Annotated in this window: 52 protein-coding genes (2 of these 52 running past the window's edge); 37 read left to right on the top strand and 15 right to left on the bottom strand. The window is 61.3% G+C overall.

Translation table 11 applies throughout. The features are described from left to right. From ABEG21_RS15370 to ABEG21_RS15340, 7 genes are all read left to right on the top strand, one after another. Window positions 1-2,009: the final stretch of a hypothetical protein gene (locus ABEG21_RS15370; protein WP_347557517.1), read on the top strand. Its footprint begins 2,209 nt before the window's first position; the window shows 2,009 of its 4,218 coding nt (coding positions 2,210-4,218); the start codon falls outside the window, past its left edge; the stop codon is at window positions 2,007-2,009. 325 nt (window positions 2,010-2,334) lie between these two features. Then, complete coding sequence (locus ABEG21_RS15365) at window positions 2,335-3,306, top strand: ABC transporter substrate-binding protein (protein WP_347558110.1); 972 nt, start codon at window positions 2,335-2,337, stop codon at window positions 3,304-3,306. Between the two features lies 1 nt (window position 3,307). Beyond that, window positions 3,308-4,222, top strand: a complete 915-nt coding sequence (locus ABEG21_RS15360) for an ABC transporter ATP-binding protein (RefSeq protein ID WP_347557516.1) — start codon at window positions 3,308-3,310, stop codon at window positions 4,220-4,222. Continuing rightward, window positions 4,209-5,150: an ABC transporter permease gene (locus tag ABEG21_RS15355; protein WP_347557515.1), complete on the top strand. Its 942-nt coding sequence runs from the start codon at window positions 4,209-4,211 to the stop codon at window positions 5,148-5,150. The genes ABEG21_RS15360 and ABEG21_RS15355 overlap by 14 nt, the downstream gene beginning before the upstream one ends. 167 nt (window positions 5,151-5,317) lie before the next feature. Then, on the top strand, window positions 5,318-6,700 hold the full coding sequence (locus ABEG21_RS15350) for an LLM class flavin-dependent oxidoreductase (RefSeq protein ID WP_347557514.1): 1,383 nt from the start codon (window positions 5,318-5,320) through the stop codon (window positions 6,698-6,700). Beyond that, window positions 6,697-7,617 (top strand): hypothetical protein, encoded by a 921-nt coding sequence (locus ABEG21_RS15345; RefSeq protein ID WP_347557513.1) that lies wholly within the window; start codon window positions 6,697-6,699, stop codon window positions 7,615-7,617. The genes ABEG21_RS15350 and ABEG21_RS15345 overlap by 4 nt, the downstream gene beginning before the upstream one ends. Window positions 7,618-7,676: 59 nt before the next feature. Continuing rightward, window positions 7,677-8,888 (top strand): acyl-CoA dehydrogenase family protein, encoded by a 1,212-nt coding sequence (locus ABEG21_RS15340; RefSeq protein WP_347557512.1) that lies wholly within the window; start codon window positions 7,677-7,679, stop codon window positions 8,886-8,888. A 21-nt stretch (window positions 8,889-8,909) separates the two neighbouring features. On the opposite strand, the gene ABEG21_RS15335 is transcribed toward ABEG21_RS15340, so the two are convergent. Next, window positions 8,910-10,667, bottom strand: a complete 1,758-nt coding sequence (locus ABEG21_RS15335; protein WP_347557511.1) for an ABC transporter substrate-binding protein — start codon at window positions 10,665-10,667, stop codon at window positions 8,910-8,912. Window positions 10,668-10,976: 309 nt separating this feature from the next. On the opposite strand from ABEG21_RS15335, the gene ABEG21_RS15330 reads away from it, so the two are divergent. The 5 genes from ABEG21_RS15330 (at window position 10,977) to ABEG21_RS15310 (ending at window position 15,862) form a co-directional block, all read left to right on the top strand. Then, window positions 10,977-11,330 carry a DUF3088 domain-containing protein gene (locus ABEG21_RS15330; protein ID WP_347557510.1) on the top strand — a complete coding sequence of 118 codons (354 nt, stop codon included), beginning with the start codon at window positions 10,977-10,979 and terminating at the stop codon, window positions 11,328-11,330. Between the two features lie 81 nt (window positions 11,331-11,411). Next, window positions 11,412-12,581: a porin gene (locus ABEG21_RS15325; RefSeq protein WP_347557509.1), complete on the top strand. Its 1,170-nt coding sequence runs from the start codon at window positions 11,412-11,414 to the stop codon at window positions 12,579-12,581. 142 nt (window positions 12,582-12,723) lie between these two features. Beyond that, entirely contained in the window at window positions 12,724-13,794 is a 1,071-nt protein-coding gene (locus ABEG21_RS15320) for an LLM class flavin-dependent oxidoreductase (RefSeq protein WP_347557508.1), read from the top strand. A 64-nt stretch (window positions 13,795-13,858) separates the two neighbouring features. Further along, entirely contained in the window at window positions 13,859-14,677 is an 819-nt protein-coding gene (locus ABEG21_RS15315) for a PhnD/SsuA/transferrin family substrate-binding protein (protein ID WP_347557507.1), read from the top strand. A 156-nt stretch (window positions 14,678-14,833) separates the two neighbouring features. Then, on the top strand, window positions 14,834-15,862 hold the full coding sequence (locus ABEG21_RS15310; protein ID WP_347557506.1) for a fatty acid desaturase: 1,029 nt from the start codon (window positions 14,834-14,836) through the stop codon (window positions 15,860-15,862). A gap of 39 nt (window positions 15,863-15,901) precedes the next feature. Here ABEG21_RS15310 and ABEG21_RS15305 read toward each other — a convergent pair whose 3' ends face one another. The 4 genes from ABEG21_RS15305 to prpB form a co-directional block, all read right to left on the bottom strand. Then, the gene (locus ABEG21_RS15305) at window positions 15,902-16,573 is read right to left on the bottom strand and encodes a RibD family protein (protein ID WP_347557505.1); all 672 of its coding nucleotides are present in this window, start codon (window positions 16,571-16,573) and stop codon (window positions 15,902-15,904) included. 57 nt (window positions 16,574-16,630) lie between these two features. Further along, complete coding sequence (locus tag ABEG21_RS15300) at window positions 16,631-17,344, bottom strand: extensin family protein (protein ID WP_347557504.1); 714 nt, start codon at window positions 17,342-17,344, stop codon at window positions 16,631-16,633. A 158-nt stretch (window positions 17,345-17,502) separates the two neighbouring features. Continuing rightward, window positions 17,503-18,504, bottom strand: coding sequence for a quinone oxidoreductase (locus ABEG21_RS15295; protein ID WP_347557503.1), 1,002 nt, complete (start codon window positions 18,502-18,504; stop codon window positions 17,503-17,505). Window positions 18,505-18,534: 30 nt separating this feature from the next. Next, the gene (prpB, locus tag ABEG21_RS15290) at window positions 18,535-19,440 is read right to left on the bottom strand and encodes a methylisocitrate lyase (protein ID WP_347557502.1); all 906 of its coding nucleotides are present in this window, start codon (window positions 19,438-19,440) and stop codon (window positions 18,535-18,537) included. A 168-nt stretch (window positions 19,441-19,608) separates the two neighbouring features. On the opposite strand from prpB, the gene prpR reads away from it, so the two are divergent. From prpR to ABEG21_RS15275, 3 genes are all read left to right on the top strand, one after another. Continuing rightward, window positions 19,609-21,201, top strand: a complete 1,593-nt coding sequence (gene prpR / locus ABEG21_RS15285) for a propionate catabolism operon regulatory protein PrpR (RefSeq protein ID WP_347557501.1) — start codon at window positions 19,609-19,611, stop codon at window positions 21,199-21,201. A 23-nt stretch (window positions 21,202-21,224) separates the two neighbouring features. Next, on the top strand, window positions 21,225-21,959 hold the full coding sequence (locus ABEG21_RS15280) for a hypothetical protein (protein WP_347557500.1): 735 nt from the start codon (window positions 21,225-21,227) through the stop codon (window positions 21,957-21,959). A 208-nt stretch (window positions 21,960-22,167) separates the two neighbouring features. Beyond that, the gene (locus ABEG21_RS15275) at window positions 22,168-22,434 is read left to right on the top strand and encodes a hypothetical protein (protein ID WP_347557499.1); all 267 of its coding nucleotides are present in this window, start codon (window positions 22,168-22,170) and stop codon (window positions 22,432-22,434) included. Between the two features lie 192 nt (window positions 22,435-22,626). On the opposite strand, the gene ABEG21_RS15270 is transcribed toward ABEG21_RS15275, so the two are convergent. Next, complete coding sequence (locus ABEG21_RS15270) at window positions 22,627-23,196, bottom strand: TetR/AcrR family transcriptional regulator (RefSeq protein WP_347557498.1); 570 nt, start codon at window positions 23,194-23,196, stop codon at window positions 22,627-22,629. 127 nt (window positions 23,197-23,323) lie between these two features. Between ABEG21_RS15270 and ABEG21_RS15265 the strand changes: the two genes are divergently transcribed. After that, the gene (locus ABEG21_RS15265; protein ID WP_347557497.1) at window positions 23,324-24,535 is read left to right on the top strand and encodes an MFS transporter; all 1,212 of its coding nucleotides are present in this window, start codon (window positions 23,324-23,326) and stop codon (window positions 24,533-24,535) included. A gap of 37 nt (window positions 24,536-24,572) precedes the next feature. Here ABEG21_RS15265 and ABEG21_RS15260 read toward each other — a convergent pair whose 3' ends face one another. Together ABEG21_RS15260 and ABEG21_RS15255 are read right to left on the bottom strand one after the other, a co-directional pair. Further along, window positions 24,573-25,646 (bottom strand): FUSC family protein, encoded by a 1,074-nt coding sequence (locus ABEG21_RS15260; RefSeq protein WP_347557496.1) that lies wholly within the window; start codon window positions 25,644-25,646, stop codon window positions 24,573-24,575. A 258-nt stretch (window positions 25,647-25,904) separates the two neighbouring features. Continuing rightward, entirely contained in the window at window positions 25,905-26,468 is a 564-nt protein-coding gene (locus ABEG21_RS15255; protein ID WP_347557495.1) for a type 1 glutamine amidotransferase domain-containing protein, read from the bottom strand. A gap of 349 nt (window positions 26,469-26,817) precedes the next feature. Here ABEG21_RS15255 and ABEG21_RS15250 point away from each other — a divergent pair, with 349 nt between their 5' ends. The 6 genes from ABEG21_RS15250 (at window position 26,818) to ABEG21_RS15225 (ending at window position 34,055) form a co-directional block, all read left to right on the top strand. Beyond that, window positions 26,818-28,188, top strand: a complete 1,371-nt coding sequence (locus ABEG21_RS15250; RefSeq protein ID WP_347557494.1) for an acyclic terpene utilization AtuA family protein — start codon at window positions 26,818-26,820, stop codon at window positions 28,186-28,188. Beyond that, the gene (locus ABEG21_RS15245) at window positions 28,175-28,501 is read left to right on the top strand and encodes a DUF4387 domain-containing protein (protein WP_347557493.1); all 327 of its coding nucleotides are present in this window, start codon (window positions 28,175-28,177) and stop codon (window positions 28,499-28,501) included. Before ABEG21_RS15250 ends, ABEG21_RS15245 begins: the two co-directional genes overlap by 14 nt. A 47-nt stretch (window positions 28,502-28,548) precedes the next feature. Then, the gene (locus ABEG21_RS15240; protein ID WP_347557492.1) at window positions 28,549-29,703 is read left to right on the top strand and encodes an amidohydrolase family protein; all 1,155 of its coding nucleotides are present in this window, start codon (window positions 28,549-28,551) and stop codon (window positions 29,701-29,703) included. 107 nt (window positions 29,704-29,810) lie between these two features. Continuing rightward, complete coding sequence (locus ABEG21_RS15235; RefSeq protein ID WP_347557491.1) at window positions 29,811-31,103, top strand: MFS transporter; 1,293 nt, start codon at window positions 29,811-29,813, stop codon at window positions 31,101-31,103. Between the two features lie 90 nt (window positions 31,104-31,193). Next, on the top strand, window positions 31,194-32,594 hold the full coding sequence (locus ABEG21_RS15230) for an LLM class flavin-dependent oxidoreductase (protein WP_347557490.1): 1,401 nt from the start codon (window positions 31,194-31,196) through the stop codon (window positions 32,592-32,594). A gap of 45 nt (window positions 32,595-32,639) precedes the next feature. Then, a complete protein-coding gene (locus ABEG21_RS15225; RefSeq protein WP_347557489.1) occupies window positions 32,640-34,055 on the top strand; it encodes an MFS transporter in 1,416 nt (471 codons plus the stop codon). A gap of 10 nt (window positions 34,056-34,065) precedes the next feature. On the opposite strand, the gene ABEG21_RS15220 is transcribed toward ABEG21_RS15225, so the two are convergent. From ABEG21_RS15220 to ABEG21_RS15210, 3 genes are read right to left on the bottom strand one after another with little or no spacing between them, the layout of a single operon-like run. Beyond that, complete coding sequence (locus ABEG21_RS15220; protein WP_347557488.1) at window positions 34,066-34,992, bottom strand: LysR family transcriptional regulator; 927 nt, start codon at window positions 34,990-34,992, stop codon at window positions 34,066-34,068. A 19-nt stretch (window positions 34,993-35,011) separates the two neighbouring features. Then, a complete protein-coding gene (locus ABEG21_RS15215; protein ID WP_347557487.1) occupies window positions 35,012-35,971 on the bottom strand; it encodes a 3-hydroxyacyl-CoA dehydrogenase in 960 nt (319 codons plus the stop codon). Window positions 35,972-36,027: 56 nt separating this feature from the next. Further along, entirely contained in the window at window positions 36,028-36,789 is a 762-nt protein-coding gene (locus ABEG21_RS15210; protein ID WP_347557486.1) for an SDR family NAD(P)-dependent oxidoreductase, read from the bottom strand. A 227-nt stretch (window positions 36,790-37,016) separates the two neighbouring features. On the opposite strand from ABEG21_RS15210, the gene ABEG21_RS15205 reads away from it, so the two are divergent. After that, window positions 37,017-38,135 (top strand): LacI family DNA-binding transcriptional regulator, encoded by a 1,119-nt coding sequence (locus ABEG21_RS15205; RefSeq protein WP_347557485.1) that lies wholly within the window; start codon window positions 37,017-37,019, stop codon window positions 38,133-38,135. 132 nt (window positions 38,136-38,267) lie between these two features. Beyond that, window positions 38,268-38,468 carry a hypothetical protein gene (locus tag ABEG21_RS15200; RefSeq protein WP_347557484.1) on the top strand — a complete coding sequence of 67 codons (201 nt, stop codon included), beginning with the start codon at window positions 38,268-38,270 and terminating at the stop codon, window positions 38,466-38,468. Between the two features lie 37 nt (window positions 38,469-38,505). Here the strand turns inward: ABEG21_RS15200 and ABEG21_RS15195 are convergent, their stop codons facing one another. Then, window positions 38,506-39,255, bottom strand: a complete 750-nt coding sequence (locus tag ABEG21_RS15195; protein WP_347557483.1) for an SDR family oxidoreductase — start codon at window positions 39,253-39,255, stop codon at window positions 38,506-38,508. Window positions 39,256-39,401: 146 nt separating this feature from the next. Between ABEG21_RS15195 and ABEG21_RS15190 the strand changes: the two genes are divergently transcribed. The 3 genes from ABEG21_RS15190 to ABEG21_RS15180 are packed head-to-tail and all read left to right on the top strand — an operon-like array spanning window position 39,402 to window position 42,362. Continuing rightward, window positions 39,402-40,499 carry an ABC transporter permease gene (locus ABEG21_RS15190; RefSeq protein ID WP_347557482.1) on the top strand — a complete coding sequence of 366 codons (1,098 nt, stop codon included), beginning with the start codon at window positions 39,402-39,404 and terminating at the stop codon, window positions 40,497-40,499. After that, entirely contained in the window at window positions 40,489-41,358 is an 870-nt protein-coding gene (locus tag ABEG21_RS15185) for an ABC transporter ATP-binding protein (RefSeq protein ID WP_347557481.1), read from the top strand. Before ABEG21_RS15190 ends, ABEG21_RS15185 begins: the two co-directional genes overlap by 11 nt. Further along, window positions 41,355-42,362: an ABC transporter substrate-binding protein gene (locus tag ABEG21_RS15180; RefSeq protein ID WP_347557480.1), complete on the top strand. Its 1,008-nt coding sequence runs from the start codon at window positions 41,355-41,357 to the stop codon at window positions 42,360-42,362. Before ABEG21_RS15185 ends, ABEG21_RS15180 begins: the two co-directional genes overlap by 4 nt. 89 nt (window positions 42,363-42,451) lie before the next feature. Here the strand turns inward: ABEG21_RS15180 and ABEG21_RS15175 are convergent, their stop codons facing one another. Further along, the gene (locus ABEG21_RS15175; RefSeq protein WP_347557479.1) at window positions 42,452-43,834 is read right to left on the bottom strand and encodes an LLM class flavin-dependent oxidoreductase; all 1,383 of its coding nucleotides are present in this window, start codon (window positions 43,832-43,834) and stop codon (window positions 42,452-42,454) included. 342 nt (window positions 43,835-44,176) lie between these two features. On the opposite strand from ABEG21_RS15175, the gene ABEG21_RS15170 reads away from it, so the two are divergent. Genes ABEG21_RS15170 through ABEG21_RS15160 form a run of 3 tightly spaced genes read left to right on the top strand, consistent with a single transcriptional unit; the run spans window position 44,177 to window position 47,234 of the window. Beyond that, the gene (locus tag ABEG21_RS15170; RefSeq protein WP_347557478.1) at window positions 44,177-45,367 is read left to right on the top strand and encodes a glycine betaine/L-proline ABC transporter ATP-binding protein; all 1,191 of its coding nucleotides are present in this window, start codon (window positions 44,177-44,179) and stop codon (window positions 45,365-45,367) included. Further along, entirely contained in the window at window positions 45,360-46,262 is a 903-nt protein-coding gene (choW, locus tag ABEG21_RS15165) for a choline ABC transporter permease subunit (protein WP_347557477.1), read from the top strand. The genes ABEG21_RS15170 and choW overlap by 8 nt, the downstream gene beginning before the upstream one ends. A gap of 6 nt (window positions 46,263-46,268) precedes the next feature. Then, window positions 46,269-47,234, top strand: coding sequence for a GlxA family transcriptional regulator (locus tag ABEG21_RS15160; protein WP_347557476.1), 966 nt, complete (start codon window positions 46,269-46,271; stop codon window positions 47,232-47,234). A gap of 97 nt (window positions 47,235-47,331) precedes the next feature. On the opposite strand, the gene ABEG21_RS15155 is transcribed toward ABEG21_RS15160, so the two are convergent. Further along, a complete protein-coding gene (locus tag ABEG21_RS15155) occupies window positions 47,332-48,516 on the bottom strand; it encodes a GlxA family transcriptional regulator (protein ID WP_347557475.1) in 1,185 nt (394 codons plus the stop codon). 207 nt (window positions 48,517-48,723) lie between these two features. On the opposite strand from ABEG21_RS15155, the gene ABEG21_RS15150 reads away from it, so the two are divergent. The 4 genes from ABEG21_RS15150 (at window position 48,724) to ABEG21_RS15135 (ending at window position 54,023) form a co-directional block, all read left to right on the top strand. Continuing rightward, window positions 48,724-49,968, top strand: coding sequence for a sarcosine oxidase subunit beta family protein (locus ABEG21_RS15150; RefSeq protein ID WP_347557474.1), 1,245 nt, complete (start codon window positions 48,724-48,726; stop codon window positions 49,966-49,968). 65 nt (window positions 49,969-50,033) lie between these two features. Next, window positions 50,034-50,372: a sarcosine oxidase subunit delta gene (locus ABEG21_RS15145; RefSeq protein ID WP_347557473.1), complete on the top strand. Its 339-nt coding sequence runs from the start codon at window positions 50,034-50,036 to the stop codon at window positions 50,370-50,372. Continuing rightward, a complete protein-coding gene (locus tag ABEG21_RS15140) occupies window positions 50,369-53,383 on the top strand; it encodes a sarcosine oxidase subunit alpha family protein (RefSeq protein ID WP_347557472.1) in 3,015 nt (1,004 codons plus the stop codon). Before ABEG21_RS15145 ends, ABEG21_RS15140 begins: the two co-directional genes overlap by 4 nt. Further along, entirely contained in the window at window positions 53,373-54,023 is a 651-nt protein-coding gene (locus ABEG21_RS15135) for a sarcosine oxidase subunit gamma (RefSeq protein WP_347557471.1), read from the top strand. The genes ABEG21_RS15140 and ABEG21_RS15135 overlap by 11 nt, the downstream gene beginning before the upstream one ends. 30 nt (window positions 54,024-54,053) lie before the next feature. Here the strand turns inward: ABEG21_RS15135 and ABEG21_RS15130 are convergent, their stop codons facing one another. After that, window positions 54,054-55,058 (bottom strand): GlxA family transcriptional regulator, encoded by a 1,005-nt coding sequence (locus ABEG21_RS15130; protein WP_347557470.1) that lies wholly within the window; start codon window positions 55,056-55,058, stop codon window positions 54,054-54,056. Between the two features lie 278 nt (window positions 55,059-55,336). Between ABEG21_RS15130 and ABEG21_RS15125 the strand changes: the two genes are divergently transcribed. The 3 genes from ABEG21_RS15125 to ABEG21_RS15115 form a co-directional block, all read left to right on the top strand. Continuing rightward, entirely contained in the window at window positions 55,337-56,308 is a 972-nt protein-coding gene (locus ABEG21_RS15125; RefSeq protein WP_347557469.1) for a dipeptidase, read from the top strand. An 89-nt stretch (window positions 56,309-56,397) separates the two neighbouring features. After that, window positions 56,398-56,931 (top strand): DUF5943 domain-containing protein, encoded by a 534-nt coding sequence (locus ABEG21_RS15120; protein WP_347557468.1) that lies wholly within the window; start codon window positions 56,398-56,400, stop codon window positions 56,929-56,931. A 57-nt stretch (window positions 56,932-56,988) separates the two neighbouring features. Then, a protein-coding gene (locus ABEG21_RS15115) for an NADH:flavin oxidoreductase (protein WP_347557467.1) crosses the window boundary here: on the top strand, window positions 56,989-57,258 show its 5' end (the start). It continues 1,794 nt past the right edge of the window; the window shows 270 of its 2,064 coding nt (coding positions 1-270); its start codon is at window positions 56,989-56,991; its stop codon lies off the right edge, out of view.

The raw sequence follows: 57,258 nt of genomic DNA, 5'->3' as shown, positions 1-57,258 counted from the left end.
TTAAAAGTCCGTTTCGTTCGGGGGTGCTGGGGCGCGCGTTCGCTGTGGGCGAAAGCATGGGCCTCCAATCGCTACGCATCCAGGTCGATACGGCCTTGGAGCGGAAGCTTGGGGAACTCGAGCGTAGGGTGGCGGCGAGCGACGGGGACGCTCGGCTCGACCGCGAAGCAGCCGCGGCGCTATTGGCGCATCTTCGTGCGCAACAAGCGCAGGGCAAGCATCTTTCCGAATACACGTTAGGCACCGCGGACGTTAAAGCGCTGCAGGTGCGCCTGGCGGGTGCTGCAGGCGCGCGGCGCGCGTTGCCACCGGGGCAGTCTAACGCGGCGGCAAACCGGGCAAACGGGGAGGCCCCCGACGCGACAACGGCCGACGGGCGGAAGCGTTTGCGGAAGCGGCCGCCGATCGTGCTGCCCGCGTCGATCGGACAGTTATGTGCGGACCGGCTAAGCGCCTACGAGGCATTGAATCGCCTCGCCTCGCAGTTATCAGGAACGGCTGAGAATGAGGAAACCGACTCGGCCGCTCAAACCGCAGAGGCGGACTTGAGTGCGGCATTGCAATTGGTGAAATCGCACCGTTTCGCAAAGAAAGAGGACGTATTGACGTATTTCAAGCCGCTGATCGAAAACAGCCGGCTACGCGATCGGCTCCGAATGGGTGGCGGCGGTGCGTTGGGGCTGAACCTGCCATCGCTGCCGTATGCGGCTTTCTCCCCGGTGGTGTCGCCGATTTTCACCGCGGAACGGGCGCGGTCCGACGAAGCGTTCATGCAGTTGTTCATGCCGATCCTGGGTTTCGAGATGACATTCGGAAGCACGAAGACGCGTGCGACGGAGGCCACTGTTGGCGTTGCTGCCGGGCCAACAGTGGCGCCAGGGGTCGCGATTCAAGGTGCCTTTACGTTACGTGGCGCGAGGCAGCGCACCCGGATGGACGGCACCGTGGTGCGTTTTTTCCGACGTCGTCATCAGGATGCGGAAATGCGCGCCAATATGGGCAGTGCCTTGGACAGCATTGTCCGTTGGGATAGTCTGGATCCGACCCGCGGTGCGCGCTACGCGGGGCCGATGGAGGCACTCTTGTCTCGCAATCCGTTGGTGAGCGTCGCCTCGGTGGAAGGGCGCACGAGCACCGATACCGTCGTGGCGCGTCTGTCGGCACGGCTGCCGTCGGCCCATTTCAACGATGCACACGGCGCGGCACAGACGCTCGGCCTCGAACTGTTTGCCGGCGCGGAGATCGAACGCATCAAGGAATCGCGGACCGAACAAGGCGGTAAGGTTCGCATCGAGGGCGCACACGGTGACACCGCGCAACAACGGCTGAATGCCGGTGCGACGCTGAGTGCCTCGCCTTTGTCGAATCAGTCCGTGCCGGTGGGTGATGCTGGAAAGCAGGGCGCGGTGCAGCGGGAAGCACTGCCGCTGCAATGGTCGATCACGCGTGAATTGGCTTGGTTCAAGGCGCAACATGAAATCTCGCCGTTTATCATCGAGGACCAGCAGGACGCCGATATCGATCGGCACACGGCAACGCCGGACGACATCCTGGGTGAAATCAAAGAGAACCGTGATGCCTGGCTGATGCGCTGTATCGAAACGTTGGAGCCGGATGCCGAAGGCAACAAGGACAATCCGGCAAATCGCAAAGCCGCCGCGCTGCATCTGGACGCCTTCGAAAAAACCGTGGCGAGCTTGGGACGCGACTCGCGATACTGCCACTACAACGTCAATTATTCGATGCGCGGCGCGACCGGCGTGCAGATCGACGTCCATCGTGGATTGAAGCGGCTGGCCGTCCAACGTGGCGATGCCGTGGCGGCGCAGGAAGCGCAGAATGCAATCGACGATATGCTGAGAATGCGCAGCACCTGGCGGCCATTGATGCTGATCGTGCGTGAACGGGCCCGTGATTCGACCAGCACCGGGTGGCGGAGCTTATTGCGGTGGCAGCATATCGGCAATATCGACGCACAGCGCACCGCTGCGCAGTTCCCGCCGCCTTGAGTCCACGCGCTCGATCGCGTCCGGCTGCCCGACGCTGTCGCGAAAAAACGGGATCTTTATCTCAAAACGCGATAAAGGAAGCATTCGACGTTCGTTGACCGTCCCTCGTCCGAAAAGGAAGATAGGCTCGCGCCACGTATCCGCCCCAGGGCGACGCCCTCCCGGTGTTGCCCTGGGGCGTGGCATACAGAGTCGTGCGCTCCCTATGATCCGATATTCGACGATGACATTTCCTTCGCTCCGCTTTCGTTCCCGCCAGGCTTCCCGCCGGCCGTCCCGCTCCACGATTTTGACTCGCCGTCTGGCCTGCTTCTCGCTCGCATCGATGTTGTGCGTGGGGGCCGTGCCGCGTGCGGCCAATGCGGAAGGCACGATTCGTATCGCGCAGCAATTCGGCATCGTTTATTTGTTGCTGGACGTGGCCCGTGATCAGGGTTTCATCGAGAAGGAGGGCGCCAAGGCCGGCCTGCAGATCAAGCCCGAATGGCGGGCGCTGTCAGGGGGTGCCGCACTGAATGACGCTTTGCTGTCGGGGGCGGTCGATATCGCGAGTGCCGGCGTTGGTCCGCTGCTGACGGTGTGGGATCGCACGAAGGGGCATCAGAATGTGAAGGGTATCGCTTCGCTGGGCAATTTCCCGTATTACCTGATCACGAATAACCCGTCGGTGAAAACGATCGCCGATTTCACGGAAAAGGATCGCATCGCGGTGCCGGCGGTCAACGTGTCCGTCCAGTCGCGTATCTTGCAATTCGCCGCGGCGAAACAGTGGGGCGACGCGCAATACAATCGTCTCGATAAATACACGCAGGCGCTGCCGCACCCGGACGCCACCGCCGCCGTGATCTCCGGCAAGACGGAAATCGATAGTCATTTCGGTAATCCGCCGTTCCAGGAACAGGAACTCGCAGGGAATCCGAAGGCGCATATCGTCTTGAATTCCTACGACGTCTTGGGCGGACCGAGTTCGGCGACGGTGCTCTATACCACGGAGAAGTTCAAGAACGAGAATCCGAAGACCTATCACGCCTTCGTCGCGGCCCTGAATGACGCGGTGCAATTGATCCAAAAGAATCCCGAGCAGGCGGCGGATATCTATCTTCGCGTGAATCACTCGAATATGGACCGTGCCTTGCTGTTGAAGATCATCAAGAATCCCGAAGTGACGTTCAAGCTTTCCCCGGAAAACACGTTGCCGCTGGGTCAATTCATGCACCGCGTCGGCGCCATCCGGAATGCGCCGCAAACCTGGCAGGACTATTTCTTCGCGGATCCGTTGATCACCGGTGGGAGCTGATATGGCGGCTCCGATTGCAAACCGTGCCTGGCTGAAGGCGCCGCGGCGTGACAACGTGCCAGTGCAGCGGACGGAGGCGGCAGTGTCTTCGGAGTCGTCAGCCCTGAGCACCGCGAACGTAGACAGCAATGTCTTGCTGCAGGTCAAGAATGTCAGCCTCGACTATCAGGCGCAGGGACGCACCGTGCGCGCAACGCATCAGGTGTCTTTCGATGTGTACGAGGCGGATCGCTTCGTGCTGTTGGGGCCGTCCGGATGCGGAAAATCGACCTTGCTCAAGGCAGTAGCTGGATTTCTTTCGCCGTCAGAGGGAAGCATTTCGCTGGCGAACCAGACTATCGCCGGTCCGGGGCCGGATCGGATCGTCGTTTTCCAGGAATTCGATCAATTGCCGCCGTGGAAAACGGTGCTCGAGAATATCGCCTTTCCCTTGCGCCACGCAAAAGGGCTGGGACGAAAAGAAGCGCGCGAACGGGCCGCGCATTTTCTCGATAAAGTGGGTTTGAGCGCGTTTGCCCAGGCCTATCCGCATACGCTTTCGGGCGGGATGAAACAGCGCGTTGCCATCGCCCGTGCCCTCGCCATGCAGCCGCGTATCCTGTTGATGGACGAGCCTTTCGCGGCACTCGATGCGTTGACGCGCCGCAAGATGCAGGAAGAACTGTTGCGTCTCTGGGAGGATGCCCCTTTCACGCTGCTATTCGTCACGCACGGAATCGACGAAGCGTTGATCGTCGGCAATCGCATCTTGTTGCTGAGTCCCCATCCGGGCCGCGTGCGGGCGGAATTGAACAGCGACCACTTCAAGCACGCCGATGTCTCGGAGCCGTCGTTTCAGGATGCCAACGCGCGCATTCATCGCCTGCTGTTTCCCGAAAATACCCCGTCGTCCGGAGCGCACCATGCCGGCATCTAAGCTTGGCGCGCCGCGGCAGGGCGTTCGACTGCCGCCGCATCGCGCCGAATACGAAATCGAACTCGCACCATTGGAACGAGACACGGCGGGCGCCGCTGATCTTCACGGCGGCGTAGCGCGCAATTCCGGGCAAGCGTTTGCCCGGTTTTTCCGCTTCCTCAACGTCAGCTGGGTTCGCAAGTTTCTGATTGCCGTCGTCTTGCTGGCGGCCTGGCAGGGACTTGCCGTATCGATGGACAACGCCTTGCTGCTGCCGACCGCGAGCGATACCTTGAAAGCCTTTGTCCAAGGCATCCTGTCCGGCGAGTTGCTGGTCAAGACGGCAAACTCCTTGTCGATGCTGATGAAAGGCTATGCCTTGGGCGTCTTGTGTGCGTTGATCCTGACATCGCTGGCCGTGTCGACGCGTCTGGGTAGGGATTTCCTCAGCCTACTGACGACGATGTTCAATCCCTTGCCGTCGATCGCCTTGTTGCCGATCGCATTGCTATGGTTCGGGCTGGGCGAAAACAGCATCCTCTTCGTGCTCGTGCATTCGGTGTTGTGGCCGCTCGCCCTGAGCACCTTTTCCGGCTTTCAATCGGTGTCGCCGACACTGCGCATGACGGGACGCAATTACGGGCTAGGTGGCATTCGGCTGGTCATTTTCGTATTGATTCCCGCGGCGATGCCGGCCATTCTTTCCGGCTTGCGCGTGGGTTGGGCCTTTGCCTGGCGAACCGCGATTGCGGCCGAACTGGTATTCGGGACAAGCTCCGGAAGCGGTGGGCTGGGTTGGTATATTTTCGAGAACCGCAACGAGCTCTATACCGATAAGGTCTTTGCCGGATTGATTGCCGTAGTGGTCATAGGATTGATTATCGAGCATGTCGTGTTCGATACGTTGGAACGGCTTACCGTCCGACGGTGGGGCATGCAGCAGCATTGAATCGCTCGCGTGCTTCGCGAGGTTCGCGCGGTGGCATCGGGTCATCCCTTATGCATCGCGCGCTGCTGAACAAAGCTGAAATGGTTCTTTGACGATGGGCCCCCTTACTGTCCAGAATAGTTGGATGCGTGTTCCAACACGACGGACGATACACATCGGGAGTGCACATGCGCTGCGACAACCTGCCAGGCCGGCAACTACATCTCAATATCAATGCATTGCATTCGGGATTTGTCCCGTCGGCCTGGCGTCTGCCGCATGCCGATCCCGCGGCGTTTTTCGATATCGGCCATTTCGTGCGCATTGCCCAGCTCGCGGAATCGGCAAAGTTCGACGGCATCTTTCTTGCCGATAATGCGGCGGTAGTCGAGCAGATTGACTTCCGGCCCTTGCTGGCGCTGGAGCCGACGATGGTGCTGACCGCGATCGCGGCGGCGACGACGCATATCGGGCTGATCGCCACGGTTTCCACCAGTTATAACGAACCCTATAACGTCGCCCGTCGATTCGCCACACTGGACCACATCAGCGGTGGACGCGCTGGATGGAATATCGTGACCACGGCGGATCTCGCATCGGCCCGCAATTTTGGTAAATCCGAAGTGGCCGAACATGCGAATCGCTATGCGCGTGCCAGTGAGTTTGCCGATATCGTCAAGGGATTATGGGATTCATGGGACGACGGCGCGCTCGTCGGCGACAAGGGCGCCGGGCACTTTATCGACGTGGATAAGGTCAATGCGATCGGGCATCAAGGGACCTTCTTCGACGTGGCCGGCCCCCTGAATCTGCCGCGTCCGCCCCAAGGACATCCGGTACTGGTGCAGGCGGGCGGCTCGGCCGACGGCCAGGATCTGGCTGCGCGCCATGCGGAAGCGGTATTTTCCGCCTCGCAATCGTTGGAAGAATCGCAGGCGTACCGCCGCGGCTTGAACGATCGTGCGCAGGCCTATGGACGCGGGCCGAATGCTGTCAAAGTGCTGGCCGGCCTTACCACCGTGATCGGCGCGACCGAGGCGGAAGCGATTCAACGGCGCAATCAACTGGTCGACCTGATCCCCTGGCAATACAGTTTGAAACGTCTGGCGGGAACGTTGGGCGTCGATGTCGCGCGACTCAAACTGGATGAACGTTTGCCTGCGGCATTGACGGTGCCGGGGGGCGGCAAAGGCAACCATACGTTTTTCCATGCAACGATTGCCCATGCGCACAAACACGACCTGACGGTACGAGAGCTGATCTACGCATTGGCGGGGGGCGGCGGGCATCGCGTGGTGGTCGGGACGCCGGAACAGGTCGCCGATGATATCGAGACGTGGTTCCGCGCGGAGGCAGCCGATGGATTCAATCTGATGCCGGATGCCTTGCCGGACGGATTGGAAATTTTCGTCGAGCAGGTGGTGCCGATTCTCCAGCGGCGCGGATTGTTCCGCACCGAATACGAGGGCCGCACCTTGCGCGGGCATCTCGGATTGTCTCGCCCCGACGATCGATCGGGCGATCGTCTGGCACGCAATGCAGCGGCGACCGGCGCACGGAGTGCCGCGTGAGCATCGCGGCACCTTCATTGCATGAGCGCGTGTCGACACATCCGACGCTCGGAAGCAAATGCCGCTTCGATCAAGCGGGGCGGGCGTATGCCGAAGTCGACGGCAGGCGAATAGGCAGTGTGACCGTCGATATCTTAGAAGTCCACGGGGTGCCGCACGAGCGCGGTGCCTCGGGCAGTGGGCATACGCATGGCGTCGGTAGCGGCGGCGGTGGCGGTGGCGGTCGATCGGATGATATGTCGACGGTCGCGGAGCGTGCCTACCATGGCGCCATCGCGCTGCCGCCCGTGGAAGCGCTGGCGGTGGAAGCAATGCAGCCGGCGAATGCAGCGACAAATGCGCAATGGCATGGCCACACGCGCGAAGGTGCCGATGCGCGCCTTTCGCTATTGCCCGACGTACTCGACCATCTGGACGACGCGGTGTTGATCGATGCCGATCGGGTGCTGCGTGCGGTGCACGCCGTCAATTTCTTTCTCGCGGGCCGCAGCCCCTTGTTGTTTCTGCCCGTGCACGACCGGCTGCTCAAAAGCATTCGTTACGATCATGGCAAGCACTTCGCGCAGCTGTTGATCTCGCTTGGACTGAGCCCTGCGCGCATCGTGATCGAGATTCCGCCGGCATCGGCGGCACACAAGACGTTTCTTGGCTATCTGCTACGCAGCTATCGTTCATACGGCTTCAAGGTCGCGGCCTATCTCGAGGACGCGGGCAAAGTGTTGACGCTCGACTCGACGGCCATGCCGGACTTCGTGATTGCACATGCGCATTCGGCTTTACGAGATGGCGTGGTACGGCCGTTGGTGCGCTTTGGTGCCTTGACGAAGGTACGCGTCGTATTCGCCGGGGCGGACGGTGCCGACGAGCGGGATCGGCTTACGGCGATGGGTGCAACGTATATCGAAAACAGTCTGTGACGGGTGTCGACAATGGCAACGACCGACGCACGGACGACTCACTTCAGAGGGGAGAAGACATGAATACCAGGCTGAACGCCGACGCGCAACGCGCGGCCGTATTGAGTGCCGTGCCGGCATTGGCGAAGGAGATCGGCCAGGACGCCGCGCAACGCGAGCTATTGCGCATCCTTCCGTACGATGGATTTGCACTGTTTCGCGAGTCGGGGCTGGGACGTTTGCGTATCCCTGTCGAACAAGGCGGGCTGGGCGGCAATCTCGAGGACGTCTTCGGCGTGATCGCGACGATCGCGGCGGAGGAGCCGAATGTCGCGCATGCGTTGCGGATCCATTTCGATGCGACCGAATGGTTGTACGTGGCGGAGTCGAGTCCGTTTCTGGAGCGCCAGATCGACCGCATCGTCGGTGGCGCACTGTACGGCGGCGGATCGACCGAACGTGGCACCGCGCGTCCGGGCGAGCTGACCACGCAGTTGGTGCGCGATGGCGATGCCTTCCGCATCAGCGGGAAGAAGTACTACACCACCGGCACCGCTTTTGCCGATTTCGGGCGTTTCAATGTCCTCGATACAGAGGGGAAGGCGGCAACGATCATCCTCCCGTTGGACCGCGAAGGCATCGATGTCGTCGATGACTGGGACGGCATGGGGCAGCGAATGACGGCAAGTGGCACGACGATTCTGAATAACGTGGTGGTCTTCCCCGAGGAAATCTCGACGCGGGGCAGTACGACGCTCGCCGGTCGTCATGGCGGGGCGCTCCGGCAATTGCATTTGGTGGCGACCGCTGCCGGTATCGTGCGGCGTATCGTGGCCGATGCCGAGCACTATGTCCTGCGACACGGACGAACGGCGTTGCACAGCGCCGCGTCGGTACCTCGGGAAGATCCGTTTATCCAGCAGGTGGTGGGTGAGTTGGGCGCGCACAGTCACGCGATCGACGTATTGGTCCAGCAGAATGCGCGAGCGCTCGATGCATCGGCTCTGGCCGTACGAGCACAAGCGCCGGATGCCGAAGCGCGGGTGCTTGAAAGTGCACTGGCCACGGCGCGCACGCAATTGATCGTCAGCAAGCTGGCGTTGCACGCCGGCGAGCGTCTGTTCGAAGCAGGCGGTGCATCGGCCACCTCGCGCGCCCACAATTTCGATCGGCACTGGCGCAACCTTCGCACGCTGTTCAGCCATAACCCGCTGTCTCAAAAAGCACGGGTGCTCGGCGATTACGCGCTGAATGGCACGACAACGCATTTGAGCGAAGGACGCGTATTTTGACGCGTCCCTGATGCGCTTTTCTTAGGCGGGTGTGAGGAAGACATCGGCAAGATTGCCGTCAAGCCCATCCGCGGTAACGGTGTGCTGGTGAACCCGCTTGTTGTAGATCGTGACCTGTTTTAGCGTGATCAAATTATAGATCGGCAGGTCCGCGCCCACTTTCTGTTGGAATGCCTTGAACAACGCGATGCGCTTCGCCGGGTCCGGCTCTACCGCTGCGGATTCGAGCAGATGGTCGACCTCGGGATCGTTGTAATGCGTGGCATTCGAGAACGGTACGCCTTTGCGGAAGTTTTTCGACCAATAAAGCCGCTGTACGCCAACGCTGGGATCGAACGTATTGCCGAGGAAGTTTGCATCCAGATCGAATTCACGGTCCGTGTAGATGCGCTTGACGTAAGTGGCAAAGTCCTGCGATCGCACACTTGCATTGATTCCGATGGCACGTAACGCCTGACGCAAATACTCGGCCAAGCGTTGGAAGCTTGGATCGTAGGGGTTGTAGTCGATCGTCAGCGAGAAGCGTGCGCCGTTTTTGATCGGGTAGCCGCTTTCGTCGAGCAACTGCGCCGCCTTTGCACGATCCAAGGGGTAGGTGGGCACCGTCGGGTCGTAATATTGGGTCAGCAGCGGGCTGATCGGAGAAGGCGACGGTATCCCGAATCCGAAAAATACCGTTCGCAAGATCGCTTCCCGGTCGATCGCATGCGCAATGGCACGGCGTACGCGCACATCTTTCAAATACCGATTATCCAGATTGAATTGCAATTGCGTCTGTGCGGCGTCATAACTATAGCCTCGCGTCTCGACAGCCAGAGTCGGCTGGCTCTTCAGTCGCGCAACGTCCGGTAAGGGCACCGGATTCTCGCCTGCCAGCAGCAGTTCACCTGTCTCCAAGGCAGCCTCACGCGAGGACGGATCGCCGATGAAACTGAGGATCAGTTCATCGAGATAGGGCTTTGGCGAATCCCAATAATGCGGATTGCGCACCAGGCGGACGTGGCTGCCTCTTACCCATTCCGCAAAAATATAGGGACCCGTACCGATCGGCTTGGCGTTGTTCGGATTCGATAACGGATCGCCGGTCCCATAAAGGTGGGAAGGGAGAATCGGCGATTCCTGTGCGGCGAGCGCATAGATCAAATAGGGCGCCGGCTTGGACAGACGAATGATGGCGGTATGCCTATCCGGCGTATCGACCGCGGTGACATTGGCAAACGTAGTACTGCCTCGCGGATGATATTGCTTCAGCAGTTGCACGGACCGCTTGACGTCGTCTGCGATAAAGGGCTTGCCGTCATGCCAGGTGACGCCCTGACGCAGATGGAAGGTGTACGTCAAGCCATCTTCACTGATGGACCAGGCACGCGCCAACTGCGGCTGTGGCTTGACATCGAAATCATAGCTGAGCAAGCCTTCGGTGATCTTCGGTGCGGCCTTCTCTTCGGCGCCGGCAGAGGTGGCGAAGCTGACAAGGACATTCGGTTCCGGATTCACGAGGAGGGTGAGGCGGCCACCGCGTACCGGGGCGATCGTCGCGCCTGCTGTTGCGCCGGTCGGCGTAGAAGGCGCGGCCGTTGCTCCGCGCGCGGCATTCGACTCCGCTGCAATGACTGGCAACGCGACATTCCCGAGTACGGCGCCAAGACCCGATGCGACGAGGCCGCGCAGCGTTGCGCGCCGTGCAGGATTGCGTGTGCCGTCAGCTTGCGCGACAGTGCCATCGGCGTCCTTTTGAAGATCGGAATACGGCGATGCGGTTGTCTTTCTGGACTGCATGGTTCTGCCTTATCGAGACATCAAATGAAAGGCCGCTTCCGATGCGCGGGAAGCGGAGCACTGAACACGAAAAAGCGTAGCAGCGAGGTGCCGTCCGGCTAACCATTGATTTTCGATAAGGTCATCGGTAAAGGACGGATGCGGTTCTGCGCAAGCCATCGCGATGCAAACGGTTCGATGCGTGTCGATGTGTTTCGATGTATGAAAGCGACGCCATATCGATAGTCAAATTGCTTCGTTGTGCGAGCGCTGATTGCCTCGCTAGGCTTATGATGTGCCAGCTCGGCACGCTTGCTATTGGAGGACGACATGTTCAAACGCGACACACTGTATTTGTTGGAGGCCGGATTCAGTGATCCGCGCTATCCGGGCGAACGCTTTTTATGTCCGGACGGCGCTGCGATCGAGGGACTGTTAGCGTCCGATCATTCGCGCGCCGCACGATTCGATATCATTCGCGTTCCTTTCCCCAAGCCGCGTGAGGCGGTGGTGTCCGCGCTGGATGCCGACCATCAGGGCGTACCGGTGTTTATCCTCGGAGATGAGCATGATGCGCCCGACGATGTGAAAACACTGCATGGACGACGTTATGTCGATGACCCTGCTCGGATCCTTGCATTGTTGGCGGAGCGTCATGGCTTCCCAAAAGTCCACGGCAGTTGAATTTGTAAAGCAGAAAACATTCGTATCGCGCTTTTCCTGTCACGACTATCGTTCTGCCTACAAAAACACATTGGGTGCGTAATGAAAAAGAAACTCTTGGCGGTAGCGGTGCCGGCCGCGATGGTGTGGTCCGTGGGCGCGCATGCGCAATCGAGCGTCACGTTGTACGGGATCGTCGATGCAGGTCTGGTCTACGCGCATAACGCACAGGATGCGAGCGGTGCGAATCAGTCCACGCTGGTGAAGTTCAACAGCGGCGGTCTGTCGGGGGACAGATGGGGGCTGCGTGGCCGCGAGGATCTCGGCAGCGGCTTGGCCGCGATCTTTCAGTTGGAGAACGGATTCAATATCGGCACCGGTGCATTGGGCCAGGGTTCGCGAGAATTCGGACGTAAGGCAGTGGTGGGTTTGACGAGCACGCAATGGGGTACCGTCACTCTGGGTCGTCAATACGACCCGAACGTCGACCTTGTCCAACCCCTGACCGAAGACGGCTATTTCGGCGGCATTTTTGCGACGCCCGGCGACCTCGATAACTACGACAACAGCGCGCGTATCAGCAACTCGATCAAGTACGTGAGCCCGGTACTGTCCGGCTTGCAGTTCGAGGCACTGTATGCGTTTGGCAATACGGCCGGTACGGTCGGCGCCGGTCAGACCTTCAGCGGCGGCTTGGCCTACAACCAGGGTCCGTTGGCACTCGCAGCCAGTTATTTCCACGCCGATGGGGGCCGGACGACGGCGAACAACGTGCGCACGTGGACCAGCTCGACCGACTCTTTGTTCAATACGGTCATCAATGCAGGCTTTGCAAGCGCGAAGTCCGTGCAGATCGTGCGGGCTGGCGGCCTCTACGCATTGGGTGCTTTGTCGTTCGGCGCGTCGTATAGCAATACGCAGTACAAGCGCGACGGATTTTCGTCATTCGGCAGTGACGCGAAATTCAATTCCGGTGCAGGCTTCGTGAACTATCGTTTCTCGACGGCGTTGCAGACCGGCATCGGCTATAGCTATACGTCGCTGACCGGGCCGACATCGGCGCATTATCATCAGATCAGCCTGGGCGGCGACTACCTGTTGTCCAAGCGCACCGACCTCTATCTGGTGGGCGGATACCAAAAAGCCAGTGGCCAGACTTTGAGTGCCGGCGGTGCGGTGATCGGCGCCGAAGCGTCGGTCGGTTCGTACGGCGTCAATTCGGGTGCCAGTTCGCAGGCGATCGTCAGCGCCGGCCTGCGGCACCGGTTCTGATACGGCCACGCGATGGTCGCGTAGACCACGTTTTGCGATGCGTATATTCGATTTCGTCATAACGCCATCGTAAAAGCTTGGTTTGCGCGGCGGGCTTGTCTCGATAAGCTAGTGTGGATCCCTTTTCCAGGTTGTATGGCGTATGAGCCAAGATTCTGAATTTTTGTGGTACATCCCGAACCAGGTCGTCGCCGGTCATCGCGGTGACGAAGTGGTTGCGGATCACAACAGCTTGGCAACGCTAAGCGCGCAGGCGAAAGCCATCGAGGCGAACGGCTGGAAGGGTGCCTTGATCGGTACCGGTTGGGGGCGCCCGGACACCTTTACGGTCGGCGCGGCGCTAGCCGCTCGCACCGACACGTTCGAGCCCCTGATCGCCGCCCGCCCCGGTTACTGGGAGCCTGCTCAGCTCGCCACCGCTGTCGCCACGTTGGATCAACTCTCCGAGGGGCGAGTACGTCTCAATATCGTCTCGGGCAAGGATGATTTGGCGGCCTATGGCGACAAGGAAGGCGATCAGGCGCAACGCTACGCGCGTACCAAGGAATTCATGCAATTACTGCGGCGCTTGTGGACCGAGGAGTCCGTCACGTACCGCGGCGAATACTTTCAGGTCACCGAGTCCACCGTCGTGCCGCGCCTCCCGGCGCGGGGTAACCGGCGTCATCCGCGCTTGTATTTTGGCGGCGCATCCGCAGCCGCGGAGCAGGTGGCGGCGACCGAGGCCGACGTACAATTGTTCTGGGGCGAACCGCTCGCCGATATCGCCGAACGCATTTCCCGTCTTAAAAAACTGAGCGCTACATCGGAGCGGGCATTGCCGCCGTTGGAGTTCGGTCTGCGTATCACGACCGTGGTCCGCGATACGTCCGAACAGGCGTGGGCCGATGCCGAGGCCAAACTCGAGGCAATGGCGAGCGGTGCGGGCGGGATCTGGCACGATCATCGGCGCGTCGTCGCCGTGGGACAACAGCGTTTGTTCGATTTGCAGTCGCGGGGCGACGTACTGGACGATAATCTGTATACCCGTCCCGGGAAGTTCGGGGGCGGCGGCGCCGGCACGACCTGGCTGGTGGGGTCGGCGGAAGAAGTCGCGCGGTCGTTGCGCAAGTACGAGGCGCTGGGGGTTTCGCACTTTATCTTGTCGGATACGCCCTATCTGCGCGAAATCGAAAGACAAGGTCAGACCTTGCTACCACTGATGCGCAAATAGGTCGACGCGAACGAAGGACCACGTGACACGCCGACTGTCAGCGCTTATGTAAAAGGAGGTGCCGATGGATTGGGTCGTCTCCTTGCCGATGTACAACGTCACGCAGGGCTTGGATGCACGCTGGAAAGCGCTGCTAAATCGTGCCGTGGCACTGCTGAAGGCGGACGGTTTCACCGATTCCGTCACCGTGCTCGACGATCCGGGCGAACGTTTGACGGACTTATGGCAGCGCCCGGAGCTGCTGCTGTCGCAGACGTGTGGCTATCCCTTGATGACGACGCTGCCGCCTTCGCTGCAGCTTGTGGGTGCGCCTGTATTCGATGTCGCGGGTTGCGATGGCGCGTCCTACCAAAGCGTCATCGTCGTCTCTGCTGCCGCATATCGCGACGGTGCACGAGCGCTGTCTTCCTGCCGCGGCTTGCGTGCCGCGTATAACAGCGTCGACTCCCACAGTGGCTACAACACGTTCCGCGATGCCATTGCGCCGTTGGCGGACGGGCATGGGTATTTCGCATCGGTCATCGAAACGGGATCCCATTTCGCTTCCTTGCAAGCGCTGGCAAACGAGCGCGCCGATATCGCGGCAATCGACTGCGTCACGCTGGCCTTTGTCGAGGATGCGTTTCCATCGCTTGTCGGGAAATGGCATCGTATCGGTACGACGGCATCGGCTCCGAGTCTCCCGTTTATCGCGTCGGCGCATGTCGATGCCGGGTTGATGAGAGCGCTGCGATCCGCTTTGACGCGTGTGATCTCGGAGGATGTGGCAGCAGGGGGCGCCCTCGGTCTTCTTCGCATTGCGCCAATTTCGCGAGAGGCGTATCAAGCGATTCTGGCCGCCCAGAATCGTGCCGTGACAGCCGGCTACCCTTTGCTGGTCTAAGCAAATCGCGCGAACGGAACAGCCCTGGTTCTCATCGCAAGCCATGGGCGTAAATCAGATCGACGAATAAGGATCGAAGCTTTTCTTGCTTCGTTAGCCCACGTGGCTGCTCTACGATGAAGCGTGTATCGGCTGCCGGCTTCGCGGCGGCCTGGCATGTCCTATCGGTCTGAGTCTATGAAGCGCACGGCGTATGAAGTTGAGCACCCCGATCCACGTACGGCATCGTCTACCGCAGCCTTTTTCGACGACGCGCATGCGCAAGCGGTGACGCGCCTTCAGTCAGGGTTTATGGCACGGACCGAGTGGCCGACATGGGCAGTGCTCTTCGCGGTGTACGGGCTGTGGATCGGCACGTTGTTTTTATTGCACCGAGGGACGATTGGCCTTCCGGCTGCTACGCCGCTGCTGATCGTCGCCTGCACCTGGTATATGTCCTTGCAGCATGAATTGCTGCATGGCCACCCAACGCGCTGGCCGCTATTTAACAAGGCCTTGGTGTATGCGCCCCTCGCCGTCTGGTATCCGTACACGCTCTATCGCGATTCGCATATGCGCCACCATCGTGACGCGGATCTAACCGTGCCGAATCTCGATCCTGAAACGAACTATGTGGATGCACCTCGGTGGGAGGCGATGCCCGCTGTGATGCGCCAATTATGGCGCGCGCAACGGACGTTTCTCGGGCGTCTCGTTATTGGGCCGCCACTGGCGGTAGGGCGCACCTATACGAGCGCATTGGCCGAGCTGGCGCGCGGTCAGTGGCATTACGCGCCGATGTGGTGTGCTCACGCCGTTTTATCGCTGGCCTTGATGGCGGGCATACAACACTGGACCGGCATGCCTGCCTGGTACTATTTACTGTTTATTTCCTGGCCTGCCCTGTCATTGGCAATGATTCGGTCTTTCTATGAACATCGCGCGGCGGAAAAAGTCAGCGAACGAACGGCGATCAACGAAGCAGGGCGCCTGATGCGTCTGCTATATCTCAATAATAACTACCACTCGGTGCATCATGATCTACCGGGGCTGCCGTGGTATCTGTTGGGCGCGACGTATCGACTGAGATCGCACGACTATGTCGTGAAGAATGGGGGATTCCATATCGCTGGCGGCTATCGCGCTCTGTTTGCGAGATACGCACTGCGAGCGCCGGACGGGTCCGTGCATCCTTCCGCACGTTAGGATGATTGGTCCCGATACGATCGCGGCGCTCGGCGCCTATTATTTCTTCGTATAGCGCAGGTGCACGATATCGTGATCGAGCCGATCCACCGTTTGGAGCGCAAACGTCGTTGCGGTCGATTTTTTCCGCTCGAACAGCGTGTGTGTATCGGCTGAACCATCGGCAAAGGGCACGATCAACTGGCTGATTTCATCGATCAAACCCGCATCGAGAAACGCGCCGTTAATCGCGCCGCCCCCTTCGAGGAGTAGCCGCTTGATGCCGAACTCCTTGTGTAATTTTGCGACGGCCTCGGGCAGATCGACGTCCGTCTTGCCCGCAAACAGGTAGGAGATGCCATCGCGGCGCAGTTCCGCCAGATGCGCATCCGGCACGCTCTCGGTCAACACTACGACGACGGCATCGCCATTGACGCGGTCCACGTTCAGATGCAACTTTCCGCTACGGTCCACCGCTACGGCATAAGGCCCATTGCTCGCGTGCGGAGCCTTCCACGTTTCGCGTGGCAACGGTTCGCTTTGGCTGACCGGCTTGGGGGTCCCTTTCTCGAATTCCGCCATCGTCACGCGGCCGACGATCCAACCGTCGCCCTCCAGTCGGCTGTGAATGTCTTCGTAGATGCTGTTGTAGTCGAAATCCTTCGGCCAGTGGCTGGTGATGATGCGGCCGTCCAAGGTGGTCATCATGTGCAGAACGATATGGGCTTGCATAAGGGTCTCCTTTTCTGTGCGATTAGGCATATAGGGCGCCGATCGACATACCGTCTTTCAGCGACAGGTTCGATACGGCCCCATGTCCAGGTGAAAATGGGATTGGTGAAGGGCGTTGTAGTCGGGCCCGAGCACGACATGAAAAAAACGGCATGCACCGGCATGCGCTTGTGCCAAAAATGTCCCGGCTGCCGTCGGTTTGCCCCAATCGCCGCCGATCGTGATACGGCGACCGTTGCTTAGAACGAAATCCTCGATATCGATCGCGTTTGCATGGGCGTGTTCGCTGAGATTGCCTTGCGTCGCATGATTGATGTTACGGCAGGCATAGCTGCCGACATGATCAATCCGCGTGATATGGGCGTGCTCCGTCGATTCGGCCGCGGGTTGCCAGCCATGGCGCTCGGCCATCGCCAGACCGAGCGCCAACGGGCAGCTCGCCAGGAATGGGTGATTGAGGCCGGCATCGGCAAATGCAGAGACGCGTACCGCGTCGCGCACATCGCAGCCATTGGACGACGTCGTATCGGCGACCGGGGTGAAGCGCATCCCGGCGCTAGCCAGCGCGGCCATACAGGCGCGCGCATCGCCCGAAGCGCGCCAGAACTTCCAGCCGGTCAGCGGACCAAGCGGGGCCGCGACATCGAGCGGCGTAAAGGGATTGAGTCGCTCCGGGACCGGCACGCGGCCTTGCTCGACCAGCCTGGCGAGCCAGACGGTGCCGAGCAAGCCGATCAGCAGCAAGGCGAGGAAGGCACGCCCGAGAGTCATGGGGTTTCCGGTTCGGATCCGGCAGGAGGCAGGATCATACGATCCATCGACCTAGCATCTCGCGTACCAGGGCGAGATCATCCCAAAAAGAGACGCCGAAAACCGTAACGGATTCTGCTCTTTACCGCCCGCGTCGGCACGGGCGGGGGCGTTGCCGGTCAGGCGCCTGCGCCGGAGATTTCCATGACCGTCTTCCCGGTCTGGCGCCGCGACTCCAATGCCTCGTGCGCTGCTTCGACATCGTCGAGGGTATAGCGTCCGGCGATTTCCACGCGCAGCGAACCGTCGATCAATGCGGCGAAAACGGCATCCGCCCGGCGTTGCACCGTGACACCGTCCGCCATATGGTCGGCCAGCCGCGGGCGCGTCAGGAACAGCGAACCGCCTTCCCCTAATTCGATCGGATCGAGGTCGTCGATGCTGCCGGATACGGATCCGTAATTGATGACCAGGCCACGTGTTCGCGTCGCCCGAAAGCTGTCGCGCAGGGTGTCACGGCCTACTGCATCAAAAACGACGTCGACGCCGCGCCCTTGCGTCTGGGCGCGGACCGCATCCGCGAAGCGACCGCCGTCGTAATGCATGACATGGTCGGCGCCATGTCGGCGTGCGATATCGGCTTTCGCGTCGCTGCTGGTTGTCGCAAAAACCGTTACGCCAATGCGTTTCGCCCATTGCACCAACAGTTGACCGATGCCGCCCGAGGCTGCATGAATCAAGCAACTGTCGCCGGCGCGTAATTGACCGACGTCTTCCATCAGGTAGTGCGCCGTGGCACCCTGGAAGAAGGCCGCCGCGGCAAGGTCATAGGGAATGTCGTCGGGTATCTTGGCGGCGCGTGCTGCCGGCACGACAGCGTATTGCGCATAGGCGCCCCATGAAATACACCAGGCAACGCGGTCCCCGCGTTTGAGCGTCGTGACGTTGGCGCCTACTTCCACGACTTCGCCGGCGCCCTCCATGCCCAGCGTGCAGGGGAGCCTCACGGGATAGGTGCGCGAGGCGCGATACTTGCCCTGCCGCGTATGAATATCCATGAAGTTGATTCCGGCGCAATGGACGCGCACGAGGACTGCATCGGCATCGGGAGACGGCACGTCGATGTCGACGCGCTGCAGGACGTCCGGGCCGCCGTATTGTTCGATACGTATTGTTCTCATAAGTCTGCTTCCTATCTCAATTCAGGGACTTCATTGGCTATCGGGGGTGCGCTTGTCGAAAAGCGCGTCGAGCCGTTGCTCGTAAGCGTGATAGCCGATGCTTTGATAGAGGGCTTCGCGCGTTTGCATCGTATCGACGACGGCGCGCTGTGAACCATCCCGTCGGATCGTGCGGTACACATTTTCCGCGGCCTTATTCATCGCGCGGAAGGCCGAGAGCGGATAGAGCACGATCGAGACGCCGGCATCGCGAAGTTCATCGACACCGAAAAGCGGCGTGGCGCCGAACTCGGTGATATTGGCCAGAATCGGCACGCGCACGGCGTCGGCGAATTGTCGATACATGTGCAATTCGGTCATCGCTTCCGGGAAGATCATATCGGCGCCGGCTTCGACGCAGGCCTGGGCGCGTTCGATGGCTGCCTGCAACCCGTCTACCGCCAACGCATCGGTCCGCGCCATGATTACGAAGTCGTCGTCGGTGCGTGCATCGACCGCTGCTTTCACGCGGTCCACCATCTCCTGCTGTGTCACGATGGCCTTGCCTGGACGATGGCCGCACCGCTTGGCGCCTACCTGATCTTCGATATGCATCGCGCCGGCGCCGGCCTTGATCAACGACTTGACGGTCCGTGCGATATTGAAGGCACTCGCACCGAAGCCGGTATCGACATCGACCAGCAGAGGCAGATCGCATACGTCCGTGATTCGTCGCGTGTCGATCAGGACGTCGTCTAAATTCGAGATACCGAGATCGGGGAGTCCGAGGGACCCCGCGGAAACGCCGCCGCCAGAGAGATAGATCGCGTGAAAGCCGGCTTGCTGCGCGAGCAAGGCGTGGTTGGCATTGATCGCGCCAACCACTTGGAGGGGTTTTTCGGTCGTGACGGCGGCACGAAAGCGGGCGCCTGCAGACGCCTTGTGGGAATGGGGCATGGCCTGTCTCCTTGTTGAATTGAGGGCCAGAGCGCAATTTCCCTGCCAGTTTTGACGTCACTGATTTTGCGAGGTTTTTTCGAGATGCGCTGTCGTCTAAGCACATATTTGAAATGGACGATTTCAAATGTGAAATAATAGGAAAGGCGATACTCGAACCAAGGCGAAATGGACACGCGGCCCCGTATCTGGCTATTTGGCATCAGCAAACTCCGCGACGTCATCCAGGACGTCGCGGCCGATTACATCGCATCCGTCGATCTGCGCGTCATTGCCAAGGGTTTCGAGGACGCTGTGCAGGCGGTCGAGAGTGCCGGCCCGGCCGAGGCACCCGACATCGTCATCTCTGCCGGATCGAATGGCAGCTATCTGAAGGCCCGGCTGGCGATGCCGGTGATTCTGATCGCGCCCACCGGCTTCGACGTGATGCACGCGCTTGAGCGGGCGCGTCGGATCGATACGTCGATCGGCTTGGTCATGCATGGCCAAGTGCCTGCCGAAATGCGTCGCTTCCTTTCCGCTTTCGATGCGAACGTCGACAGTGTGTCGTACCTGTCCGCGGAGGACGCCGAGATACGCGTGATGGCGCTGAAGGATCGGGGCGTCAAGGTCATCGTCGGACCGGGACTGGTTACGGAGCTGGCCGAGAAGGCTGGGCTGGATTCGGTCTTTTTGTATTCGCGTACGTCCGTGTCATCGGCGCTGGATCGTGCCTTGGAAGTCGTGCAGGCCAATCGGTCCGAGTTTCCGCGATCGCTGAGCCGATACGCCCGGACGCGCGCCGGACGGGCGCATCCCGGTGCGCTCTATCGTATCGAGGATATGCTCGGTGCGTGCGATGCGATCGAGTGGGTCAAGGAAACGCTGCGCCGATATGCGAAGGCGGACGCCACCGTCTTGATCGTCGGCGAAACCGGCACCGGCAAAGAGGTGGCGGCGCAGGCCTTGCACCGCGCAAGCGCACGGAAGGCCTTTCCGTTTGTCGCGATCAACTGCGGCGCCTTGCCGGAAACATTACTGGAAAGCGAGTTGTTCGGATACGAGGAGGGCGCGTTCACCGGTGCGCGTCGCGGCGGAAAGCCGGGGTTGATCGAGTCGGCTGATCGAGGGACAGTCTTCCTCGACGAGATTGCAGAGATGCCGGCAGCGCTGCAAAGCCGGTTGCTGCGCGTCATACAGGAACGAGAGGTAGTGCGTCTTGGCGGCATGACGCCGATCCCCGTGGATGTTCGTTTCGTCACGGCGACGCACCGTCCGCTTGCCGATGCGGTGGCCGATCGATCCTTCCGTGCCGATTTGTTTTACCGTCTTAATATTCTTCGCATTGCCTTGCCTCCGCTACGCGAACGGGGCGCCGATATCGGAATCATTGCTGCGCATCTGTTGGTGCAGGCAAAAGCGACGACGTCGGTGGCGGAGGCGGCAAGCGCATTGGCGCCGGTGCAAGCGCTGCTCGACGGCTATCATTGGCCCGGCAATGTGCGGGAGGTGCAAAATCTGATGACGCGCATCGTGGTCGAGTCAGATGGCCGACTCGACCGTCTTAGCGAGGCGTGGCTGCGTAATGTGGCGCCGGAACTGGGGCAGCCTGCGATGGAAGGTGCAAAGCAAGAGATCGCGACGCTACGCCAGGTCGGGAGGCAAAGCGAAGCGGATGCGGCGCGGGCGGTACTGCAATCGTTCGACGGCGATCGCGACCGCACCGCGCGTGCGCTGGGGATCAGTAAGACAACGTTGTGGCGACGCCTTCGACCATCTTGAAAATGCCAATAATGATCCTTGGGATGCGATTCATATTAATCAGTCTTCTTTCGATCTCGTTCGCGTTCGCCCCGCGCCTTGCTGTCGCCGACGCGCCACCGCAGCAAAGCTGCGAATCAGGACGTTGCTATCCGGGCGAAAAAATTACGATCTCGACATCGGATAGCCCACTCCCTTTCGTCGCTTGTCCAACAATGCAAATTTCGGATTTTGTCGGTTTCGAACAAATGGCGCATTGGGTAGTGTCGATGGCGACGCAGCGCGAACAGGTTTCGACGCTCTCGCCCAGGAAATTACCGACATTCGACAAAGACACAGGCGAAATCATCATGCCGGATAGCGCGTCCCCAATCGCGGTGCAGCAGGCTGTGCTCAAGGCGAAAGCGGGTGCAATCTCGTATAACGCAGCACTTCGACGATGCGACCCAGGGATCCAAGGGCATACCGCAGTGGTTGAAGAGATTGCGCCGCGCCATCTTGCACGCAATCCACCCAAACGCGGTGACTACCTGGGGCAGGCTGAATATTTCTTCTCGCCGCATGACCCATCAGGAACGATGGTCAAATGTGACAACGTCATGCGCGCTGCCGAACCGTATGACGTCTATTCGCGTTGCGTACTGTGGTTCAATCTTCCCCAGGTCGATGCACATGTGCTTATTACGCCAGTCGGGCAAACGGACAAAGCCGATTTTGCACATTGGAAGGCTCTCGAAGCGCAAACCATTAAGATGATCGACGGATTCATCGTGCACTGATTTGCGGATCGGCACTGTGGGGTCATCAAGGACCCGGTCGTAAGCAATAACTGGTGATGAAGAATTGCGCGAAGCCGCCGAATAGGATGAAGAGTCAGTCAAGTGCCTTAGATCGCACGCCGCATTCCCCATCACACCGGCGTCGTCGCCGCGCCGGGCGCAGGCCTTCCACACGCCGGGCACGCGTCTGACGGCGTCGGTGCGTGCAATGTGGGAAGCCGATAGCAGCGTCTTGCCAGTCGCGCTGAATAGCCACGCTGCGGTGGATGCGCTAGGCGACGGTCTCGTTCTCGATGACTTCGATCTCGATAATAACTTTGTCGGATGGCGTCGTGAAGCACGGATCGATTGGCCGGATCGGCGGCAAGGCCTGATCCTGCGTGCCGGCGCGCCACTGGATTTTTCGTGGTATTCAGCCCTGCAGATACGGGCTATTTTTGCGCCGAGCCCGTCAGCAATGCGACCGACTGGCTAAATCTTTTACACGCGGGTGAAGCCACCGAAGCGGATGTAGGCGGTGCGGTATTGGCACCTGGCGAGACCGTGGACGCGCAATTGGCGTGGCTGCCGGTGCGGGGCTGAACGCACGCCGCGCCGCTCTGCAAAAGCGCCATGCTGCCTGACGCAGCGTGCCTTGCTTGCTTGCCATCGGTCGTCTACGCAAAATCTACTTCGCAACGTGCAATAGCGACGTCACACGCGACTGCGCGAAGGACGGATCCAGCGGGACGTTATCGAACAGTAGCCGATACATGACCGGCGCGGCGATATGATTCAAGATCGTTTCTGCGTCGGGAGCAGACTCGCCGCGCGCGATCGCACGATCGAGAATCGCCTGAACATGCGAGCGCGTAATACTGCAACACTGACATGACGGGCCGCCGCCTTCGGCATCCATGCCCGATAGCACGTCGCGTGTCATCGCACGTCCCGGCGCCGACGACATCTCTTCCTGATAGCCCTGGGCCCACGACAGCAGGTCGGCGCTAAGGGACCCCAGATCGGCCGGCTCGGCGTCGGGATAAAACCGTTGTACGGCGACGTCGGCCAACAGCGTCTGCAAATCGCCCCAACGTCGGTAGATGGTCGACGGCGTGACGCCCGCGCGCGTCGCGATCTGTGGAACCGTTATCGCGTCCCGCGGTATTTCCGTCAACAGCGCGGCGACCGCGCCGTGTACCGATTCCTGCACCCGCGCACTACGACCGCCCGGTCGCAAGCCCTCTCGTGTTGCCATGACACCCTCGTCTACGCCTGCACGGCGATCCCCATTGCCCGTTAAAGCTAAATATTTGCGTTAACGAGAGGAATCGGTGCATACTCCGCTAAAGCAATTATTTTGCGTTAATTTTTCGGAAATGCCAATGGACATCGATTCGACTTCCCCGGCGGCGCCGCGTCCAGCCGGCGCGCTGGCGCTCTACGCCTTCACGGTTGCGGCGTTTTTTGCGGCATCGAGTGCGCCCACGCCGCTCTACCGGCTCTATCAGGCGGCGTGGGGCTTTTCGCCCGCCATGCTGACCCTGGTGTTCGGCGCCTACGCCTTTAGTCTGCTGGCGGCGCTGCTGACGGTAGGTTCTTTATCGGATCATCTGGGTCGACATCGCGTGATCCTGGGCGGTATCGCGCTGGAAGTGTTGGCCATGTTGCTGTTCGCCGACGCGCATACGGTGGCCGCATTGCTTGTCGCGCGCGTCCTTCAGGGGTTCGCGACCGGCGCCGCGACCAGTGCCTTGGGCGCGGCGATACTCGATACGAGTCGCACGAAAGGATCGCTGGTGAACGCGTTGTCGCCACTGATCGGCATGGCGGTTGGTGCACTGGGGAGTGCCGTGCTGGTACGGTATGCACCGGCGCCCATGCGCGTGGTGTATCTCGTGTTGATTGCGATGTTCGTGCTGCAGGCAAGCTTTCTGAGATCGATGCCGGAGACGGTAAGCCGGGTCCCCGGTGCGTGGGCGTCGTTGATGCCGCGCGTTCGCGTGCCGCAAGCGGCGCGGGCGGCCATGCTGCGCATCGCCCCGGTGAATATCGCGGTGTGGGCATTGGGCGGTTTCTATCTGTCGCTGGGCCCGACCCTGGCCCGTGCGGTCACCGGATCCGATAATCTGTTGTTGGGCGGTTGGGTGGTCTTCGCACTGACGACCAGCGGACTCGTTGCGATCGTTGTTCTCCGCGCGATGAGCACGCTGCACATCGTGATGACCGGTGCGACGGCGTTGGCGCTCGGTCTGCTGATCACCTTGGCCGGCGTGCATGCATTCAACGCGCCGATCTTCTTCTTGGGAACGTGCGTCGCCGGCGTCGGCTTTGGCGCGGCATTCCAGGGCGGATTGCGATCGGTCCTGCCGCTGGCCGCCGCGCATGAGCGGGCCGGCTTGATGGCGGCGTTTTACGTACTGAGTTATCTGGCTTTTAGCGTGCCGGCGATTGTCGCGGGCACGATGACGCATATCATCGGCTTGCGTATGACGACGGACGTGTACGGGCTTGCGCTGACCGCGCTTGCGACGGTGACGTTATTAGCCAGCGTCGCAAGCAGGAACAGCATGGCGGGGGAGAAGTCGCGCGCGTGACGCGGCGGGGATCGGCTGTCGCACGATCCTGCTTGGGTCAGACGTTCCAGCGATCGGCCGTGTCGGCCAAGCCCTTGCGCATTCCTTCGAGTTCGAGCGCCAAGGTTCGCGTCACGGACACGTAGCCGGCCATCGGCAGCGGCACGCAAGCCGGGAGCGGACTCGCCGGGGACAGGGAACATGTGACCAGCCTGCTGGACGTCCCCGAGGTCAGGGCGCGTGCAATGCCATGCAAGGTGTCGACGATATGACGATGCTCGATTTGCAAGGCTTCGTCGGTATCGGTCGGTGACGTCGAGTGCGGTGTCGTGTTCGCGGCGCTCGCCAGCATTTCGAGACAACTGATCGAGATCCGCAGATTGCGCTGAATGCCTTCGAGCTGCGCCTTCGGAATGCGCACCTCTTTCGACACCGAGGCAAGCATGCCGCGCAACTGCACCAGCAGGCTGCTGAGCGCGGCCATTTCCTTCAACTGCTGCGCGTCGGATTCATGCGCGTTGCGTGTGATGCGTTCATAGAGCGTGGCGCAACCGTTCAGCGCATCGGCGAGTTTGTAGCGCCAGGAATAGGTGGCATACAGCGGTAGAACGGCGGACAGCAGCAGGGCGAGACCGATGCCGATCAGCACGTTGACGGCGCGCCACAGGCCGTCGACCCAGGTGTTGGTGCCGCCGCCGACCACGATCACCAGCGTGATTGCCGACAACAACGCGATATAGCCGCCTTTGTCGATGGCGTGATAGGCACAAACACCGCAGGCCAGTGCGATTGCCAGATACGTCAGCCAGGCCACGCCAACGTAATGATGGACAAAAATAACGGACAGGCCGTAGACGGCGCCGATGACGGTGCCGAAGGCGCGCTCCATCGCCTTTTGCCGAATATTGCCATGGTGATGCAAGCCGGCGATGACGATGAGGAAGGAGACCGACGACCATTCGCCGTGCGGCAGATCCAGTATCGCGACCAGCAAAAGGTTCAACAGGATGCCGACGGCGATTCGGCCCGCGTGAATCAGGCGCGCGTGGCGATAGCGCTGATACGGATCCATTACCGGGCGGACCCATTGTTGGACAAGGCCTACAACGTGAGGAACGGAAGTATTTTGCATGCCAATGCGCGCCGGCGTGGGCGGCTCTCGAAGTCGTCAGTGACGCGTCAGAGCCAATTATAGGGGTTAACCCTGTATGAGGGTTAACCCTCGGTTCGCCGGATGACGAGCATACGTTGCCAAAACCGCCAAAGGGCGGTGGGCTGCGACGCTGGGTCGCACGAGAGACATGCGGGTGCAGAAACGCCGCCTCTCTCGCGGGGGGGCTTGCCGCGCAAGCGTAGTGCACCACTACGCTTGCGCGGCGCGATGGCTGATTTACGCGGCGACCAGCTCTTCCGCGATGGCACTGGAGAAGGCGTCGAGGTCGCGTGGGTTGCGCGACGTGATCAAGGTCCAGCCATTCGCGCCGCAGCGCTTGACTTGCTGATCGACCCATTCTTCAGCGCCGGCATTCAGCAAGTCGGTCTTGACGCTTTGATAGGAAGTCAAGGTTTTTCCTTCGATGACGCCCGCATCGACCAATATCCACGGTCCGTGACAGATGGCAGCGATCGGCTTCGACGCGCCGACGAAGTCCTGTACCAAATGCTGCGCATCCTTATCCACCCTCAGCTTATCCGCATTGACGGTGCCGCCTGGGACCACCAGGACATCGAAGTCTCTGGCCGACACATCGGATAGCTTGGCGGTGGATTTGACGACGGCATCTTTCTCGGTGTCATGCAGGACGGTCTGCACGTCCCCGCCTTCGATCGACGCGTGCGTGATGGACCCGCCATCGGCCGCAAGGGCCTTCAGCGGCTTCAGCAGCTCGTCACGCTCGACGCCGGTATTCGACGTGATCAATAAAACCTTCTTTCCTTTTAGGCGATCGCTCATTGTCATTCTCCTGATGTGTTCGTGACTCGTCCCTTCCTGTGAGCAAGAAGCGATCCTCGCGCCGATTCCGGGGTAGGTCGCCGCGCGACGTGCAGCGTGATCGTCGGCAACGCAATCGGGAGGGCGAGACATGTGAACGGAGTCGGCGAAAACGAGAACGATGCGTCTCATAATATTGGGTATTACCCTAGGTATTCGCCAGCAGTCGATCCCAAAAATGCGGTTTTTATAAAGGTATTCCCGGACGCATTTTTATACATAACAGATATGCGGGCGATGCCGCGCGGGCTGCTATACGCTCTAACTCGTCAAGAAGAACGCAGACGAGGAGACGATGGACGAACTTAGAATGCTCAGTACAACCGCCATCCTGGGCTATGGCTTTGCCCAAAGCGCATTCGATGCGGGAATGGCGCGCAATCCGCATTTGATCGGTGCCGATGGCGGCAGCTCGGATCCCGGCCCCTTTTATCTGGCGACCGGCGAATCGTTCTGTTCACGGATGTCGACCAAGCGAGATCTCAAAATAATGCTGGCGGCCGCCGTGCCGCGCGGTATCCCAGTGATCATCAGCACCTGCGGTGGGGCAGGCGGCGCGCCGCATCTCCAGATGATGGTGGATTTGACGCGCGAAATCGCCAAGGAAGCGGACCTCTCTTTCAAGCTCGCGGTCATCCCGGCCGAGCTGTCCAAGGAAACGCTGATCGAGTACGTGAATGCGAAGAAGGTGCGGGCGCTTTACGATCTGCCGGCGATGACATCGGACATGGTCGAGCAGGCCGTGCGCATCGTCGGGGCGATGGGGCCGGAGCCCTACATCGCCGCCTTGGATGGGGGCGCCCAGGTGATTCTCTCCGGGCGCAGCACCGATCCGGCGCCGTGGGCCGCCATGACGGTTCGCGCCGGCTTTTCCCCGGCGCTGGGATGGTATGCGGGCAAGATGCTCGAATGCGGCGCGGAGCCCGCGTTGCCGAAGCGCGAAGGCTGTTTGTTGGCCACTGTGCGGGACGATCACGTCGAGCTGGAGCCGATGCATCCGGACCAACGCTGTACGCCGGCATCGGTGGCGTATTTCGCGCTTCATGAGAATAGCAGTCCGATCCATCACCACGAGCCGGGCGGCATGCTCGACACGTCCGAGTGCAGCTTCGATGCGGTGAGCGACCGCGCTGTCCGTGTCAGCGGCATGCAATGGAAGCCGATGCCCTATTCGGTGAAGCTCGAGGGCGTCGAGGCGCGCGGGCATCGCGTGATCACGTTGTGCGCCACGCGCGATCCGGTGCTCCAGGCGCAAATGGACCCTTACCTGAAGCGCTCGCGCGAGATCATCGCCGAGAAGGCCGAGGCGTTCGGGGCGCCGCCGGACAGCTATACGTTGAATTTTCGCGTCTATGGCCAGAATGGGGTGATGGGCGATCGCGAGCCGCTCGCAGCGGCAGAAAGACATCCGCATGAAACGGCCGTCGTGGCCGAAGTCGTCGCGGCCGAGCGCGACACGGCGAAGGCGGTACTGGCCATTGCGCGGACGACGATCCTGCATTCCGAGTTCCCGGGGCGCTTGTGCAAGGAGGGCAATATGGGTATTCCGTTTTCTCCCTCCGATCTCGACCTGGGGCAAGTGTATCGCTTCTCCATCTGTCACTTGGTCGAGCCGGAGAGTGCCCTGTCGTTGTTCCCGATCCAGTACGAACATATCGGAGCCGAGCATGCCCGCCATTAAAGATTTCGCCAGTGTCTGTCGGAGTAAAAATGCCGGCCCGTTCATGGTCACGCTCGATATCGTCTTCGCCACCGAGCGCATATTCGATCAGGTCGCGGCGACGGGGGTACTGAATGCCGCTTTGTTCGCGCGGCTGTATGACGTGCGCGAAGACCAGGTGCAATTCACGCCTTATCGTGCCGCCAAGGCTTTCAAGGCCACGCTGCCCCGTGTCATCTCATCGGGCGATATCGGCGATACCGACGTCTACGGCGCTCAGCAACATGCGCCGATGCTCGATATCGATATTCCGATCGAATTGGGGCAGCCATAATCGGACGCCTTGGTCGGACCTTTCCACGAATCTGCTGAGCGAGCCCCATGTTCGATCCACACTACGAGCAGGCAAATTTCCCTCGCATCCGGGAAGACTGGCTCGGCCGCGTTGCCGAGCCGGTCATCGAACCCGAGCTGCCGATCGTCGACCCGCATCATCATCTGTGGGACGTTGCGAGCGCCTTCTATCACGCACCCGAGCTGATCGCCGATACGACGGCGGGACATCGCGTCATCGGCACCGTTTTTGTCGAATGCAAGGCGCATTTTGAGACAAACGGCGAGCCCGATCTGGCCAGTGTCGGAGAAACCCGCTTCGCGGTGCGGCAGGCGCAGGATGCCGCGGCACTGTTGCGCGTTGGGGTGAGCGGTGCGACGGGGAAGCCTGTCGCCGACACCGCGCAAGCACCCAATCTGGTCAGCGGCATCGTCGCTTACGGCGACATCGCCGTTGCTGATCCTGTCGCCGTGCTGACGGCCCATCAAGCGGCCGGCGAAGGGCGCCTGCGCGGCGTCCGCGTACGCGCGGCGTGGCATGGGCACCCGGCGTTCGCCGCGCCAGTGGACGGCCCCACCGCGGAGACGCTGTCGTCGCCATTACTGGATCGCTATTGCGCCGTATTGGTGGAGATGGGTTTGACGCTCGATCTGTGGGTCTACCACACGCAGTTGGACGAAGCGGCTGCGCTGGCAAAGCGCCATCCTCGCTTGACGATCGTGCTCAATCATTGCGGCGGTCCGCTCGGCATCGGTCCGTATGCCGACCAGCAAGCGGCGGTGCACGCGGCCTGGGCCACGTCGCTGGCGCGGGTTGCACGGAACGACAACGTCGTGATCAAGATCGGCGGTCTGGCAATGCCGCGCACGGGGATGTCTTTCGCCAACCGGGCCTTGCCTGCCACCGCGCGCGAACTCGTTGCACGCTGGTCGCCCTATGTGGAGACCTGTATCGCGCTGTTCGGTCCCGCGCGCGCGATGTTCGAAAGTAATTTCCCGGTGGACAAAGGCAGCTGCAGCTACCGGTCCTTGTGGAACGCATTCAAGATCCTGAGTGTCTCGCATCCGGCCGCAGACCGCCACGCGATGCTTTGCGGCACCGCCGATCGGATCTATCGCCTGGGCCTTCCAATCCCCGTCGGGGCGTCGCCGTCCGCGGCGCTATCCGAACGTTCCGCGTCAGGAGAGAAAGCGACGTGCTGATGGCGATACCCCGCCTGGCGGATCGATCGACGTAAGGGGTCGCGCCGCAGGGGGCAGGATCTATCCGCTAAGCGCCGCCAAAGGCGCGCGGACCCAGGAGGAGACAAATGAAGAACCGACGGATTTTCATCTATATTTTTTTGTTCTCGCTGACGACGATCAACTACATCGATCGCGTCGCCTTATCGGTGGCGGCCCAGCCGATCGCCCATGAATTCGGCATCGGTCCGATAGAGATGGGCTTCTTGCTGTCGTCGTTCATCTGGACGTATTTTGCAAGTCTGCTGGTATGGGGCCTTGCACTGGATCGTTGGGGCACCCGCTACGTCAACGCGGCCGGCATGGCCATTTTCTCCCTCGCGACCATCGCCACCGGATTTGCGTGGAGCTATGGCTCGATCCTCGCCACGCGATTGGTCATGGGCGTCGGCGAAGCGTCGTCCTTCCCGTCCGGCGGCAAGGTCATCCGCGAATGGATGCCTGCGAGCGAACGCGGGCTGGCCGCGGCCGCGTTGAATAGCGGCTCCTATGCCGGCCCTGCGATCGGCGCCATCGTCGTGGCGATCGCCGTGCAGCAATTCGGCTGGCGCATCGGCTTCATCATCGTCGGGTCGGCGGGCGCCCTCTGGTTCGCATGCTGGCTGAAATGGTTTCGGCGGCCTGAAGACGCGACTTTTTTGGGAGAGGCCGAGCGCGAGATGATCCTGCGTGAGCGGAACAATGGCCTGGAGGACGATATGACGCGTCCGCCTATCTCGATCCTGCAGTTGTTGCGCTCGCCCAGTGTCTGGGGCTTATTGATCACGCAGGGCTTCGGATCCTATGCGCAATTCCTGTTCTTGACCTGGCTGCCCAGTTATCTGCAAACGGAACGGCATCTCAATATCGTCCATAGCGGCTATTTCACGGCGCTCCCCTATGGCTTGTCCGTCGTGTTCGCCATCTTGATCGGCGGCATCAGCGACCGCATGCTCAGCGCGGAATCATGCGCCAATGGCGGCCGTCGGAATATGGTAGCCGCGTCGATGTTGCTGACGTCTGTCGTGCTGGCGACGCCCTTTGTCGATAACGTGTGGATGATGGTCGGAATCTTCACGCTGTCCTTGACCGGCGCGCAGGCCGCGCTCGCAATGAATATCGCATTGATTGGCGACCTGTTGCCTTCCTCGCAGGAAGTCGGGCGCGCAACGGGACTGTTGATCACGGGCGGAGCGTCGTTCGCGATGATCGCACCGATTGCGACGGGCTTTGTCGTCGCGATGACGCAGAGCTATAACAACGCTTTCTATATCGCCGGCGCCTTGGCCCTTGTCGGCGCTGTCGTGGCCATCACGATGACGCGTTCGCCGGTGCGGCCGCGTTACGACACGCCGAGGCATCCGGTTTCCGCCGGCGCGTAAGCGACCGGCGCCGCTTTCCCTCTTTTTTTGTTGCCCACACGCTGACCGAACGGTCCGTGTGCGACACCCCTCGACCTCAGGAGAGACATCATGGCAGACAAACCCGCAAAACAGATGACGTTGATCGGCTTCCTGCAAGCGCAGAACTGCTCGACCTATCCCGGTTCCTGGCGTCATGCGGGCGCCGCGCTCGATTTCACGACGCCGGAGTACTACCAACGCATTGCGCGCACGCTGGAAGAAGGAAAGTTCCATCTCGCTTTTTTCGACGACCGGCTGGCCATGCCCGATATCTACGGCAACGACCATGCACAGACGGTCGAGAACGGCGTACGGGCGGTGAAGATGGATCTGACGTCGATCTTGACGGCAATGGGCATGGTCACGTCCAAGATCGGCCTGGGCGCCACGTATTCGACCACCTATTACGAGCCGTTTCATATCGCGCGCAGCTTCGCGACGCTCGATTTGATGACGAAAGGGCGCGCCGCATGGAATGTGGTGACCTCCTTGAACGATTCCGAGGCGGCGAATTTCGGCGAGGTCGCGCATCTCGAACACGATCTGCGCTATGACCGCGCCGATGAATTTCTGGAAACGGTGATGGGGCATTGGGACACCTGGGAAGACGATGCGCTGATCATGGACAAGGAAAGCGGCCGCTTTGCCGACGCGTCCAAAGTGCATCGCCTCGACCATAACGGGCCGTTCTTCAAATCGCGCGGACCCTTCACGGTGCCGCGCTCGCAGCAAGGTCATCCGGTGCTGATTCAGGCCGGCCAGAGCGGGCGCGGTCGGAACTTCGCCTCGCGCTGGGCAGACTTGATCTTTGTCGTCTATCCGAATCTGGCGGTGGCGAAAAAGCAATACGCCGAGATGAAGCAGGCGCTGGCGGAGGCCGGACGCAATCCGGATGACGTCAAGATCTCGACGGCCTGTTACACGATCGTCGCCGAGACGGACGAGATCGCGCAGAAACAGCGCGCCTACATCGACAGCCTGGCCAAGCCGATCGATTCGCTGGCCTTGTTATGCGAGGTGTTGAATACGGACTTCTCGAAGCGCGACTACGATGAGCCGTTCAGCGATGCCGAGATGGCGGCGATCTCCGGCTGGACCGGTTTCCGTGATCGTGTCGTGACCTTGAGCGGCAAGAAGAATCCGTCGGTGCGGGACTTCGTCGATTTCTCGAATCGGGCCCGGATACAGGAGTTTCCGGTGTTCTGCGGCACCCCGACGACGGTGGCGGACCAGATGGAGCAGTGGTTCACCGAAGGCGCTGTCGACGGTTTCGTCATCGCGCCGACGCACGTGCCTGGTACCTATGACGACTTCGTGCGCATGGTCGTGCCCGAGCTGCAACGGCGTGGCCTGTTCCGCAAGGAATATCAAGGGGCGACGTTGCGGGAGAATCTCGGTCTGCCTATCCCCAAATCAGGGGATTGGCGCGAGCAGGCGTTTCCGCAAAAGCGGCAGTTCAAAGTCGCCTGACACGATCCGATAGCCAGCACCTCGCGCGAGCGGGAGGAGACAATAATGCCAATAAATCGAAGTGCGGTCGTGCCCGGTGGTAACGATGCGGATGCCGAAGAACGCTTGTACAAGAAGGTGTTGTGGCGCATCGTGCCGATCCTGTTCCTGTGTCATACCGTGTCTTTTCTCGATCGCGTCAATATCGGCTTCGCCAAGTTGCAGATGCTGGGCGATCTCGGTATCGGTGACTCGGCGTTTGCATTGGGCGCGAGCATGTTCTTCATCGGCTATATCGCGCTGGAGATTCCGAGTAACCTGGTCCTGCACCGCGTGGGTGCCCGGCTGTGGATCGCGCGCATCATGTTCAGTTGGGGCATCGTCTCAGTTGGGACGATGTTCACGGCCGAATTAGCGCACTTCTTCGGTTTCGGCAATGCGACGATGTTCTACATCATGCGCTTGCTGTTGGGTTGCTGCGAAGCCGGTTTCTATCCAGGGATGCTGCTGTATATCAACTATTGGTTTCCGTCGCATCGGCAGACGAAGATGACATCGGGCTTGTTGCTGGCCTTGCCGCTGAGTCTTGTATTCGGGGGACCGCTGTCGGGATGGCTGATGCATCAGTCGCAAGGCTGGTTCGGGTACGATGGCTGGCAATGGATGTTGGCGATCGAAGGCACGCCGGCCATTCTCCTGGCGTTCTGGGTGTACTTCGGTTTGTCCGACAATATCGCGAAAACGCCCTGGCTCACCGCCGACGAGAAGCACATGCTGGAGCGCAATCTGCGCGCGGAGCAGGGCGGCAAATCGTTCCATTTCGGTGCAGCGATACGCGACTATCGTGTCTGGGTGGTTGCCGGCATTATCTTCAGTTATGCAACCGGCTTCTACGGCCTGTCGTTCTGGCTGCCGTCGATCATTCGCGAATCGGGTGTGCGCGATACGCTGTCGATCGGCTTGTTGTCGGCGATTCCCTTCGTCGCCGCTGCCGTATCGATGGTCTTCAACACCTGGCATTCGAGCAAGACGGGCGAACGGCGTTGGCATGCCGCGGTACCGGCATTTGCCGGCTCGCTCGGCCTGATTCTCAGCGCGGCGTTTCAACACAATCTGCCGCTGGCGATGGCCTTCCTTAGCCTTGCGGCGGCGGGCATCATCGGCTTGACGCCGGTCGTGTGGACCTATCCCGGCAGCCTGTTGACCGGCACGGCCGCTGCGGCCGGCATCGCAATGATCAATTCCTTCGGCAGCCTATCGGGCATCGCGGGGTCGATGATCACCAATGTGATGCGTCAGTTGACCGGCAATCTCAATAATGGCACGTATGCCTTGGGGGCCGTGCTGGCATGCACTGGGATTCTGATTCTGTGTTTGCCGGCCGCGACATTCGCCGAGGCGCGCGCGCGGGGAGAGGTCGGCGCGAGTGCCGGTCCGGAGGAAGAGGAAGACCGTGTGCTGTCGAAGACGGCCGCGCTGTGACGTGCAGGGGTCAGCTTGCGGTGCGCCAGATGCCTTTTCGTACCAAGGCATCCGTTTCTTCTCGGACGATCCGGTACAGCGCCTTCATGGCGAGCGTGGCCTCTTTTCTGGGAGAGAACGCGATCGACAGGACACCCGATAGCGTCGGGTCGACGATGGGCCGCCCCTCTAACGTGCCCCGTTCAATGCGTCGGCTGACGGCCGCATACGGGGCAATACTGAAGCCTTCCCCGGCTTCCACCAAATCCAGTATTGCCACCATCGCATCGATCTCGATGGCGATATTGAGTTTCGACGAAAGATGCAGGGCTGCATTCTCGGCGAGCGTGCGCAGACCATGGGGGCGCGCGGGCAGGATCCAGGGCAGGTCGATCGTTTGCGCGAAAGGGATGCTCTCGTCTTGGTCGCTCCCGGGCATCGTGCCAGGGGCACCGATCAGCAGCATCTGGTCCGATAGCAAGGGCTCGATATTGACGGTATGCACGGTGGACGCGTTATACAAGACGCTGATGTCCAACTGGCCGGTCATCAGCCACTCCAGCAGATAGCCGCTGAAGCTTTCGCGCAGCGTCAGCCGGACTTCGGGAAACGCGATGCGGAAGCGCTGCGTCAGAGGCACCGACAGGAATTCACCGAGCATCGGCGGCATACCCATCGTCACCGTGCCGCCCGGAATCGAGCGTAGCGCTTGCATTTGATTGGCGAGCGTATCGCTTCGATTGACGATATCGCTGGCGCCGATCAAAAACTTCTTGCCGACATCGGTCAATTGCATGCCGTGTCCGGTGCGGTACAGCAGCGAGACGCCGAGCGTTTGCTCCAACGTCTGCACGTGTCGCGTCAGCATCGATTGGCTGACGCCGAGGATCGCCGACGCGCGCGAGAGGCTGCCTTCGCGCGCGACTATCTCGAAATATTTGAGTTGTTTGAGCTCCAATTGCGCATCGCCTTTCACTTTACTTCGACGTCGCGTGCCGACGCTGCACGGCGAATGCCATCAATTGTTCGTCGCGCCAATCGCGTCGGCTGGCCAGGTCGTCCGCAGACAGATGTTGACGTCGGTCCGCTTCGACACTGGCGATCCAGTCGGCGTCCCAAGGCCCGTCACCGTCGCGTGACGCGATGATTTCATGGTAAAGCGGACCGAGGCGACGGGCGTAGTCGGCCACGCCGCCCGGCGCGTTCAGATCAATCGTCTCAAAAGGCCCCATGAAAGACCAGCGCCATCCCAAGCCGTCCCGCACCGTCTTGTCGATATCCTCGCAACTGGCAATGCCGTCCCGCTGCAAGGCCCAGGCTTCGCGCAGCAACGCAGCCTGCAGGCGATTCAATACGAAACCCTGGATTTCCTTTTTTACGTGCACGACACTCTGACCGATGCCGCGCATCAAACGGTCCGTGAAAGCGATCGTCTCGGAAGAAGTCTGTGTCGAGGGCACGATTTCCACGACCGGTACGAGGTAGGGCGGGTTCACCGGATGCGCGATCAGCACGCGCGGCGAAATGCGCAAATCATTCGCGAAGAGGGAGGCTTGAATGCCGGAGCTGGAACTGCCGATGATCACCGTATCGTCGGCGCAGGCATCGATCGATTCCAGCAGGGTTCGCTTGACGTCGACGCGCTCCAGCACCGACTCCTGAACGTAAGCGACACCGTCCAGCGCGGCGTCGAGCGTGGGTGCGAGCGAGAGTCGGCGGATGACGGTGTCCGGCGACTCGTCGAGGAGGCCGTGCCGGTGCAGTGCGGCCAATTGGTCCGCCGCCCAGGGAATCGCCTTCGCGGCGATCTCGGCGTTGGCGTCGTAGATCCGGACGCTCAGACCGGCACGTGCGAACGCGATGGCCCACCCCGCGCCGACCAGTCCTGCGCCCACGATGGCGACCGGCTTGTTCGCGGTCAGTGTCGATGCATTCACGGTGATATCTCCAATGACAAGGGGCCGGCTGACGCGGCCCCACTGCTAAGAGGCACTCAGACGGCCGTCCAGCCGCCGTCGAGCATCAAGGCACTGCCAGTCATCAACGCCGACGCGTCGCTGGCGAGAAACACGATAGCGCCCATGATGTCCTCGATGCGGCCGACGCGTCCGAGTGCGATTTTGCTGCATACCCATTCCCGGAAGCCCGGCTCACGGAACATGTCGGCCGTGAATGCGGTCTCGACAAACGTCGGGCAGACGGTATTGACGCGAATGCCATGCGGACCAAGCTCCCACGCGAGCGACTTGCTCATCCCTTCGATCGCGTGTTTCGATGCGCAATAGACGGTTCGCCTCGGGCTCCCGACATGGCCCATTTGCGATGAAATGGTGATGATCGAGCCGCCTTTTCCCGCGGCGATCATCTTTTTAGAGACCGTTCGACAAAGCCGAAATGCCGCTTTGACGTTGAGATCGAACACGGCGTCGATATCGGCATCTTCGACATCGACCAGCGCTTTGGGGCGATTCGTGCCCGCGCTGTTGACGACGATGTCGAAATCCGGTGCGTCGCGCAGTGCCGCGTCCAGTGCCGCGGCGTCGGTGACATCGACGCAGAGGTAGCGGCTCCGGCCGCCGGCGTCGTCGATTTCCGCACAGGCCGCCGCCAGGGCATCGCGAGAGCGCGCTAGCAGGGTGACGTCGGCGCCCGCCTGGGCAAGCGCGGCCGCTGCCGCCAAGCCCAGTCCACGCCCTGCGCCGGTGACCAGCGCCGATTTGCCGTTCAAGGAGAAAGGAGGGGTTTGCGGCAGCATGCGTGCTCCGTTATGGGCGAGATCGGCATCTCAAAAAGGAAGCCGGCATCCGCCTCGGAAAGGTCCGTCGACGCGATGAACCGGGCGACACGGGCGGATTCGTCGAAGCAAAATATAGCGCAAACGGCCCATGCAAATGCAATGCAAAAGCTAGGAAATTACCCTCGATTACTAGGCAAGCTACTGAAAAGACGTTAGATTATTTTATCGAGATGGAGGAGGCTTGCATGCAAACGAGCGCAAGTGAGGCGTTATCGGCAGACGCGCAGGCTGAAACGGATTCGCATTCCGCGCCGCTACCGGCCGTGAGATTGAAGGACGTCGCGGATGAATTGCGCATCTCGATATCGACCGTGTCACGTTCCCTTGCCGGGCATCCCGCGATCAGCGAAGCGACGCGCGAGGCGGTGCGTGCGACGGCCGCCCGCCTTGGCTATCGCGTGCCCGCGCAGGGACCGCGCAGTCGTCGGACGGCGACCAAGCTGGTCGGCGTCGTCGTGGGCGCGTTGCACAATCCCTTTATGACGGTGCTCTTGACGCATTTGTATGAAGCGCTGAACGCGCACGGGTATCAAATTGCTTTGATGATCGACCCGATGACCGAGCCCGGCCGGATCATGACTTTTCGACCGTTGATCGATGGCTATCTCGATGGACTGATATTCGCGACCGCCACGCTCGACTCGCCGATCGTGGCCGAGATGCAGCGTCGGGGCGTGCCGCTGGCCTTGGTCGTGCGCGCCGTCGAGAATGTGCCGGTGGATACGGTGGAAATCGACAACGTGCATGCGGGCGCCTTGGCTGCCGAGCATCTTTATCAATTGGGGCATCGACGAATCGGACTGGTCATGGGGCCGCGAAATACATCGACCAGTCGCGATCGCGCGCAAGGGGTGGTCGGCTGGCTTGCCGACAACGGTGTCGCGCCGGATAATCTCGCTTTGGTGTGGGGCGACTATACGTCGGAGGCGGGTTATTCCAGCGCGGTTTCGATGGTGGGCGGTGCCAGCCCGGTCACGGCGATCGTCGCCGGAAACGATACGATAGCGCTGGGCGTGCTGGAAGCGGCGAAGCGCTACGGGGTGCCGGTGCCGGGCCGTCTATCCGTCGTCGGTTTTGACGACATGCCGCTTGCCGGGTCGCCCCTGGTGCGGCTGACCTCGATTCGCCAGCCGGTCGCGTTGATGGCGCAAACGGCGGCGCGGCGCTTGGTCGATCGGATCAAGACCGGGAGCATTGCTGCCGCGGTACGCGACGTTTTACCGGTGCATTTGGTCTGCCGCGACACGACCGGTCCCTGCCCCGATAGCGGTCTCGAGTCGGGCGATGAAAGTCGGCGCAACTGATTTTGCGCGCGGGTGTCCTGAAGGAGGGCGGCGATCCGCCACGGCATGACCCCGCGTCGCTGCCCCGTTTTTACGACGGGCGACGGTTGGATTGCTATATGATGCGGATTCTGACGTCTTTTTCTATACATCATGTTCACTTGCATCAATCAACCCTGCGGCGCGGAATGGCGACTGTCGGATGTCGACATCCACAACGAGGGCCAAGGACTGTTGTTCCGCTGCCCGATGTGCGGCGCGCGCAACCACGTGAAGCAAGGGCCGGCGCTCCCGGACGGAACGCCCAGCTATAAGCAGATTTCGAAGGCGGAAGCGGCGGGCGGCGCGGCCTGACCCGATCGACGAAGGCCTTCGGGCTTTTTGTATCACCTCAATTCGGATATCCCGGGCCGCCGCCGTCGACGGCAAGCTTGGACGCATTGACGAAACGGGACGCGTCCGACAGCAGATAGCTCACCGCATCTGCGACATCGTCGGCCTCGCCCGGGCCGCCCAAGGCAATCTTGCTATACGGGTCGGCCTCGCTCCCTTTGCCCGCGGTTTTTTCCATCTGCTCATAACGTGGCGTCCGGATCGGACCGGGTGCGACGGTATTCGCCCTGATGCCGAAGCGGCCATAGCGACGACCAATACCTTGTATCAATAGATCGAGTGCGGCATTGACGCTCGCGCCCGGAAAATGATTGGGTGGCGGATCGATGCCGCCGCGGCCACTGATCGCGACAATGCTGCCTTGTTTCTGTTCGATCAAGGTCGGTAACGCCGCCCGAATCACGCGAACCGAGCCGAGCAGCTTGGCATCCAGCACGCGCTGCCAATCCTCATCCTGCAAATCGAGAAAGTCACCGAAGGCGCCGACATTGGTGCTGACGACCACGCCATCGATACGACCATGACGACCGACGATATCGGCGGCCGCGCGGACCACTGCATCGTTGTCCGTAATATCGAGCGGCACGATCTCGATATCCGGTGTTTCAGGAAAGTGCGCACGCGATACGGTACGCCCGGAGGCGATGACGCGCGCGCCTTGGTCCGCGAGTCGCTTTGCCGTTGCGCCGCCTAACGCACCGGACGCGCCGGTGACCCAATACACCTTGCCGCGATGGGTTTGTGACATGAAACACTCCTCGAATATGAGATGCCTTTTTCAGCGGGCGATCCTTTGCTAAGCAGTATAGGATTCGACGAAAGATCCGGGTAATGCAAATTCCTGCTTTGCTTTCGCGATATGCATGGTTTGGGTCGCCGGCTGCGGATTGGAGAATGCGCTTAAAGCATGATGCGCTGTTTCGAGACATCGTGCTGTGCATGCATCGGCTGGACGTGCCGTTTTCCACCGTTCCCGGGAAATGCGATCGTGACGATCGATCCTCCGCGGCGCGGCTGCCGAATCCATTCCATTTCCGCGAGAGGAGGGCGGCGCATATGAGCATGCCCGAGTACAAGCTAAGCACCGCGTCGCTGGACGCGCTGGATGGCCACACCGTGTCATCGCGGCATGCCGCAGCACGTTCCGTTGCCGATTCGTCGGAGAAACGCCCATTGCGTCGTATCGATCTGCCTGCGGGCAATACGATATCCCGGTTTGGCACGCATGCGGTGCAATGGCGCGGGCGTGCCTTGCGTCTCGCGGTGCCGCTGCTTATCGTGCTGATCTGGCAATGGGTGTGCGCGACCGGTCGCGTGGCGCCACAGACGTTGCCGTCGCCGGCCGATATCGTCGCAGCTTTTCGCGAAATATCACAGGACGGCGAACTGGCCGCTGCGATTGTCGTGTCGCTCTGGCGTGCCGCCGATGGACTCGCCATCGGCGGCGGTATCGGCCTGATATTGGGATTGGTCGCCGGATTCTGGAAACTCGGGGAAGAGATCGCCGATTCGCCGCTACAGATGCTGAGAACGATTCCCTTCATCGCACTGATCCCCTTGTTCATCACGTGGTTCGGGATCGGCGAGGGTGCAAAACTCGCGGTGATCGTGGCCGCGTGTATCGTGCCGATGTATTTGAGTACCTTCGCCGGCGTGCGTGGCGTCGATCCCAAATTAATCGAAGCGGCGCGGATGTTCGGATTGGGCGGCGCAGGCACGGCGTGGCGGATCGTGTTGCCCACCGCCTTGCCGGGCATTCTGGTTGGCGTGCGGTACGCGTCGGGTGTCGCCTTGCTCGCGCTGGTCGTGGCCGAACAGATCAATGCACAGAACGGCATCGGCTACATCGTGATCAATGCAAACCAGAATCAGCGTCCCGACATCATCATCGCCGGCATCGTCGTCTATGCCGCGCTCGGCATCCTGACCGATCTGATGCTGCGTGTCGTCGAACAGTTGGCACTACCTTGGAGGGCTCGCCTTGCGCTTTGATTCCGTCTCATTTTCTCCGCCGTCGCCGTGGGCCGGCGAGTCGCTCGATGCAGGATTACTGGCGCCGGAAGGGACAGCCGACTGGCATGTCGGTGTGTCCGACAGGGTGCCCGGCCCGACGGTGCGGTCCTCCCTCGGACGCGCCGAGCTGACCGAAGAAGCCGTCACGATGCGCGATGTGCAACATGCCTTCGATGGACGGACCGTGTTGAAAGGCATCGACCTGACCGTGCGTAGTGGCGAATTCGTCTCCTTGATCGGTGCGTCCGGCGCCGGGAAGACCACGCTACTACGGATCCTGGCGGGGCTCGAGCGCGCGGACCAGGGCCACATCCGCGTACCGCAGGTCCGTTCCGTCGTCTTTCAGGAGCCGCGGCTCGTGCCATCGCGCCGTGTCTGGCGCAATGTCGTGATCGGGCATCCGCGCATTCGCTCGGCGCGCCCCGATGCCGTGCGGGCACTCGGCGAGGTCGGGCTCGATCGCCATGCCGACGGTTGGCCACGCACGCTGTCCGGCGGCGAGGCGCAGCGGGTAGCGTTGGCCCGTGCCTTGGTGACCGAGCCCGGTTTGCTCCTGCTCGATGAGCCTTTCGCCGCGCTCGACGCGTTGACGCGGATGCGGATGGTCGATTTGGTAGGGGATCTCTGGCGCAAGCACCGTCCGGCGGTGGTGCTCGTCACCCATGACTTGGACGAAGCGATGCAATTGTCCGATCGGATCGTCGTCTTAAAAAACGGCGCCATCGATACCGATATCGACGTGGCGAAAGCGCTCGGCACCTTCCAAGCCTTGGCGCCCGACCGGGCGAGGCTGGCACTGCGCACCACGCTGTTGGCGGCGCTGGGGGTGACGCCATGAAGCGCGGCGCGAAGGCGCTGTTGTCGATGGCGGTAGGCCTGTCGTTGACAACGGCCGTGGCGCAAAGCGCGCTGGCCGCCGAGCCGATCACGTTGCAGATCGGAACGCAAGATCCCGCCTGGCCGCTGATCATCGATGCCTCTCATGTTCTGGACGGAACGCCCTACAAGGTCAAATGGGCCGTGTTGACCGGACCGGCCGCGCAGCTTTCCGCGCTGTATTCGAAGGTGCTCGATGTCGGTTTGATGGGCGACACCTCGCTGATTGTCGAGCAGGGCAATGCGCGGGAAGCGTGGACGGCGCAAAACGCGCCGCTGCGCATTGTGGCGGCGTGGCGCAATCCCGATGCCCGTTTCCCGCCGATCGTGACCGCCGTGCGAACGACGTCCGGCATCACGACGCCGGCGCAATTGAAGGGGCATACGTGGGGCTATAACTTCGGTGGCTTCAATTATCTGCAATATGTATTGTCGTATGTCCATGCCGGCTTGCGACCGAAGGATATCCAGGCGGTCCGATTCGGCGATGGCAATGTCTCCGCCTCGGCGTTCGCGTCGGGACAGGTGGATGTCTATTCGGGCGGTGTCGGGCCGATAAAGGAAGTGCTCGATCGCGGGGAGGCAAAAGTCCTGTATAAAAGCGACGATTTGCAGATCCCCGCCTTGTCGGTCTTTGCGGCACGAAGCGATGTGTTGAACGATCCGGCAAAGCAGCAGGCGCTCGGTGATTTTCTGACACGCGTGAGTCGGTCGTGGGTATGGTGGGCATCGCATAAGGATGCGGTTCAGCAGATCTACCAGGAACGCATCAAGCAAACCCCGGCGCGTGCGAAATATGCCGCGGACAGCGGTGCCTCGGTGTTTTATCCGCTCGATCAAACGTTGTTCGTCAGCGAGCAGAAGATCGCCGATACCCTGGCCAAATCGGGCGACATCAAGCGATCCATCAAGGTCGATATCGAATTCGATCCGCGTTACAACGCGCAGATCGTGCCCAAGCCTTGACGTAAAAAAGCCTTCGCATCGCAAGGATGTGAAGGCTCGGCATGATTACGCCTGCGCACGGGGCAATACCGGTCAGGCCGCGATGCGTATCACTCGGCCGAGGCGCGTGCCTCGCCGGCGCGCAACGCGGCGTCCGCGTCGGCGACATTCATCGATGCGGCGGCATAACGGCTTTCCGGCCTCGGCAAACCGTAATGCTCCCGCAGCGTCCTACCTTCGTAGTCGGTGCGGAAGATCCCCTTGCGTTGCAGCAGCGGTACGACATGATCGACAAACGCGGCGAGCCCGGACGGAAACACATCGGCGTTCAGATTAAAACCATCGGCACCGCGCTGCAGGAACCATGTCTCGATATTGTCGGCGATCTGCTCGGGCGTCCCGACGATCATCCGATGCGCGCCGGGATTCCGATCGAGCAGGTCCCGCACCGTCAAGTTCTCCGCTTTTGCCAATTGCAGCGTGGCGTCGACGAACCCGGTCGAACGATGGGTGCGATGACTGGCCGCAATCAGCGCATACGGCAGCGGGGCGTCCAAGCTCAGAGCGTCCGCATCGATACCCAAGGCATGGGCGAACTTGTTCAGCTCGTTGCTGCGATCGAGCAGTGCATCCATTTCGGCTTTTCGCGACAAGGCCTCGGCGACCGTGCCGCCGATGACCGGATAGAGTCCTGGCAAGATCAACAGATGATCGGGGTCACGGCCGAAGGCGCGTGCGCGCGACTTGAGGTCGGCGTAGTACTGCTGCGCGCCGGATAGCGTCGTCTGCGCCGTAAATACCGCATCGACATGGCGCGCGGCCAATGTCTTGCCGGCATCGGAGCCGCCGGCCTGGATCAGAACCGGGCGGCCTTGCGGGCTGCGCGGCACGTTCAACGGGCCTTCGACGTCGAAGAAACGGTCGTGATGCGCAATCGCGTGGACGCGGGCGACGTCCGCGTATCGTCCAGTGGCGCCGTCTCCGAGCAGCGCACCGTCTTCCCAGCTATCCCATAATGCCTTGACGACTTCGACAAACGATTCCGCCCGTTCATAGCGCGCCGATTTATCAGGCGCCGCTGCCGCCCCGAAATTCGCGGCGGCAGCGGGATCGTAGGTCGTCACGACGTTCCACGCCACGCGGCCCTTGCTCAAATGGTCCACCGAAGCGAAACGACGCGCCAGATTGAACGGATCGTTGAAGGTCGTAGAGGCGGTGCCGACGAGCCCGATCGTCGATGTGTGGCAGGCCAGGGCGGTCAACAGCACCGTGGGTTCCAGCGATTGAGAGGGGCCGCTCGCATGGCCCTGTACCGCCAGCGCGTCCGAGAGGAACACGGCGTCCAGCTTGCCGCGTTCCGCCGTCTTGGCGATCTCGACGAAAAAATCGAGGTCGACGATCGCATTCGGGCGATGCAAGGTGCGCCAGCCTGCCGGATGGCGTCCCAGGCCGGTGATATTGGTATTGAGGTGCAGCTGGCGCGCGGTGCGCATGACGGGCTCCCGATAACAATGATCGACAGAGTGTAGTTGTCGCTTGCCGCGCCGATAACGAAGCATTTCATCGATCGTTATGCGCGTCCGGCGCTCTCGGCGTGCGCGCGGGGAGCGCGCCGAGCCTGACGGGGAGGGTGCGCGGTGCGCGCCCGGATCGACACGTTAGGTATCTCAAAAGTGTTATTTATCAGATAGATAATGGGCCCGATAAGCCTTTTTAGGACGCCGCGTGTCGTTTTTCCACATGAGTTTGTCGCAATTAGGCGGTTCGCGGCACTTTTGGCTGGGAACTATGGAGGCACAGCGCGGACGCGGTCCGGCACGTCAGGAGCACAGGCGATGACATCTCCGAAGGTCGTGGTAGAGGGACTGTGCAAGGTATTCGGGAATAACCCGAAGCTTGCGCTCGACATGCTGGCCAACGGCGCGACAAAGGAAGAGGTATTCAGCCGCACCGAGCAGATCGTCGGCGTCCACAATGCGACCTTCGACGTGCAGGAAGGCGAGATCTTCGTGCTGATGGGCCTCTCCGGCTCCGGTAAATCGACGCTGATCCGGCTGATCAATCGCCTGATCGAACCGTCCGCGGGCAAGGTGCTGATCGACGGTCGCGATGTGGCGCGCGCGCATGCGTCCGAGTTGACCGCCTTGCGCCGTACCGATATGAGCATGGTGTTTCAATCCTTTGCGTTGATGCCGCAGCGCTCGGTGTTGTCGAATGCGGCCTTCGGCCTGGAGGTCGCGGGCGTGAGCCGCAAGGAGCGTGAGAAACGGGCGATGACGGTGCTGGCGCAGGTGGGGCTTGCCGCCTTCGCCCACAAGCTGCCGGCGCAGCTGTCGGGGGGAATGCAGCAGCGCGTCGGCCTGGCGCGCGCGCTGACCGTCAATCCCTCGTTGATGATCATGGACGAGGCGTTTTCGGCACTCGATCCGTTGAAGCGCAAGGAAATGCAGGACGTCTTGCTCGATCTGCAGCGCGAGCAGCGTCGCACGATCCTCTTCGTTTCGCACGATCTCGAGGAGGCGCTGCGGATCGGCAGCCGTATCGCCATCATGGAGGGCGGGCGGGTCGTGCAGATCGGCACGCCGCAGGACATCATCGCGCACCCGGCGGACGACTATGTGCGCGCCTTCTTCGACGGTATCGATACGAGCCGCTATCTGACTGCCGGCGACCTGATGCAGCAGGATGCGGTACCGGTGATTCGGGTCGATGGGGCGTCCAGCGCGCCCATCGCCGTGAGCACGGTGGCGGACACCTTGAACGGCAGCGCCGATTACGCCTTCGTTCTCGATCAGCATCATCGTATCCGCGGTTTCGTCTGTCGCGACGACAGCGGGCAGGCCTCGGCCGAATTGCTGCATACCGACTGTCTCGACACGCACGCCTCCTTGGCGCATGTGGTTTCATCCGTGGTGTCGAGCCGCTCGCCGCTGCCGGTCGTCGACGATGACGGCATCTACTGCGGTTCCGTCAATAAAACCAATGTGCTCCAGGCACTGACGCGACATCGAGGCACCCATGGCTGAACGCATCCCCCTAGGCGCTTGGGTCAATGACGGCGTCCAATACCTGCTGACACACGATGCCGCTGCCTTCGATGCCTTCGGTAAAGTCATCGAGGCGTTCGCCTCCGGCGTCGAGCACGGGCTGCAAGCGGTGCCGATGTGGTTGATGATCGCGATCTTCGTCTCGATCGGACTGTGGCGCGTCGGCTGGCGTTTCGCCTTGTTTACGTTGCTGGCCTTGCTGTTGATCGGTGGCACGGGATTTTGGGATCAGATGATCGTCACGCTTGGCCTGACATTGACGTCGACCTTGCTCAGTTTGCTGATCGGCGTCCCGTTGGGCATCTGGATGGCGAAGAATCGCCTGGTCGAAACGCTGTTGCGGCCGGTGCTCGATCTGATGCAGACGATGCCGGCATTCGTCTATCTGATTCCGGCCGCCATGCTGTTCGGTCTGGGCCGGGTGCCGGGTATCTTTTCGACGGTGATTTTTGCGATGCCGCCCGCCGTGCGTCTGACCGCGCTCGGGATCCGACATGTCAATCGCGAAATCGTCGAGGCGGGGCAGGCCTTCGGTTGCACGCCGTGGCAGTTGCTATATAAGGTTCAGTTTCCCAACGCGCTGCCGTCGATCATGACGGGCGTCAATCAGACCATCATGATGGCTTTATCGATGGTGATCATCGCGTCGATGGTCGGCGCCGGCGGGCTCGGCAACGATGTGCTGGCGGGGATTCAGCGCCTCGATGTGGGGCTGGGCTTCGAAAGCGGCCTGGCCGTCGTGCTGCTGGCGATCATCCTCGATCGCGTCACCGAAAGCTTCGGCCGCGGTCCCGGCGCGGTGCGCGCACCGTTGTTCGCAGGCTTGCGTCAGCTGTTCAAGGTGGGTCGCGCGCCCACCACGCAACAAAGCTGAGGCTGCATGAAGCGTGAGAGCGCGCTGATGTCGTCGATCGCGCACATCGGCTTTCTGACCTTGCCGAATTACTCGATGATCGCCTTCACCAGTGCCGTCGAGGTGCTGCGCATGGCGAACTATGTCGGACGCACCGAGCACTATCGGTGGTCGGTGATCACGCCGGATGGCCGGCCCGTCCAGGCGAGCAATGGCTTGACGGTCAAGCCGACGCAGACATTGGCGCAAAGCGGCATGCCGGATGTGCTGCTCGCCTGTGCCGGATGGCAGGTGCGGGACTACGTCGATGCGCAGCTTATTGCATTGCTGCGAAAGGTCGATGCGCAGAACGTGCCCTTGGGCGGTATCTGCACCGGTGCGTATGCCTTGCTCGCCGCGAATCTGCTCGATGGCTTCCAGTGCACGATTCACTGGGAAGACATGTCGCCGTTGCATGCGGACTATCCGGACGTGCATTTTGCCGACGAGTTGTTCGTGATCGATCGCACCCGCCTGACCTGCACTGGCGGCACGGCGCCGTTGGATCTGATGCTGACGTTGGTGGCCATGCGGCTCGGGCAGGCGCATGCTGCCCAGATCTCGGAGCAATTCATCGTCGAGCGTATTCGGGGCTCGAGCGACTTTCAGCCGATCCCGGTCGATGCGCGCGTTGGCTTCTCACGGCAGGAATTAATCGAAGCGGTGCGCTTGATGGAGGCGAATATCGAAGAGCCGTTGTCGCTGGATGAGTTGGCGCGGCTCGTATCGCTGTCGCAGCGGCATCTGCAGCGCATGTTCAAGCGCTTCCTGAATGTGACGCCGACGCACTACTACCTGTCGATGCGACTCCGTCGCGCACGGGATCTGCTGCGCAACTCCGATGCATCGGTCGCCCGTATTACCGCGCGCTGCGGTTTCCATTCGCCGGCGCATTTCAGCAAAGCCTATCGCCTGCAATTCGGCCATGCCCCCAGCAGTGAGCGGCATGGTTGACGCACCTGGCGCGTGCCGCACGAAAGCGCCAGCACCGCCCCGACAGCGGCTCCGACAACGACACCGACAACGACACCGACAAGCGGCGTTGTGGCCGTCACATTGCCCGCGCGCGTCCCGGAAAGGTTTCATCGAGGCGCGCCGTGTCGTCGCGTCGATCGATATGCCCGTCGCTGTTTGTTCCCGACGCAGGGTCGGCGCCCAGCGCGTCGATCGCGGTGCCGACGGCCGGCGTGGCGTGGGCTGCGAGTCCCGCTTTTCCGCGCTGTTCCCGATACATCACCGGCGGCATGCCGAATTGCTTGCGGAACTCCCGTCCCAGATGCGAGGCATCGGAAAACCCGCAACTCGATGCGATATCGGCAACGGTCTTGTCGGAACTGTTCAATAACCAGGCGGCCGTGCGCAGGCGGATCTGCTTGGCGTAAGCCTGCGGCGCCGTGCCGGTCTCCGTCTTGAAAAGGCGTTCCAGTTGTCGCGTGGACAGGTCGAGCTTCTGCGCCAGCGCATCGAGCGACAGCGAGCGGCCGACGTGCTGCTCCATCAACAGGATTGCGCGCTTGACCTTCGGGTGCGTTGCCGGTGCGAGGCCGGGGGGATGCGGTTGGGGCGCATTGCCGTTCTGGATATCGTCGACGAGCAGGATGCGCAGTGCCTTCTGTACCGTCGATGTCTCGAAATGGCGCAGCAGGATGGCGGCGGCGACATCGATCGACGCCCGTCCGCCCGAGCAGGTGATACGACGATGGTCGATGACGAAAAGGCGGTCCGCGACCAGGCGCTTCTCGTCGGCCTCCGGAAAGCGTTCGATGAAATCCCAATAATGGAACCAACTGACGCAGACGCGATAGCCATTCAACACGCCGGCACGCATCAGCGAAAAGACGCCGGTACAGAGCCCGACCAAGGTGGCGTCGCGCGCGGCGGCGGCACGGATGAATTGCAGCGTGGCATCGCCGGTGGCGGGCCCCGAGTGCAACAGCCCGCCGACGATGACGACATAGTCGAACGATTCCGCCGCATCGCCGGCTTGGCAATCCTCGTACGTGACCCAGGGCGAAATCTGGATGCCGCAACTGGCGCGTACCGGCGCAAGCGTCTCGCCGACGACCGTCCACGTGCACCGCACCGGCTTGCTGAAGTCGCCGTCGTCGGCCGACAGGCGGAGCAGATCGACGAAACCGGAAAAGGCCGTCAGCGTGAAATTCGGCAGCAGAACGATGCCGAAACGGATGCGGTCTTTGCCGGCGCCATCGGCGGAGTGGGCGGGCGAGGATTTCATGGCCACAAGGATAGCACTGTGCCTGGGCAAACCCAATATTCGCCGATGCCGCTGCCGTCCCACGCCGATGGCAGATTCGTTCTATCGCTGACATTTCCGTCAGGATCAAATGGCCAGGGTGCCGGATGTGCCATCTGGGCCGGCAACGGCGTCGATTGCGGCAATCGGACCGTGCCGATGAATCCCCCGCTTTGAAGGAGTCAGGCCATGAGCCGCTACTCGATTTTCAGCCTGCTGCGCAATGGCATGTCCTATAACGAAAATTGGGAACGCCAGTGGAAGAGCCCCGAGCCTAAAAAGGCCTACGACGTCGTCATCGTCGGCGGCGGCGGCCACGGCCTGGCCACCGCCTATTATCTGGCGACCGTGCAAGGCGTGCGCAATGTCGCGATCCTGGAGAAAGGCTGGATTGGCGGCGGCAACACCGCGCGTAACACGACCATCGTGCGCTCGAACTATCTCTGGGACGAATCGGCCGCGCTGTACGAGAAAGCGATGACCTTGTGGGAGGGGCTGTCTCAGGACCTGAACTACAACGTGATGTTCAGTCAGCGCGGCGTGCTGAATCTGGCGCATACGCTACAGGATATTCGAGACACGGAGCGGCGGGTCAATGCCAATCGGCTCAACGGGGTGGATGCGGAATACCTGACGCCGGAGCAGATCAAGGAGATCGAGCCGACGATCAATCTGAACAGCCGTTATCCGGTGCTGGGCGCATCGATCCAGCGGCGCGGCGGCGTCGCACGCCATGACGCGGTGGCCTGGGGTTTTGCACGCGGCGCGGACCAGGCCGGCGTCGACATCATCCAGAACTGCCAGGTGATTGGCATCCGCCGGGACGGCACGCAAGTAACCGGCGTCGAGACGACGAAAGGACTGATCAGCGCGAAGAAAGTGGCCATCTGCGCCGCCGGCAATACCAGCACGCTTGCGGATATGGCGGGCGTGCGTCTCCCGCTCGAAAGCCATCCGTTGCAGGCCCTGGTTTCCGAGCCGATCAAACCGATCATCAATACCGTGGTGATGTCCAATGCGGTACATGCCTATATCAGTCAATCCGACAAGGGCGATCTGGTCATCGGCGCCGGTGTCGATCAATACACCGGTTATGGCCAGCGCGGCAGTTTCAATGTCATCGAAAGCACGCTGGAAGCGATCGTCGAGATGTTCCCCACCTTGTCTCGGGTGCGAATGAACCGGCAGTGGGGCGGCATTGTCGACGTGACCCCGGACGCCTGCCCGATCATCAGCAAGACCGACGTCAAGGGCCTGTATTTCAACTGCGGTTGGGGTACCGGCGGCTTCAAGGCTACCCCCGGTTCCGGTTGGGTCTATGCGCACACGATCGCGCAGGATCAGCCGCATCCGTTGAATGCGCCGTTCTCATTGGATCGCTTCTACACCGGGCATCTGATCGACGAACACGGCGCGGCCGCCGTCGCGCATTGAGGCGTTGTCAGCATGGCTGTCGCTTGCCGGTCCATCCGGCGACCCAGGAATGGAGGAGAAGCATCATGTTGTTGATCGAATGTCCCTGGTGCGGGCCACGTGCCGAAAGCGAATTTACCTGCGGTGGCGAGGCCGATATCGCACGTCCCCTGGAAGGCGAAACGATGTCGGACCGTGAGTGGGGCGACTATCTGTTCATGCGGCAGAACACGCGGGGACTGCACCGCGAACAATGGTTGCATGCACAGGGCTGCCGGCGTTGGTTCAAGGCCGAGCGCGATACGGTTAGCTATGTGTTCCAAAAATACGCCTTGTTCGACAGTCCCCTGGTCGACAGCCAACACGCGTCGCATTCGACGGCGCTGCCTGCCGCATCCCAGCAACAACAAGGAAGCGAATCATGAGCCAAGCGGATCGACTTTCGGCTGGCGGTCGCATCGATCGCACGAAGCCGCTGACTTTTACGTTCAACGGACGGCGTTACCAAGGCTATCAGGGCGATACGCTGGCATCGGCGCTGCTGGCCAATGGCGTGCACTTCGTCGCGCGCAGCTGGAAATATCACCGCCCGCGCGGCATCGTCACGGCCGATGTGGCCGAGCCGAATGCGGTCGTGCAACTGGAGACGGGCGCTCATACGGTCCCCAATGCGCGCGCAACCGAGATTGCGCTCTATGATGGGCTGGTGGCATCCAGCGTCAACGCGCGGCCGAGTCTCGAAAAAGATCGACTGGCGATCAACCAGAAAATCGCGCGTTTCATTCCGGCCGGCTTTTATTACAAGACGTTTATGTGGCCACGCCGTTTCTGGCCGAAGTATGAGGAGCTGATCCGCGATGCGGCCGGCCTGGGAACGGCCCCCACGCAACCCGATGCCGACCGCTACGACAAATGCTTCGCGCATTGCGATGTCCTGATCGTCGGCGGCGGTCCGAACGGCTTGGCCGCGGCATTGGCTGCGGGCGCTTCCGGCGCGCGCGTGATCCTGGTCGACGATCAGCCCGAACTCGGTGGCGCTTTGCTGCATCACCCAGTACGTATCGATGGCGAACCCGCGATGGCCTGGGTCGGCGCGACCGAAGCGGCGTTGCGCGCCATGCCCGAGGTGCGCATCCTGTCGCGTTCGACCGTCTTCGGTTATCAGGATCACAACCTCCTGACGGTGGCGCAGCGCCTGACCGACCATTTGCCGCTAGCCGCGCGCAAGGGGTCGCGAGAGCTGCTGTGGAAGATTCGCGCGAAGCGGGTGGTACTGGCGACCGGGGCGCAGGAACGTCCGCTCGTATTCGGCAACAACGATCTGCCGGGTGTGATGCTGGCGTCGGCGGTATCGACCTATCTCCGTCGCTATGGCGTGTTGCCGGGACGCAATGCCGTCGTGTTCACGAACAACGACGACGGGTATCAAGCCGCGCTCGATTTGCGCGATGCCGGCGCACAAGTGATCGTCGTCGATCCGCGTGGCACGCAGTCGGGCGGCGCGCTACCGGCACAATGCCGTGCCCGCGATATCGAGATTCGCCACAATAGCGTCGTCAAGGCGGCGCGGGGGAGCACGCGCATCGCCGCCGTCGAAATCGTGCCGTATAACGGCGGCGTTTTGGGAACGCAGCAAAGCACGCTGCACTGTGACCTACTCGCGATGTCCGGCGGCTGGTCGCCAATCCTGCATCTGTTCGCCCAGTCCGGCGGCAAGGCGCGATGGGATGAGGCCGCCGCGTGCTTTGTGCCGGGCGTCAGCGTTCAGCCGGAGGTCAGCATCGGCGCGTGCGCCGGTGATTTCAGGCTTGCGCACAGCATGCCCTTGGCGCTGCACGCCGGTGTCGCGGCAGCGCGGGCGGCGGGCTTCGACGGCGTCATCCCGCGCGTGCCGCACGTGGACGCGCGTGCCGACGCGGCAAGTTTGCCCCTATGGCTGGTCGGCGATCGGACGCTGGCGACCCGTGGGCCGAAGCAATTCATCGATTTTCAGAACGATGTGGCCGCTGCCGACATCTTCCTCGCGGCACGCGAAGGCTTCGAATCGGTCGAACACGTGAAGCGCTATACGGCGATGGGTTTCGGCACCGATCAAGGCAAACTGGGCAATATCAACGGCATGGCGATCCTGGCCTCGGCGCTGGGAAAGACCATTGCCGAAACCGGCACGACGACGTTCCGGCCGAATTACACGCCGGTGACGTTCGGCGCGATCAGCGGTCGCGAGCACGGTGATTTCTTCGATCCGATCCGAAAAACGGCCGTGCATGAATGGCATGTGGAAGCGGGCGCCGCCTTCGAGGACGTCGGTAATTGGAAGCGTCCCTGGTACTTCCCGCGCAATGGCGAGTCGATGCATGCGGCGGTTCAACGGGAGTCCCTGGCCGTACGCGGCAGTGTCGGCATTCTCGACGCCTCGACGCTCGGCAAGATCGATATCCAAGGCCCGGATGCCGCCACGTTGCTGAACTGGGTCTATACCAATCCGTGGAGCAAGCTCGAAATCGGCAAATGCCGCTATGGCCTGATGCTCGATGAGAACGGCATGGTCTTCGACGACGGCGTCACCGTGCGTCTCGCCGAGCAGCATTACATGATGACGACGACGACGGGCGGCGCCGCGCGCGTGCTGACATGGATGGAGCGATGGCTGCAGACCGAATGGCCGCATTTGAAGGTGCGGCTGGCATCGGTGACGGATCATTGGGCCACGTTCGCGGTGGTTGGGCCGAATAGTCGAAAGGTCTTGCAGAAGGTCTGTAGCGATATCGACTTTGCCAATGCGGCGTTTCCGTTTATGAGTTATCGCAACGGCACGGTGGCCGGCGCGGCGTCGCGCGTCATGCGGATCAGCTTCTCCGGCGAGCTGGCGTACGAGATCAACGTGCCGGCCAATGTGGGCCGTGCGGTCTGGGAAGCGCTGATGGCTGCCGGCGCGGCGTACGACATCACGCCGTACGGGACCGAGACGATGCATGTATTGCGCGCCGAGAAGGGCTATATCATCGTCGGCCAGGATACCGATGGATCGATGACCCCTGGGGATATCGGCATGGGCGGTCTGCTGGCGAAGTCGAAGGACTTCATCGGTAAGCGTTCCCTTTCGCGATCCGATACCAATAAGGCGGGTCGCAAGCAGTTGGTCGGCTTACTGACGACGGATTCGCAGCAGGTCCTGCCCGAGGGCGCGCAAATCACGGCCGCGCCGGTGACGATGTCCGGCGCCACCGCCATCGTGCCGATGCTGGGGCACGTGACGTCCAGTTACTACAGCCCTATCTTGAAACGTTCGATTGCGCTCGCGGTGGTGAAGGGCGGCCTCGACAAGATAGGGACCGCCGTCAATATTCCGCTCGCAAACGGCAAGAATGTCAGCGCGACGATCAGCAGCACGGTGTTTTACGACAGTGAAGGAGCGCGGCAACATGTTGAATGAGTCGAACGTCACGGCCGATGTGCTCGACCGCGCGCTGGCCGCCGGGGTGTGGCAGGAGTCGCCGTTGGTTGGGCTGGATGCATTGCTGGGCGCGGATCAGGCGCGCGACAAGACGGTCTTCCGTCTGCGCGAACGGCCGTTTCTCGAATTGGTGAATATTCGTGGCGATGCGCGCGATCCGGTGTTCGTCGAGGCGAGCGAATCGATCCTCGGCTGTCGTCCGCCGACGCAACCGAATACCGTCGCGCGGGGCACGCATCACGATGTGCTTTGGCTCGGGCCGGATGAATGGCTTGCGCGCTCGACGCTGCCGCACGACGCCGCATCCGCCGCGCCGCTCGAGCAAGCGCTGCGGACGCGATTCGGCACGACCTTCGCGTCTGCCACCGATGTCGGCAGTGGGTATACCGTGCTGCATATCAGCGGCAGCCAGGTGCGCGACGTGTTGTCCCGCGGTTGCCCGCTCGATCTGCACCCGCGCGTTTTCACGATCGGCCAGTGCGCGCAAAGCCTTTACTTCAAAGCATCGCTTACGTTGATGCAGACTGCCGAAGACACGTTCGAATTGATCATTCGCCGCAGTTTCGCCGATTACTTCGTGCGCATCATGCTCGATGCGGCGGCGCCTTTGCGCACGTAAATCAGCAACGACGCGCGCCGGGTATAGCCGCTAAGCCGCGGCGCGAACGCCCCCGACGAGGGTGCCGAGGCTCGGCAACTGACGGCGTCGGTCCGTGGTGGGGGCGGTGCCGAACGCTTCGCGATACGACTTGCTGAAATGGCAAGCCGATTGAAAGCCGCAGGCGACGGTGATCGTCATGATCGACATATCGGTTTGCATCAGCAGCTCGCGCGCCCGACGCAAACGCAGCGTCAGATAATAGTGCGTGGGCGTCACACCAAGGTGCTCCCGGAACAGCCGTTGCAGTTGTCGCTGCGACATGCCGGCCAGGCTCGCCAGCGCATTGCGTGAAAGCGGCTCCTCGATATTGCTTTCCATCAAGGCGATTGCTTCGAATAGCGATTTATTCGCTGAACCCAGGCGCGCGACCAATGGCATTTTCTGCTGGGCCGACGTATCGCGCACGTGCTCGATAATGAATTGTTCCGCGATCTGCGTGATGATGGCGGTGCCCACCCGCGGCGCGATCAGATGCAACATCATATCGAGCGGCGCCACGCCACCGGTGCAGGTCACCCGGTCGCGATCGATGACGAATAATTCCTTGAGGAAGCGGGTTTGCGTGAACTCTTCTTTCAGCGCCGACAGATTTTCCCAATGGATGGCGCACGCATATCCCTCTAACAGACCGGCGCGGGCCAAAGCATAGGTGCCGGTGCAGAGGCCGCCTAGCGCGCTGCCCTGCCGTGAGAAGCGTCGCAGTGTGGAGAGATGCTCCGGCCGCGTCTCGCGTTGCGCGTCGATCCCGCCGATGACGAAGACCATATCGGGCGTGCCGCACGCGTCGGCCGCCATGCTGTCGACGGCCAATCCGTTGCTGGCACTGACCGGGCCGCCCTCGGGCGTGATCACGGTCCAACGGTAGATATTTCGGCCCATAAGATAGTTGGCCATCCGCAGCACTTCTATCGCGTTGACGAACGCAATCATCGTGAAATTGGGCAGTGGCATCAGCGCAAAATGCGTCAGCGATGCGATGCGTTCTGGTGACATGGGGCGTCCCGGCAATTATTCTTCTACATCGTGCTGGGCACACTATGCCATCGAAAAAAATCACCGGGGGCCGTTTACACGCGCCCCCTGGGGAAATCCGGATAACGGCGCACGGGCCGTTATCCCGAGTCCATGCCACGGCGCCCAAAACCGCGACTTGCCGGAATTCGACGTCGGTGTCGGAAAAGGACAAGAACACGTCTGAAAACGAAAATTGACGCGGAATAGGCGCATCAAAAATAGATGCACGACTTGACCACGCCACCGCGGAGCACACGATGTCTACCCTGCACGACGACAGCATCATCATCGACGGTCTGAATATCTCCCGCTTTGAAAAGTCCGTGTTCGACGATATGCGAAAAGGGGGCGTGACGGCGGTGAACTGCACCGTCTCGGTATGGGAAAGCTTTCAGAAAACCATCGATAACATCGCGGAGATGAAGCAGCAGATTCGCGCCTACAGCGACATCCTGATGCAGGTCCGGACGACGGCCGACATCCTGACGGCAAAGGCGCAGAACAAGACCGGCATCATCTTTGGTTTCCAGAACGCCCACGCCTTCGAGGACAACCTCGGCTATATCGAGACATTCAAGGAGCTGGGCGTCAATGTCGTCCAGCTTTGCTACAACACGCAGAATCTGGTGGGCACCGGCTGTTATGAACGCGACGGTGGTCTGTCCGGCTTTGGTCGCGAAGTAATCCAGGAAATGAACCGGGTCGGCATCATGGTCGACCTCTCGCATGTGGGCGGCAAAACGTCGTCGGAAGCGATTGCGGCCTCGAAGAAGCCGGTTTGTTATTCGCATTGCTGCCCCTCGGGTTTGAAGGAACATCCGCGCAACAAGAGCGACGAACAATTGAAAGAGATCGCCGATGCGGGCGGCTTCGTCGGCGTGACGATGTTCGCGCCGTTCCTGAAGCGGGGCATCGATGCATCGGTCGAGGATTATCTGGAAGCGATCGAGTACGTCATCGATGTGATCGGTGAAGACAAGGTGGGCATCGGCACGGACTTCACGCAAGGCTATTCGACCGAGTTCTTCGATTGGATCACGCACGACAAGGGTCGGTATCGCGAGCTGACCAAATTCGGCAAGGTGGTCAATCCGGAAGGGATCCGCACGATCGGCGAGTTTCCGAATCTGACGGTGGCGATGCAGCGCGCCGGCTGGGGCGAGGCGCGTATCAAAAAAGTCATGGGCGAAAACTGGATGCGGATCTTCGGCGACGTCTGGGCCGTCTGAGCGGCGCAACGGGTTTTCCGCCGTCCGAACACGCGGCGCCCGGTCTGGGCGTGCGCGAAAGCATTCATGCCAAAAAAGGAATTTTTGCGATGCAACCGCAACTGCCAATCGACGTCGATCCCGAAACCGGTGTCTGGACGACGGACGCTTTGCCGATGCTGTATGTGCCCCGGCATTTTTTTACGAACAACCATATCGCGGTCGAAGAAGCGTTGGGCCGGGAAGTCTATGCCGAGAGTCTGTACAAGGCCGGATACAAATCGGCCTATCACTGGTGCGACAAGGAAGCGGCGCAGCACGGCATCAGTGGCATGGCGGTGTTCGCGCACTACTTGAACCGTTTGTCGCAACGCGGTTGGGGATTGTTCACCATCGTCGAATCCGATCCGACGCGTGCACACGCGGTGGTGCATCTACATTTCTCTTCATTCGTGTTGGCGCAACCGGAAGCACGCGGCAAGCTCTGCTATATGTTCGCGGGGTGGTTCGCGGGCGCGATGGACTGGGTCAACGACACCGTCGCGGAAGGGCAAAACAGGGGGCCCGCGTCGCAGTCGGTGGAGTCCCAATGCGCCGGCGAATGCCATGGGCATTGCGTGTTCGTCGTCTCGCCGCGCGGCTAGCACGGGCATATCGCTGCGTGATGTGCCGATAAACGAAGTTCATGAGGTCGAGCAGCAATGCGCTATCCCCATCTTTTCAAGCCCTTGACGCTGAACCGGCTGACATTGCGCAATCGGATCGTCAGTACCGCGCATGCGGAGGTGTATGCGGAGCCCGGCGGCTTGCCTGGGGATCGGTATATCCGCTATTACGAAGAAAAAGCCAAGGGCGGCGTGGGGCTGGCCATCTGCGGCGGATCCAGTCCCGTCTCGATCGACAGTCCGCAGGGTTGGTGGAAGTCGGTCAATCTGTCGACCGACAAGATCGTCGATCCGTTGGCGCGTCTC

The sequence above is a fragment of the Robbsia sp. KACC 23696 genome, assembly GCF_039852015.1.
Classification (GTDB): Bacteria; Pseudomonadota; Gammaproteobacteria; order Burkholderiales; family Burkholderiaceae; genus Robbsia.
The sequence above is the reverse complement of the archived record's forward strand: the minus strand, read 5'-3'. Positions and strand labels throughout refer to the sequence as shown.

Bases quoted from the DNA above. Each gene is read 5' to 3' on its own strand.
- ABEG21_RS15320 (WP_347557508.1), top strand. From the start codon at position 12,724: ATGAGCCAAGATTCTGAATTTTTGTGGTACATCCCGAACCAGGTCGTC.
- ABEG21_RS15235 (WP_347557491.1), top strand. From the start codon at position 29,811: ATGAAGAACCGACGGATTTTCATCTATATTTTTTTGTTCTCGCTGACG.
- ABEG21_RS15125 (WP_347557469.1), top strand. From the start codon at position 55,337: ATGTCTACCCTGCACGACGACAGCATCATCATCGACGGTCTGAATATC.
- ABEG21_RS15230 (WP_347557490.1), top strand. From the start codon at position 31,194: ATGGCAGACAAACCCGCAAAACAGATGACGTTGATCGGCTTCCTGCAA.
- ABEG21_RS15295 (WP_347557503.1), bottom strand. From the start codon at position 18,504: ATGAGAACAATACGTATCGAACAATACGGCGGCCCGGACGTCCTGCAG.
- ABEG21_RS15355 (WP_347557515.1), top strand. From the start codon at position 4,209: ATGCCGGCATCTAAGCTTGGCGCGCCGCGGCAGGGCGTTCGACTGCCG.
- ABEG21_RS15265 (WP_347557497.1), top strand. From the start codon at position 23,324: ATGGACATCGATTCGACTTCCCCGGCGGCGCCGCGTCCAGCCGGCGCG.
- ABEG21_RS15180 (WP_347557480.1), top strand. From the start codon at position 41,355: ATGAAGCGCGGCGCGAAGGCGCTGTTGTCGATGGCGGTAGGCCTGTCG.
- ABEG21_RS15275 (WP_347557499.1), top strand. From the start codon at position 22,168: ATGTGGGAAGCCGATAGCAGCGTCTTGCCAGTCGCGCTGAATAGCCAC.
- ABEG21_RS15140 (WP_347557472.1), top strand. From the start codon at position 50,369: ATGAGCCAAGCGGATCGACTTTCGGCTGGCGGTCGCATCGATCGCACG.
- ABEG21_RS15200 (WP_347557484.1), top strand. From the start codon at position 38,268: ATGTTCACTTGCATCAATCAACCCTGCGGCGCGGAATGGCGACTGTCG.
- choW (WP_347557477.1), top strand. From the start codon at position 45,360: ATGGCTGAACGCATCCCCCTAGGCGCTTGGGTCAATGACGGCGTCCAA.
- ABEG21_RS15335 (WP_347557511.1), bottom strand. From the start codon at position 10,667: ATGCAGTCCAGAAAGACAACCGCATCGCCGTATTCCGATCTTCAAAAG.
- ABEG21_RS15300 (WP_347557504.1), bottom strand. From the start codon at position 17,344: ATGACTCTCGGGCGTGCCTTCCTCGCCTTGCTGCTGATCGGCTTGCTC.
- ABEG21_RS15195 (WP_347557483.1), bottom strand. From the start codon at position 39,255: ATGTCACAAACCCATCGCGGCAAGGTGTATTGGGTCACCGGCGCGTCC.
- ABEG21_RS15280 (WP_347557500.1), top strand. From the start codon at position 21,225: ATGCGATTCATATTAATCAGTCTTCTTTCGATCTCGTTCGCGTTCGCC.
- ABEG21_RS15135 (WP_347557471.1), top strand. From the start codon at position 53,373: ATGTTGAATGAGTCGAACGTCACGGCCGATGTGCTCGACCGCGCGCTG.
- ABEG21_RS15330 (WP_347557510.1), top strand. From the start codon at position 10,977: ATGTTCAAACGCGACACACTGTATTTGTTGGAGGCCGGATTCAGTGAT.
- ABEG21_RS15150 (WP_347557474.1), top strand. From the start codon at position 48,724: ATGAGCCGCTACTCGATTTTCAGCCTGCTGCGCAATGGCATGTCCTAT.
- ABEG21_RS15365 (WP_347558110.1), top strand. From the start codon at position 2,335: ATGTTGTGCGTGGGGGCCGTGCCGCGTGCGGCCAATGCGGAAGGCACG.
- ABEG21_RS15145 (WP_347557473.1), top strand. From the start codon at position 50,034: ATGTTGTTGATCGAATGTCCCTGGTGCGGGCCACGTGCCGAAAGCGAA.
- ABEG21_RS15270 (WP_347557498.1), bottom strand. From the start codon at position 23,196: ATGGCAACACGAGAGGGCTTGCGACCGGGCGGTCGTAGTGCGCGGGTG.
- ABEG21_RS15205 (WP_347557485.1), top strand. From the start codon at position 37,017: ATGCAAACGAGCGCAAGTGAGGCGTTATCGGCAGACGCGCAGGCTGAA.
- ABEG21_RS15310 (WP_347557506.1), top strand. From the start codon at position 14,834: ATGTCCTATCGGTCTGAGTCTATGAAGCGCACGGCGTATGAAGTTGAG.
- prpR (WP_347557501.1), top strand. From the start codon at position 19,609: ATGGACACGCGGCCCCGTATCTGGCTATTTGGCATCAGCAAACTCCGC.
- ABEG21_RS15350 (WP_347557514.1), top strand. From the start codon at position 5,318: ATGCGCTGCGACAACCTGCCAGGCCGGCAACTACATCTCAATATCAAT.
- ABEG21_RS15240 (WP_347557492.1), top strand. From the start codon at position 28,549: ATGTTCGATCCACACTACGAGCAGGCAAATTTCCCTCGCATCCGGGAA.
- ABEG21_RS15325 (WP_347557509.1), top strand. From the start codon at position 11,412: ATGAAAAAGAAACTCTTGGCGGTAGCGGTGCCGGCCGCGATGGTGTGG.
- ABEG21_RS15210 (WP_347557486.1), bottom strand. From the start codon at position 36,789: ATGCTGCCGCAAACCCCTCCTTTCTCCTTGAACGGCAAATCGGCGCTG.
- ABEG21_RS15245 (WP_347557493.1), top strand. From the start codon at position 28,175: ATGCCCGCCATTAAAGATTTCGCCAGTGTCTGTCGGAGTAAAAATGCC.
- ABEG21_RS15255 (WP_347557495.1), bottom strand. From the start codon at position 26,468: ATGAGCGATCGCCTAAAAGGAAAGAAGGTTTTATTGATCACGTCGAAT.
- ABEG21_RS15360 (WP_347557516.1), top strand. From the start codon at position 3,308: ATGGCGGCTCCGATTGCAAACCGTGCCTGGCTGAAGGCGCCGCGGCGT.
- ABEG21_RS15155 (WP_347557475.1), bottom strand. From the start codon at position 48,516: ATGAAATCCTCGCCCGCCCACTCCGCCGATGGCGCCGGCAAAGACCGC.
- ABEG21_RS15120 (WP_347557468.1), top strand. From the start codon at position 56,398: ATGCAACCGCAACTGCCAATCGACGTCGATCCCGAAACCGGTGTCTGG.
- ABEG21_RS15160 (WP_347557476.1), top strand. From the start codon at position 46,269: ATGAAGCGTGAGAGCGCGCTGATGTCGTCGATCGCGCACATCGGCTTT.
- ABEG21_RS15260 (WP_347557496.1), bottom strand. From the start codon at position 25,646: ATGCAAAATACTTCCGTTCCTCACGTTGTAGGCCTTGTCCAACAATGG.
- ABEG21_RS15340 (WP_347557512.1), top strand. From the start codon at position 7,677: ATGAATACCAGGCTGAACGCCGACGCGCAACGCGCGGCCGTATTGAGT.
- ABEG21_RS15130 (WP_347557470.1), bottom strand. From the start codon at position 55,058: ATGTCACCAGAACGCATCGCATCGCTGACGCATTTTGCGCTGATGCCA.
- ABEG21_RS15175 (WP_347557479.1), bottom strand. From the start codon at position 43,834: ATGCGCACCGCGCGCCAGCTGCACCTCAATACCAATATCACCGGCCTG.
- prpB (WP_347557502.1), bottom strand. From the start codon at position 19,440: ATGCCCCATTCCCACAAGGCGTCTGCAGGCGCCCGCTTTCGTGCCGCC.
- ABEG21_RS15315 (WP_347557507.1), top strand. From the start codon at position 13,859: ATGGATTGGGTCGTCTCCTTGCCGATGTACAACGTCACGCAGGGCTTG.
- ABEG21_RS15225 (WP_347557489.1), top strand. From the start codon at position 32,640: ATGCCAATAAATCGAAGTGCGGTCGTGCCCGGTGGTAACGATGCGGAT.
- ABEG21_RS15190 (WP_347557482.1), top strand. From the start codon at position 39,402: ATGCGCTTAAAGCATGATGCGCTGTTTCGAGACATCGTGCTGTGCATG.
- ABEG21_RS15305 (WP_347557505.1), bottom strand. From the start codon at position 16,573: ATGCAAGCCCATATCGTTCTGCACATGATGACCACCTTGGACGGCCGC.
- ABEG21_RS15170 (WP_347557478.1), top strand. From the start codon at position 44,177: ATGACATCTCCGAAGGTCGTGGTAGAGGGACTGTGCAAGGTATTCGGG.
- ABEG21_RS15250 (WP_347557494.1), top strand. From the start codon at position 26,818: ATGCTCAGTACAACCGCCATCCTGGGCTATGGCTTTGCCCAAAGCGCA.